This window comes from uncultured Bacteroides sp. (assembly GCF_937912035.1).
GTDB lineage: Bacteria > Bacteroidota > Bacteroidia > Bacteroidales > Bacteroidaceae > Phocaeicola.
In genome coordinates this window covers 1-57,671 of record NZ_CALDPF010000035.1, presented here as the reverse complement: position 1 = coordinate 57,671, position 57,671 = coordinate 1, and the positions used below count along the sequence as shown (strand labels likewise).

Annotated in this window: 64 protein-coding genes and 1 tRNA gene (1 of these 65 running past the window's edge); 55 read left to right on the top strand and 10 right to left on the bottom strand. The window is 39.2% G+C overall.

Annotated elements, in window-relative coordinates:
• The 3 genes in view from Q0486_RS09525 to Q0486_RS09515 are tightly spaced (at most 36 nt apart) and all read right to left on the bottom strand, a layout consistent with a single transcriptional unit that may run on beyond the window.
• A protein-coding gene (locus Q0486_RS09525; protein ID WP_154042941.1) for a bifunctional 3-deoxy-7-phosphoheptulonate synthase/chorismate mutase type II crosses the window boundary here: on the bottom strand, positions 1–131 show its 5' portion. The gene continues 937 nt to the left of window position 1, outside the view; 131 of the gene's 1,068 nt are visible here — the first part of the coding sequence; its start codon is at positions 129–131; its stop codon lies beyond the left edge, outside the window.
• A 36-nt stretch (positions 132–167) separates the two neighbouring features.
• The gene (locus tag Q0486_RS09520; RefSeq protein WP_299232381.1) at positions 168–1,352 is read right to left on the bottom strand and encodes an aminotransferase class I/II-fold pyridoxal phosphate-dependent enzyme; all 1,185 of its coding nucleotides are present in this window, start codon (positions 1,350–1,352) and stop codon (positions 168–170) included.
• Positions 1,327–2,169 carry a prephenate dehydratase gene (locus tag Q0486_RS09515; RefSeq protein ID WP_154042939.1) on the bottom strand — a complete coding sequence of 281 codons (843 nt, stop codon included), beginning with the start codon at positions 2,167–2,169 and terminating at the stop codon, positions 1,327–1,329. Before Q0486_RS09515 ends, Q0486_RS09520 begins: the two co-directional genes overlap by 26 nt.
• Positions 2,170–2,497: 328 nt before the next feature.
• Between Q0486_RS09515 and Q0486_RS09510 the strand changes: the two genes are divergently transcribed.
• Entirely contained in the window at positions 2,498–3,667 is a 1,170-nt protein-coding gene (locus tag Q0486_RS09510) for a PatB family C-S lyase (protein ID WP_299232379.1), read from the top strand.
• 127 nt (positions 3,668–3,794) lie between these two features.
• Here Q0486_RS09510 and Q0486_RS09505 read toward each other — a convergent pair whose 3' ends face one another.
• From Q0486_RS09505 to Q0486_RS09495, 3 genes are all read right to left on the bottom strand, one after another.
• Positions 3,795–4,748 carry a tetratricopeptide repeat protein gene (locus tag Q0486_RS09505; protein WP_299232377.1) on the bottom strand — a complete coding sequence of 318 codons (954 nt, stop codon included), beginning with the start codon at positions 4,746–4,748 and terminating at the stop codon, positions 3,795–3,797.
• A gap of 100 nt (positions 4,749–4,848) precedes the next feature.
• Positions 4,849–4,921: transfer RNA gene (locus tag Q0486_RS09500), tRNA-Lys, on the bottom strand.
• Between the two features lie 247 nt (positions 4,922–5,168).
• A complete protein-coding gene (locus Q0486_RS09495; RefSeq protein ID WP_299232376.1) occupies positions 5,169–5,591 on the bottom strand; it encodes a helix-turn-helix transcriptional regulator in 423 nt (140 codons plus the stop codon).
• A 147-nt stretch (positions 5,592–5,738) separates the two neighbouring features.
• Here Q0486_RS09495 and Q0486_RS09490 point away from each other — a divergent pair, with 147 nt between their 5' ends.
• The 51 genes from Q0486_RS09490 (at position 5,739) to Q0486_RS09240 (ending at position 52,532) form a co-directional block, all read left to right on the top strand.
• Positions 5,739–5,978 carry a hypothetical protein gene (locus Q0486_RS09490; RefSeq protein ID WP_204446320.1) on the top strand — a complete coding sequence of 80 codons (240 nt, stop codon included), beginning with the start codon at positions 5,739–5,741 and terminating at the stop codon, positions 5,976–5,978.
• Between the two features lies 1 nt (position 5,979).
• Complete coding sequence (locus Q0486_RS09485) at positions 5,980–6,537, top strand: helix-turn-helix transcriptional regulator (RefSeq protein WP_299232375.1); 558 nt, start codon at positions 5,980–5,982, stop codon at positions 6,535–6,537.
• A 5-nt stretch (positions 6,538–6,542) separates the two neighbouring features.
• Positions 6,543–7,043 carry a hypothetical protein gene (locus tag Q0486_RS09480; RefSeq protein WP_299232373.1) on the top strand — a complete coding sequence of 167 codons (501 nt, stop codon included), beginning with the start codon at positions 6,543–6,545 and terminating at the stop codon, positions 7,041–7,043.
• A 170-nt stretch (positions 7,044–7,213) separates the two neighbouring features.
• A complete protein-coding gene (locus Q0486_RS09475) occupies positions 7,214–7,423 on the top strand; it encodes a hypothetical protein (RefSeq protein WP_299232371.1) in 210 nt (69 codons plus the stop codon).
• A gap of 1 nt (position 7,424) precedes the next feature.
• Positions 7,425–7,706, top strand: a complete 282-nt coding sequence (locus Q0486_RS09470; protein WP_204446328.1) for a hypothetical protein — start codon at positions 7,425–7,427, stop codon at positions 7,704–7,706.
• On the top strand, positions 7,703–8,089 hold the full coding sequence (locus Q0486_RS09465; protein ID WP_299232370.1) for an XRE family transcriptional regulator: 387 nt from the start codon (positions 7,703–7,705) through the stop codon (positions 8,087–8,089). Before Q0486_RS09470 ends, Q0486_RS09465 begins: the two co-directional genes overlap by 4 nt.
• The gene (dnaG, locus tag Q0486_RS09460; RefSeq protein ID WP_299232369.1) at positions 8,086–12,081 is read left to right on the top strand and encodes a DNA primase; all 3,996 of its coding nucleotides are present in this window, start codon (positions 8,086–8,088) and stop codon (positions 12,079–12,081) included. The genes Q0486_RS09465 and dnaG overlap by 4 nt, the downstream gene beginning before the upstream one ends.
• 10 nt (positions 12,082–12,091) lie before the next feature.
• Complete coding sequence (locus tag Q0486_RS09455; RefSeq protein ID WP_299232367.1) at positions 12,092–12,283, top strand: hypothetical protein; 192 nt, start codon at positions 12,092–12,094, stop codon at positions 12,281–12,283.
• 27 nt (positions 12,284–12,310) lie between these two features.
• A complete protein-coding gene (locus tag Q0486_RS09450; RefSeq protein WP_299232365.1) occupies positions 12,311–12,667 on the top strand; it encodes a hypothetical protein in 357 nt (118 codons plus the stop codon).
• A gap of 4 nt (positions 12,668–12,671) precedes the next feature.
• Positions 12,672–13,352, top strand: coding sequence for a hypothetical protein (locus Q0486_RS09445; RefSeq protein WP_299232364.1), 681 nt, complete (start codon positions 12,672–12,674; stop codon positions 13,350–13,352).
• Between the two features lie 2 nt (positions 13,353–13,354).
• Positions 13,355–13,939, top strand: coding sequence for a hypothetical protein (locus tag Q0486_RS09440; RefSeq protein ID WP_299232363.1), 585 nt, complete (start codon positions 13,355–13,357; stop codon positions 13,937–13,939).
• Between the two features lie 573 nt (positions 13,940–14,512).
• Positions 14,513–15,004, top strand: coding sequence for a hypothetical protein (locus tag Q0486_RS09435; protein WP_299232362.1), 492 nt, complete (start codon positions 14,513–14,515; stop codon positions 15,002–15,004).
• A 105-nt stretch (positions 15,005–15,109) separates the two neighbouring features.
• Positions 15,110–15,457: a hypothetical protein gene (locus Q0486_RS09430; protein WP_299232360.1), complete on the top strand. Its 348-nt coding sequence runs from the start codon at positions 15,110–15,112 to the stop codon at positions 15,455–15,457.
• 49 nt (positions 15,458–15,506) lie between these two features.
• The gene (locus Q0486_RS09425) at positions 15,507–16,445 is read left to right on the top strand and encodes a S49 family peptidase (RefSeq protein WP_299232358.1); all 939 of its coding nucleotides are present in this window, start codon (positions 15,507–15,509) and stop codon (positions 16,443–16,445) included.
• 10 nt (positions 16,446–16,455) lie between these two features.
• The gene (locus tag Q0486_RS09420; RefSeq protein ID WP_299232357.1) at positions 16,456–18,498 is read left to right on the top strand and encodes a hypothetical protein; all 2,043 of its coding nucleotides are present in this window, start codon (positions 16,456–16,458) and stop codon (positions 18,496–18,498) included.
• Positions 18,499–18,552: 54 nt separating this feature from the next.
• Positions 18,553–19,512, top strand: a complete 960-nt coding sequence (locus Q0486_RS09415) for a hypothetical protein (protein ID WP_299232356.1) — start codon at positions 18,553–18,555, stop codon at positions 19,510–19,512.
• 11 nt (positions 19,513–19,523) lie between these two features.
• Entirely contained in the window at positions 19,524–20,105 is a 582-nt protein-coding gene (locus tag Q0486_RS09410) for an alanine-zipper protein (protein ID WP_299232355.1), read from the top strand.
• Positions 20,106–20,182: 77 nt separating this feature from the next.
• Positions 20,183–20,554 carry a hypothetical protein gene (locus Q0486_RS09405; RefSeq protein WP_299232354.1) on the top strand — a complete coding sequence of 124 codons (372 nt, stop codon included), beginning with the start codon at positions 20,183–20,185 and terminating at the stop codon, positions 20,552–20,554.
• Positions 20,551–21,891 (top strand): DNA methyltransferase, encoded by a 1,341-nt coding sequence (locus Q0486_RS09400; protein WP_299232352.1) that lies wholly within the window; start codon positions 20,551–20,553, stop codon positions 21,889–21,891. Before Q0486_RS09405 ends, Q0486_RS09400 begins: the two co-directional genes overlap by 4 nt.
• Positions 21,863–22,213 carry a hypothetical protein gene (locus Q0486_RS09395; protein ID WP_204446351.1) on the top strand — a complete coding sequence of 117 codons (351 nt, stop codon included), beginning with the start codon at positions 21,863–21,865 and terminating at the stop codon, positions 22,211–22,213. Before Q0486_RS09400 ends, Q0486_RS09395 begins: the two co-directional genes overlap by 29 nt.
• Positions 22,210–22,854 carry a hypothetical protein gene (locus Q0486_RS09390; protein ID WP_289074473.1) on the top strand — a complete coding sequence of 215 codons (645 nt, stop codon included), beginning with the start codon at positions 22,210–22,212 and terminating at the stop codon, positions 22,852–22,854. The genes Q0486_RS09395 and Q0486_RS09390 overlap by 4 nt, the downstream gene beginning before the upstream one ends.
• Before the next feature lie 2 nt (positions 22,855–22,856).
• Positions 22,857–24,620, top strand: a complete 1,764-nt coding sequence (locus Q0486_RS09385) for a hypothetical protein (protein ID WP_299232351.1) — start codon at positions 22,857–22,859, stop codon at positions 24,618–24,620.
• Between the two features lie 236 nt (positions 24,621–24,856).
• Positions 24,857–25,183, top strand: a complete 327-nt coding sequence (locus tag Q0486_RS09380) for a hypothetical protein (protein WP_289074471.1) — start codon at positions 24,857–24,859, stop codon at positions 25,181–25,183.
• Positions 25,180–26,658, top strand: a complete 1,479-nt coding sequence (locus Q0486_RS09375) for a hypothetical protein (protein WP_299232350.1) — start codon at positions 25,180–25,182, stop codon at positions 26,656–26,658. The genes Q0486_RS09380 and Q0486_RS09375 overlap by 4 nt, the downstream gene beginning before the upstream one ends.
• Positions 26,655–27,518, top strand: a complete 864-nt coding sequence (locus tag Q0486_RS09370; RefSeq protein WP_299232348.1) for a hypothetical protein — start codon at positions 26,655–26,657, stop codon at positions 27,516–27,518. The genes Q0486_RS09375 and Q0486_RS09370 overlap by 4 nt, the downstream gene beginning before the upstream one ends.
• Positions 27,515–28,501 (top strand): hypothetical protein, encoded by a 987-nt coding sequence (locus Q0486_RS09365; protein WP_299232346.1) that lies wholly within the window; start codon positions 27,515–27,517, stop codon positions 28,499–28,501. Before Q0486_RS09370 ends, Q0486_RS09365 begins: the two co-directional genes overlap by 4 nt.
• On the top strand, positions 28,498–29,064 hold the full coding sequence (locus Q0486_RS09360) for a hypothetical protein (protein ID WP_299232344.1): 567 nt from the start codon (positions 28,498–28,500) through the stop codon (positions 29,062–29,064). Before Q0486_RS09365 ends, Q0486_RS09360 begins: the two co-directional genes overlap by 4 nt.
• Before the next feature lie 58 nt (positions 29,065–29,122).
• Positions 29,123–29,302: a hypothetical protein gene (locus Q0486_RS09355; protein WP_299232342.1), complete on the top strand. Its 180-nt coding sequence runs from the start codon at positions 29,123–29,125 to the stop codon at positions 29,300–29,302.
• Positions 29,302–29,694: a hypothetical protein gene (locus Q0486_RS09350; RefSeq protein ID WP_204446365.1), complete on the top strand. Its 393-nt coding sequence runs from the start codon at positions 29,302–29,304 to the stop codon at positions 29,692–29,694. Before Q0486_RS09355 ends, Q0486_RS09350 begins: the two co-directional genes overlap by 1 nt.
• Positions 29,695–29,714: 20 nt before the next feature.
• Positions 29,715–30,119 carry a structural protein P5 gene (locus tag Q0486_RS09345; protein WP_299232339.1) on the top strand — a complete coding sequence of 135 codons (405 nt, stop codon included), beginning with the start codon at positions 29,715–29,717 and terminating at the stop codon, positions 30,117–30,119.
• 9 nt (positions 30,120–30,128) lie between these two features.
• The gene (locus Q0486_RS09340) at positions 30,129–30,593 is read left to right on the top strand and encodes a DUF6808 domain-containing protein (RefSeq protein WP_299232337.1); all 465 of its coding nucleotides are present in this window, start codon (positions 30,129–30,131) and stop codon (positions 30,591–30,593) included.
• Between the two features lie 112 nt (positions 30,594–30,705).
• Positions 30,706–31,590 (top strand): AbiH family protein, encoded by an 885-nt coding sequence (locus Q0486_RS09335; RefSeq protein ID WP_299232336.1) that lies wholly within the window; start codon positions 30,706–30,708, stop codon positions 31,588–31,590.
• Between the two features lie 138 nt (positions 31,591–31,728).
• Positions 31,729–32,652: an amidoligase family protein gene (locus tag Q0486_RS09330; RefSeq protein ID WP_299232335.1), complete on the top strand. Its 924-nt coding sequence runs from the start codon at positions 31,729–31,731 to the stop codon at positions 32,650–32,652.
• Positions 32,649–32,876: a hypothetical protein gene (locus Q0486_RS09325; RefSeq protein ID WP_299232334.1), complete on the top strand. Its 228-nt coding sequence runs from the start codon at positions 32,649–32,651 to the stop codon at positions 32,874–32,876. The genes Q0486_RS09330 and Q0486_RS09325 overlap by 4 nt, the downstream gene beginning before the upstream one ends.
• 224 nt (positions 32,877–33,100) lie before the next feature.
• Entirely contained in the window at positions 33,101–34,129 is a 1,029-nt protein-coding gene (locus Q0486_RS09320; protein ID WP_299232332.1) for a hypothetical protein, read from the top strand.
• A 281-nt stretch (positions 34,130–34,410) separates the two neighbouring features.
• On the top strand, positions 34,411–35,748 hold the full coding sequence (locus tag Q0486_RS09315) for a HEPN domain-containing protein (protein WP_299232330.1): 1,338 nt from the start codon (positions 34,411–34,413) through the stop codon (positions 35,746–35,748).
• A 216-nt stretch (positions 35,749–35,964) separates the two neighbouring features.
• Positions 35,965–36,948 carry an AbiH family protein gene (locus tag Q0486_RS09310; protein WP_299232328.1) on the top strand — a complete coding sequence of 328 codons (984 nt, stop codon included), beginning with the start codon at positions 35,965–35,967 and terminating at the stop codon, positions 36,946–36,948.
• 9 nt (positions 36,949–36,957) lie between these two features.
• Positions 36,958–38,127 (top strand): exonuclease domain-containing protein, encoded by a 1,170-nt coding sequence (locus Q0486_RS09305; protein WP_299232326.1) that lies wholly within the window; start codon positions 36,958–36,960, stop codon positions 38,125–38,127.
• Between the two features lie 325 nt (positions 38,128–38,452).
• Complete coding sequence (locus tag Q0486_RS09300; RefSeq protein ID WP_299232324.1) at positions 38,453–38,740, top strand: hypothetical protein; 288 nt, start codon at positions 38,453–38,455, stop codon at positions 38,738–38,740.
• Positions 38,737–38,979 (top strand): hypothetical protein, encoded by a 243-nt coding sequence (locus Q0486_RS09295; protein ID WP_204446379.1) that lies wholly within the window; start codon positions 38,737–38,739, stop codon positions 38,977–38,979. Before Q0486_RS09300 ends, Q0486_RS09295 begins: the two co-directional genes overlap by 4 nt.
• On the top strand, positions 38,969–39,229 hold the full coding sequence (locus Q0486_RS09290; RefSeq protein WP_299232323.1) for a 5-formyltetrahydrofolate cyclo-ligase: 261 nt from the start codon (positions 38,969–38,971) through the stop codon (positions 39,227–39,229). Before Q0486_RS09295 ends, Q0486_RS09290 begins: the two co-directional genes overlap by 11 nt.
• A gap of 94 nt (positions 39,230–39,323) precedes the next feature.
• Positions 39,324–39,719 carry a hypothetical protein gene (locus Q0486_RS09285; protein WP_299232322.1) on the top strand — a complete coding sequence of 132 codons (396 nt, stop codon included), beginning with the start codon at positions 39,324–39,326 and terminating at the stop codon, positions 39,717–39,719.
• Positions 39,720–39,737: 18 nt separating this feature from the next.
• Entirely contained in the window at positions 39,738–42,923 is a 3,186-nt protein-coding gene (locus Q0486_RS09280) for a hypothetical protein (RefSeq protein WP_299232320.1), read from the top strand.
• Positions 42,920–44,905: a hypothetical protein gene (locus Q0486_RS09275; protein ID WP_299232318.1), complete on the top strand. Its 1,986-nt coding sequence runs from the start codon at positions 42,920–42,922 to the stop codon at positions 44,903–44,905. The genes Q0486_RS09280 and Q0486_RS09275 overlap by 4 nt, the downstream gene beginning before the upstream one ends.
• 55 nt (positions 44,906–44,960) lie before the next feature.
• Positions 44,961–47,672: a hypothetical protein gene (locus Q0486_RS09270; protein ID WP_299232317.1), complete on the top strand. Its 2,712-nt coding sequence runs from the start codon at positions 44,961–44,963 to the stop codon at positions 47,670–47,672.
• Between the two features lie 203 nt (positions 47,673–47,875).
• Positions 47,876–49,066 (top strand): hypothetical protein, encoded by a 1,191-nt coding sequence (locus Q0486_RS09265; protein ID WP_299232316.1) that lies wholly within the window; start codon positions 47,876–47,878, stop codon positions 49,064–49,066.
• 2 nt (positions 49,067–49,068) lie between these two features.
• Positions 49,069–49,437 carry a hypothetical protein gene (locus Q0486_RS09260; RefSeq protein WP_299232315.1) on the top strand — a complete coding sequence of 123 codons (369 nt, stop codon included), beginning with the start codon at positions 49,069–49,071 and terminating at the stop codon, positions 49,435–49,437.
• Complete coding sequence (locus tag Q0486_RS09255; protein ID WP_299232313.1) at positions 49,427–50,509, top strand: hypothetical protein; 1,083 nt, start codon at positions 49,427–49,429, stop codon at positions 50,507–50,509. The genes Q0486_RS09260 and Q0486_RS09255 overlap by 11 nt, the downstream gene beginning before the upstream one ends.
• 13 nt (positions 50,510–50,522) lie before the next feature.
• Positions 50,523–51,737 (top strand): hypothetical protein, encoded by a 1,215-nt coding sequence (locus Q0486_RS09250; protein WP_299232310.1) that lies wholly within the window; start codon positions 50,523–50,525, stop codon positions 51,735–51,737.
• 21 nt (positions 51,738–51,758) lie between these two features.
• Positions 51,759–52,178: a hypothetical protein gene (locus tag Q0486_RS09245; RefSeq protein ID WP_299232308.1), complete on the top strand. Its 420-nt coding sequence runs from the start codon at positions 51,759–51,761 to the stop codon at positions 52,176–52,178.
• 15 nt (positions 52,179–52,193) lie between these two features.
• Complete coding sequence (locus Q0486_RS09240; RefSeq protein WP_299232307.1) at positions 52,194–52,532, top strand: hypothetical protein; 339 nt, start codon at positions 52,194–52,196, stop codon at positions 52,530–52,532.
• Positions 52,533–52,572: 40 nt separating this feature from the next.
• Here the strand turns inward: Q0486_RS09240 and Q0486_RS09235 are convergent, their stop codons facing one another.
• The gene (locus Q0486_RS09235) at positions 52,573–53,067 is read right to left on the bottom strand and encodes a hypothetical protein (RefSeq protein WP_299232306.1); all 495 of its coding nucleotides are present in this window, start codon (positions 53,065–53,067) and stop codon (positions 52,573–52,575) included.
• A gap of 23 nt (positions 53,068–53,090) precedes the next feature.
• The gene (locus tag Q0486_RS09230) at positions 53,091–53,489 is read right to left on the bottom strand and encodes a hypothetical protein (protein WP_299232305.1); all 399 of its coding nucleotides are present in this window, start codon (positions 53,487–53,489) and stop codon (positions 53,091–53,093) included.
• Positions 53,490–53,515: 26 nt separating this feature from the next.
• On the opposite strand from Q0486_RS09230, the gene Q0486_RS09225 reads away from it, so the two are divergent.
• Positions 53,516–53,980 (top strand): hypothetical protein, encoded by a 465-nt coding sequence (locus Q0486_RS09225; RefSeq protein WP_299232303.1) that lies wholly within the window; start codon positions 53,516–53,518, stop codon positions 53,978–53,980.
• 50 nt (positions 53,981–54,030) lie between these two features.
• The gene (locus tag Q0486_RS09220) at positions 54,031–54,396 is read left to right on the top strand and encodes a hypothetical protein (protein WP_299232301.1); all 366 of its coding nucleotides are present in this window, start codon (positions 54,031–54,033) and stop codon (positions 54,394–54,396) included.
• Between the two features lie 70 nt (positions 54,397–54,466).
• On the opposite strand, the gene Q0486_RS09215 is transcribed toward Q0486_RS09220, so the two are convergent.
• On the bottom strand, positions 54,467–54,925 hold the full coding sequence (locus Q0486_RS09215; protein WP_299232299.1) for a hypothetical protein: 459 nt from the start codon (positions 54,923–54,925) through the stop codon (positions 54,467–54,469).
• A 58-nt stretch (positions 54,926–54,983) separates the two neighbouring features.
• Between Q0486_RS09215 and Q0486_RS09210 the strand changes: the two genes are divergently transcribed.
• Entirely contained in the window at positions 54,984–56,165 is a 1,182-nt protein-coding gene (locus Q0486_RS09210) for a site-specific integrase (RefSeq protein WP_299232297.1), read from the top strand.
• A 90-nt stretch (positions 56,166–56,255) separates the two neighbouring features.
• Here the strand turns inward: Q0486_RS09210 and Q0486_RS09205 are convergent, their stop codons facing one another.
• Positions 56,256–57,425, bottom strand: a complete 1,170-nt coding sequence (locus Q0486_RS09205; protein WP_299232295.1) for a site-specific integrase — start codon at positions 57,423–57,425, stop codon at positions 56,256–56,258.
• Positions 57,426–57,671: the final 246 nt, after the last annotated feature.

The window sequence follows — 57,671 nt, the reverse complement described above, 5'->3', positions numbered from 1 at the left end:
CCGTTGTCGGCCAACTGTTTTGCAGTTGTCATTACTTGTTCTTCTGTTTCTGCGCTGCAAGGTCCTGCTATGATTAATGGACGTTCTTCTGATACGCCTTCCAGTCTGATAGGTTCTAATTCGAGTGCCATAGTTGTAATCTTTTAGTAGTTATTTGTATTTTCTTTTTATTTCATATTCTTTATTCTCTCAAGTGCTTCTGCCAGTTTTTCTTCTTTGGCGCAAAGCGAAATACGGATATACCTCTTTCCGTTGCTTCCGAAGATGAATCCCGGTGTTATGAATACTCTTGCCTGATGCAGAACTTTTTCTGTCAGTTCCTCTACATCTGTATAAGTTTCAGGTATTTTGCCCCAGAGGAACATTCCTACCTGATTCTTATCGAATGTACATCCCAGCACGTTCATTATTTCTTCGGCAAGCTTTCTGCGGCGGCTGTAAACATTGAAGTTGGCTTCTTCGTGCCATTCGGCGCTGTTGTTATATGCCTGTGCGGCTGCCAGCTGTAATGGACGGAAGGTACCGGAATCGATGTTGCTCTTTATTTTCAGTATCCACTGTACGAAAGTGGCGTTTGTTGCCAGCATTCCCACACGCCAGCCCGGCATGTTATGGCTCTTACTCATAGAGTTGAATTCTATACAGCATTCTTTGGCTCCGGGAACATTGAGTATGCTTATCGGCTTTTTGTTCAGGATGAAGCTGTATGGATTGTCGTTCACTACTACGATGTTTTGACGGCGTGCGAAATCAACAATCTTTTCGTACAGTTCCATTGTGGCATTTGCTCCTGTAGGCATGTTTGGGTAGTTGGTCCACATGATTTTTACTCCTGTAAGATCCATCTTCTCCAATTCGTCGAAATCAGGCTGCCAGTTGTTGTCCTCGCGAAGGTTATAGTTGATTATTTCACTTCCAAGAATCTTGTTCAGCGATGTATAGGTAGGGTAGCCAGGGTTTGGAACAAGAACCTTATCACCAGGATTTACCAAAGCCAGTGTCACGTGCAGGATACCTTCCTTTGAACCGATAAGAGGCTGTATCTCTGTGGCAGGGTCGAGGTCTACATTGTACCATCTTTTATACCAGTCGGCCATGGCTTTTCTCAGTTCGGGTATTCCCACTGTAGGCTGGTAGCCGTGAGCGTCAGTTTTTTTGGCATTTTCGCAAAGGACATTGATTGTTTCTTCTGAAGGCGGCATGTCCGGGCTGCCTATTCCGAGGCTTATCACGTTTTTACCTTCGGCATTCATCTTTGCCACTTCCTTCAGCTTTCTGCTGAAATAGTATTCGCTGACATTTGCCAGTCTGTCGGCCGGCTGTATGTTATATTGTTGATTCTCCTTCTGCATATTCTCCTAAAATTTTAAGTGCTTTTGTAAGCGGTGTAACTGCATCTATAGACTGTTTGTATCTTAAATAATCATTGAACATTACGTCAACGTAGAACATGTATTCCCATTCGCGTCCGATAATCGGCAGTGACTGTATCTTTGTCAGGTTTATCTTATAGAATGAGAAGATTGACAAAACCTGTGAGAGGCTTCCTTCGCTGTGAGGGAGAGAGAATACTATGTTTGCCTTGTTTACCTTAGAGCGGTCTTTCAACTCGTCTGCCAGCCATGGATTGCTGATGACCAGAAATCTGGTGAAGTTGTGTTTGTTTGTTTCTATACCTTCTTCCAGAATCTTCATGTCGTAAAGTCCGGCGGCATATTTGGAGCAGATGGCTGCATGTCCTCTCAGGTTGTTTTTTCTGATATTCTCGGCGCTACCTGCTGTGTCTTCCGTTTCTACTACCTTCAGTTCCGGATGGTTGTGCAGGAAATCGCGGCACTGCGCCAGGGCTACAGGGTGGGAGTTTACTTCGGTGAGGTCTTCCCAATTATCTTCCGGCAGACACATGATGCTGTGGCTTATTCTGAGTTTGTGTTCTCCTATGATAGTGGCGCCGCTTTCACGAAGTAATTCGTAATTATGCAGCAGGCTTCCGGCTATTGTATTCTCTATTGCAATCACACCTATCACGTCGCTGTCCTTTTTCATCTGTGCAAAAACTTCTTCGAATGTATTACAACAGATAAGTTCTATCTCTTCATCCTTAAAATATTTATGGGCAGCTATGTCGTGATACGAGCCCTTTACTCCTTGAATTGCTATCTTTCTCATTTTTTTATTATATCGTTAAAAAAAAATCCCACTTCATATAGAAGCGGGATTTCGTTATTTTATTTTGTATTGATTATCTTGCGTATCTTACACATACGACTTCCCGCTTCACTTTATTGCTAAAGTAAAAGTAATAAAAGAAAAAGAAGAAGTATGTTGCAAATGTTCTCATGTTATACTTTTTGTTATTATTTCTGTTGCAAATGTAATACTTTTCTTGAAAAAACAAGAATATGATGAAAAATTTCTTCAAAATTTTTAATTTTCGGGCATTATTAGCTTATTTTGTAATGCAGGTTTAATATTTATAATACATAGAATAATCATTATGAAGTATAATTTTGATGAATTGATTGACAGAAGAAATACAAATGCTGTCAAGATTGACGAAATGAAAGATGTATGGGGTAGAGACGATCTTATTCCTATGTGGGTGGCCGATATGGACTTTGCTACACCTGACTTTGTGGTTGACGCTGTAAAGAAGCGTTGTGAGCATCCTGTATTCGGATATACTGTAAAGTCTGACGGTTATTATAACTCTATCATAAACTGGGTTAAGGGTCGTTATGGAATGGAGATTGAGAAAAAACACATCAACTATGTTCCCGGAATAGTTGCCGGTTTAGGAATGGCATTGAATTGTTTCACGGCTCCAGGTGATAAAGTAGTTATTATGCCACCTGTATATCATCCTTTTGCATGGCTGACAAAAAGAAACAACAGACAGTTGGTAGAATGTCCTATGATATTCGAAAATGGTGAGTACAGAATGAATCTTGAACTTCTTAGAAGTATAAAGAAAGGAGTGAGGGTACTTATTCTCTGTAATCCTCATAATCCGGGTGGGGTAGTGTGGAAAAGAGAAGAGCTTGAGGAATTGGCTGAGATCTGTGCTGAGGATAATATTTTAGTGTTCTCTGACGAGATACATGCCGATTTGACGCTTCCTCCTCATAAACATCTTCCTTTTGCAATGGTGTCTGAGAAAGCAAAAAAGAATTCAATAACATTTATGGCTCCAAGCAAAACATTCAATATGCCAGGTGTGGCAGCATCGCACACTATAATATATAATGACGCTTTACGTGGAAGGTTTGAGACTTATCTTGAGGCCGGTGAGTTGAACGCGGGTCATGTATTTGCCTTTCCTGCAGTAGAGGCTGCCTATTCCAACGGAACAGAGTGGTTGGACCAGTGTCTGGATTATATTCAGGGAAATATAGATTATGTTGATTCTTTCTTAAAGGAAAACACTCCGAAAATCAAGGCTATACGTCCTATGGCTTCGTATCTGATATGGCTTGACTGTCGTGAACTCGGGTTGAACCATGAGGAATTGAATTCATTCTTTGCGGAGAAAGCCGGTCTGGCATTGAATGATGGTGAAATGTTTGGTCGTGAAGGTGCGGGATTTATGAGAATGAATGTCGGAACCCAGCGTTCTGTTGTTGAACGTGCTATGAAACAATTGGCAGAAGCTTATAAATCTTTATAATATCTAAAAGATAAAAGCCCGGAAATATAAGTTATTTACGCTTTTATTTCCGGGCTTTTCTTTTGAAGAATCTTTTAAAACCTTTTTAAACGGCATTTAAATTGTTTTTAAACACTGTCTTAAGAGATTAATAAATTCCTACTTTATTTTCCTGAGAGAAATTGTTGTAATTCCCGTTTATCAGGTTTTCACTTTCAGGGTTCAGCTCGATAGCCTTTTTTAAATCCTCAACCGAACCATCCTTGTCTCCTTTCAGTAATTTGGCACGACCTCTTTCCTGATATAGTTTTGCGTTCTCAGGAGAGAGTTCAATTGCTTCATCATAAATAGCGATAGCTTGGTCGAATTCTTTGTTTTGCAGAAAAGCTGTCCCTTTCACTATATATGCTTTTTCATTGAAAGGGTTTAATGAGATTACTTTATCCAGATATGATATACCTTCTTCAAGGTTTCCTATAGTAGCACAAATTTCACCTTTTAGGACTAATGCATCTTCATCGTCACATTCTTTCGATAATATTGCGTTAAGGTCTTCTATAGCCTCTTTAGCCTGACGCATGTCCCAAAGTATCTCAGCTCTCAACTGATAGGCATCCTTGAAATCTTCGTCTATTGCAATGGCTTTTGTCAGCATTACTATTGCTTGGATATAATTTTTGATTCCTTTCTCTGCCTTGGCTGACAGGTAGAAAGCTGCTTTGTTTTTGTCATCAATTGCGATAGCCTTGTCGCATACATCCTTCATTGTAGAGTAATCCTCCTGAATAAAGCATACGCTTGCGAGCGAAAGAAGAATTTTTGTATCTTCAGGTGCAATTTCCACCAGTCTATTGTATACTTTTCTAGCTTCGTCCGTTTTTCCGGTCTGAAGATAGGATGCTGCGAGATATTCCATAGTCTCTACATCTTCTTTTATAGCTGTAGCCTCTTCGAAGCATTTTATGGCATACGGTAATTGTCGGATATTACGTGCTCTTATGCCATCGTATTTTAAAATCTCAAAGTTTTTCTTTTCCTGTTTTTCCTGTTCGTTGCTTTCGTTTTTCTTATTACTGCTGAACAGTGATGATAATAGACCCATATCGTTAAAATATTTATTTGTTAAGTGCCTGCAAAATTACAAAATTCAATTGATGAATACAAAAAAAGAGAATGCCATGTCCGACATTCTCTTTCCTTCGTACACCCTCAGGGATTCGAACCCTGGACCCACTGATTAAGAGTCAGTTGCTCTACCAACTGAGCTAAGAGTGCATTGCCTGTTGTTTGAGGTTCCTGGCGGAATGAAAATAACATTATAAGTCAGTCCTTTGCGACAAATTTTTACTACATTTTTACTACATCAATTGTTATAATGTGTTTAAATCGCCATAAATCAGTAAGCGTTCTCCGGCTTTATCACTACATATTTAATCAAGATAAAGCCGGTACCACACATTATATATATCATTAATTTTAGGTTTTAACCGCAATTTTTACTACAATTTTTACTACACTGACCTTAATCGCTTATATCTGAATCTTTTAGCACAATATTCTGTTGGTGAAGTAATAATTGTATCATTCTTTCCTTTTCTTTCAATCTAATCTTCAAATGCTCAATCTCTCGCTGCTGATCATTATAGCTCATTGCAATAGTATTACCATTCCCATTTATTCCATTAATTGTATTTCCGGATGATAAATCGATGCCTGTTTCAATCTTATTTACCGGTTCTGGCTGCTGGTATTCCCTTTCGAAGAAATAATCCATAGGTACCTGAAAGAAATCTGCAATTCTTTCAAGTTTGATGCATCCAATTTCGGCACCTTTTTCTGTCGTTCTGTTCAGTGTCGTGGCCGAAATATTAACCTTTTCGCAAAAATCTACCTTCTTGATTCTGCGTTCTTCTAATAATTCGTTGATTCTTTGTGGTTTAAACATAGCGTATTGTTTTTATGACATCTTAAATTGTTTAGAATAAGTTTAAATAATAAAACAATACGCAAAATAAAGAGGCGAATTGTGTGAATTATCAAACTTATTGTTTATGTTTGCAGTATAAAATTAAGACTAAAAATTGAACTGACAATGAAGAAAACGACAGAAATTCAAAAAATGGTATCTAAAAACCATACGAAAACGCAATGTTCGCTTAAGGAATTGTTTGAATCGGCCAGCGATGAATTAAGAGTGAAATTCCGTGATGCGTATCTGCTGACAACCGGAATGAGCTATTCTACTTTCTATTATAAGGTACGCAATAATTCTTTCCGTCCTCTCGAAGAGAAAGCTTTTTATGATGTTTTGTCTAACTATCCATTGTATTGATATGCTGTTACGTAACATTGAATTTTATAACACACCTTCAGGTGAGGTGGTTATATCAGAGCCACACAAGCCTATCCGTGTCCTTGAGGAATCAGATACGGAACTAATCAATGAACTGCTTGATGTCATAAGAGATAGATTTCCTCTCGCTTACAAACGCCTAAGCGAAAATTATACCAGGAGCGAAAAAAACATATCTCACTATAATTACCGGATGGTAAAAAGGTTTATCCGCTGCAACATGGGTGAATACGATCAGAACCACATGGATATAGACCATAACGGAACATTCCATTTCGAAGAAGTCAAATGTCCGTTGCGAGGCGAATGCCGTGACGAATGTATTATATGCAAGCCTGAAATGAATACCAGTCTGACAACTCGTGAAATGGATGTGTTCCGGCTCATAGTTGAAAATTACCAGATGGACGGTATAGCCGACGAACTTAATATCTCAATTGCTACGGTTAACCGGCACCGGGAAAACATAAAAGCCAAGTTAGGTTTGCGTTCAGTCAAGGAGATGATAACATATTGGTTTAATAATCACTTAAAATAAATACTATGTACAGGATAGACGTTTTTGAAAAAGCTGCCGAGAAATGTGGCTATAAGCTTGACTATGTAAAATATGACGGAAATATGCATATCCTGTTTGCTGAAGGTTTCATTCCTAACCTTCCTTATAAAGTTAAATGGGATTCAATGGGGAGTTGCACCAAGCTGAATGGTACGCATTTACCGCAATTCAATCTGCCGATATCATCCGTATATGCTGACCGAATGCTGGAATCTATTAATGATAACATTCTTCAGAACTATATACAATTAACGCAGATAATAGAGAAGGCTGCTGAATTATGTGGCTACGAGGTATATGTATATAATATTCCGTCAGTAAAAATACATGGATTTATTCCAGGAGTGGAAGGACGTTTCTATTGGGATTTCAATGGATTCTGTTATAGGCATAAAGACAACAAACGTATGCTGCAATACGATTTACCACTTCAATCAGCTCACGAACAATTAAAATTGGAGGAATTCAAAAATGTATGCGGATAAAGATTCAAACAGCAATGTTTCACTTATGGAAATGACCTCTAATGAAGTTTATGTCCTCACAGAAGCATTAGTAAGATATTCCACCAATCCTGATATACCGGTAGGCAATCGGATAGTGGCAAAAAATATAGCCTGCGAAATTTCCAATAACAATATAAAATATGCGAGCCATGATAATGAATTTCAGCATAAATAAGAAATTGGTAAAATTCATTTTGGAAGAGATTAATGATAAGAATCTTCCAATCAATTGCGTTACCGGAAAGACAACAAAAGAAGTGTCCGAATATATGATAGATGTCGAGTTTTCCTTTGATGATAAAGACCAAAATATCTTTAACGATATGTTATGCAGCTGCATCAACAATAACCAATTCTGATATGGACGACGATTTCAAACAATACAGACTTCCGGACGATGATAATGGCTCATGGATATTATCTACAATTTCCCGGATAGGGCTGGATGAATTTACGGAGCAGGAAAGTAAGGTTACTGCAGCTCTTGATAAGCTTAAGCCGGGTAAGTTTTATGACCTTCATGATCTGCCTGTCGAGAAACGGGAAATGTTCATCCGTTTATCATGCCTTTATATCCGTTCTCATCCGGAGGTAGCTTTTAGCAATGATTACTCACGAATCGAAAAAATGAAAACAGTATGAATAATGGTAGTTGGAAACAGAATGAGATAGAATATCTTACTGAAAATATCGGTAAGCTTACATTGGCTGAATTGGCTGCAGCACTTGGCAAAACAGAGTTGGCCGTAAAGCTGTACATGCACCGTCACAGGATGAATATCGGACCGGTCGTTAAGAGGAACCTTCTGCAGGAACTGCTGCGTATGAAGTTCGGAAATCCTAAATTCTTTCAGCCCACCCGTGAGTTCTATGCAGAGATAGGAATTACCCAACGACGGTTCTGGGATTTGTTCCATGGCCGTAAGCAGATTACCGATGCCGAATATCTGCAGTTTGCGAAATATTTTAATGTATCACTCGAGGAAGCCTTCGAAGCTCGACAATTAAACCTATTCCAAGAATGAATTTTCAAGATGCTATAAAATACATAAAGGATTCGATAAACATTCAGGATGTTATATCCGAATTCGTTAATCTGAAGAAAAGAGGTATCAATTATATCGGATTGTGTCCATTCCATAATGACCGACATTCTTCCTTCTCTGTCAGCCCAACAAAGCAGATATATAAGTGCTTTGCATGCGGAAAGACTGGCGATGTATATCAGTTCCTCGTCGAGCATGAGAATATGACATTCCCGGAAGCTGTTCAGTGGTGTGCCAGACGTCTCGGTCTTACAATAGATGAAGATAAGGATTCCACTCCGGAACAGATTCAGCAGCGCAAGCATCGTGAAAGCCTACGAATCGTGATGAACGCATCATGCGATTTCTTTCGTGACCAGCTTCAGCATGCTGCAACCTATCTCCAAGATCGAGGATATTATGTCGATGATGATATCCTCAAGACATATAAGGTAGGATATGCTCCTAACGGCAATGTTCTTTCCAAGGAACTCCCACGCCAAGGATATAATCCAGATCTGATGCATGAAGTGAACCTTATTGCTACTGGCCAATATGGTCAGTATGATATTTTCCAGGGACGAATCATGTTCCCATTCCTCGATAATCAGGGAAACGTGGTCGGCTATACCGGTCGAATCCTTCAGGCTCGTGACGGTGTTGCTAAGTATTCCAACACCAAGGATACACCCTTATTTAATAAAGGTTCATACCTTTTCGGTTTGTTCCAGGCACGCCAGTCCATCGGCCAAATGGGATTTGCTTATCTTGTGGAAGGTCAGTTCGATGTAATGTCGCTTGCTGCAGTAGGAGTGACCAATGCTGTAGCATCGTCAGGAACGGCCTTGACAGATACCCAGGTAAAGCTTCTCTCTAAGTACACCCGTGAGGTTGTTTTAAATTACGATGGCGATGCAGCCGGCCAGAAAGCTTGCCGAAAGACAGCAGCCATGATGCTCAAGTTCGGTCTTGAGGTAAAATGCATATTATTGCCTGATGGAAAAGATCCGGACGATATAGCCAAGGAGAAAGGTTCCGAAACAGCCATTTTCCTTAAAAATAATACACGTGATATAGTGTCATACCTCTGCCTTCAGATTTCAAAAGAGGAATTGAGTGATCCTGCAATTAAGGAACAGCATTTGAACGAATTATGTGAGATAGTTTCCAATTGCGCATCGCCAACATTGCGACATTCTTATGCCCAGATAATATCCAATCGCCTTTCCATTCCTGCAGATATGGTATTGTCACGTATCAAAACATACCTTTCCAAGAAACCGGAACAGGCTGAACAGGACGATTTGAAACCTGGATTGTATGGTCTTGACGTACTTCCTCAAGGCGAAGGCAGCATACATATTACTTGTGATTGGAATGAATTCCTCGAAGGTTATGGCGAAGAAATGCAGCTTTATATCCATGAGAAACTGTCGATGCAGGATATTCAGGAGATGAGAAGAAAATGCACCCTTCTGGACGTTGACTATGCAGACCTCAGCATCCAGAAGGATGGACGTGAATCTATCTTGCTATCGGCCATGGCAGATTGTTACCGTAATGGTATCACAGAAATATCTGTCAATTATAGTGCCGACAGTCAGTCCTTAGACAGCCTTCCGGATGATACAGACAGTTCAGACAATTATATAAATAGAGAATACCATGATGAAGTATGGACATTCATCAATACCTATGTATATAAATACCATATATTCCTTCGTGATGTCAATCCATACGACCACACACCATATATACAGAGATGTGCCGAACTGATAGCATGTGCCGATGATTCTGTTCGTATTATAAACTATGCCAAATACCAGGTATGGCTCAGCCTGACCAAACAGCAGCTTAACGAAATTCTCAAACCGTTCCTGGCAAAACGAAAATCACGCATGGCCATCAATGCTCAGCGTGATGACGACGATATCTATTACGATCCGGACCAGTTGCCGGACTACGTAGAGAATGAACCGAAGTATCAGCAGATGTATCAGCAATGCAAGTTCTATCCGAAACTCAACCATGAAGGAATTCCTGTATGCTACATCTTCAAGAATGGTAACGACAAAGGCCATACCATGGTAGGTGACTTCTTTATGGAACCACTCCTTCACATTCAGTCAGACATCGATGAAGACAATAAAAGAGTAGTCAAGATAAACAGAAGATATTATAAACAGCCGATTTATTTGGAAGTGCAGTCAAAGGCATTTCTCAAGAAATCAACAATTGAAGAAAGGTTAATTATGTTGGAAGCAGTAAACTTTACAGACGGTGAGGAAAAACACTGGACAAAGATTCGTGAATGGATGTCCCGTAATTTCGTTACCTGCAAGGAAATCAAAATCTATGGTAATCAGCAGACAGACGGATTCTCCAAAAAAGAGGACAATATGTTCTTTGCTTTTGCAAACGGAATATACCATCAGGTGGATGGAGAGTGGCGGTTCGATGCCGTGAACGAATTAGGAGTAGTTACTCATAACAAAAAGAACTATTACCTTCCGGCTTTCTCCACTATCTATGCCGGGAGTGACAACCAGGATAAATACGAGCTCGTATCCACCTTATATTATAAAGAACTCCCCCCTGAACAGCGGTGCAGCTTCGAGAAGTGGGCCGACCTGATGAACAGGGTATATAAGATGAACAACAACGGCAAATGGGCAATCCTGTATGCAGTTATGTGTGCCTTCCGTATCAATATCCATTGCCAGGATCGCCTTTTCACGGCACCATTCTTCATGGGACCGATGTCCTCAGGTAAAACACAGATTGCGATATCTATCCGTAGCCTGTTCATATCTCCAAAAGTACCAATCTTCAACCTGAATATCGGTACTGATGCAGCCATGAGCACTTTGATGTCCACCTTCCGTGATGTTCCGGTTGTCCTCGATGAATATAACAACAAGGATATATCCGATGTGAAGTTTCAGGCATTGAAAGGCATCGTGTATGACGGTGACGGAAAGCAGAAACGAAGAGGAACTTCCGGCAAGGAAATAGAGAACGAAAAGGTCTATACACCGGTAGTAATATGCGGTCAGGAAACACCACAGCGAGACGACAACGCATTGATGTCACGTATCATAGTGTGCGAAGTCCCCAAGCCGGCCAAAGCTAGAACGCAGGAGGAACTCGACCTCTTTGCGGAACTAAAGGATATCGAGGAACGTGGACTTTCCAATGTCCTGCTTGAGATACTGAAGCTTCGTACCACTGTAATGGATAAATTCCGAGTTTTGAAACAGGAATGTTACAAAGAACTCAAGTCCAGAATGAGCAGCACTGGAGAAGTTGACCGTCTCATGAAGACAGCTTCATTATTCTTGGCCACATGCAAACTCCTGACTGAACATTCGGATCTGAAACTTCCTTTCACATACGAAGAATTCTTCGAGATAGCATTTGCTAAAATCAACTTCCAGATAGAGCTTATAAGCAAAACAGACAAGTTGGCCACATTCTTCAAAGCTATGGATGTGATGATTGATACCAAGGCAATAATCGAAGGACGTGACTACGATATTGTCGAACAATCCAAGGTTACAGTCAAGTCTCCAGGTGGTGAGAGAAGCGAGGTACAGCTTCCTGCAGGAACCAAGGTATTGTATCTCCGAATGGGAGCAATATACACCCAGTACGCACGCAGTTCCTACAATAAGGAAGAATCTACCCAATCAACTATCGAGCAGAACCTTCGTTCCAATCCGGCTTACATCGGTCTTGTAAATTCACGACGATTTAAGTGGTACACTACTATCGAAGTCCCTCGTGGCGGTGTAGAAGAGAACACGTCCGGAACAGGCACACAGATAGATAATACCATGGTCAAGAAAGTGGAACGTCAGGAAGCCATATCAAGCTGTATCGCTATCAACTACGATATGTTCCGTCAGATATACGACATCGACCTGCAGCGCAAGCCTGAAGGCGAGGATGAACCAAAACAAGAATCAGACAAAGAAGATTTACCATTTTAAATTATAAACTATGAGCGATAAAATTGATCCACGAGCTAAAGCTGATGTTATTACCGAATTAAGAGAACAACAGCATGAAAGAGAAAAGAAATTAAAGATGTTGCGAGTGACAGGCTCAACTATTCTTCTTGTTCCTCGCAAAAAGCAGAACGAGAAGTATGCAGAGGAATACAGACGAAAGAAAATGAAACTTAATTATTGATATGAAAACGATTAAATAAAAAGAATTATGACTAAAAAAGATTTTATAAAGAAATTTCCGGACGTTAAAGTACAAAAGTTTGAGACAAAAACTGTGTTATGTAGAGCTGAAGCTCAAAAGCTTATAAAAGAAACTATGGATAGTTTGGGTATGGGCCTTATTATGATGGAACGCTCAGGCAGGTGGATAACTTGCTTTACTTCAGTGAAGATGAAGAATGCACTAGATAAAATGGTGAAGGGGGTTAAACTGACTGATCCGAACACAGGTAATTGTGGTGTTATCGTTTCAGATAAGCCATTCATTATGTGTGGCGAGTATTGTATAGAGGTAGAATTCCCGGAGAATTCAGGTGTTTATAGTTGTGAATATTTTATTGATTAGTAATATGGCTAAAATAAAAACTATAAAAATAAAATTGGGAGCTAATTGTTATGATATTGAGGTAAAATGTAATTCATCAGGTTTGTTTACTTTCGATGCTCCTGCAGAGTTAAGATCTTTGATTGAAAAATTAGATTTGGCTCAATCTTATAGATATAGCTCTTTGAAAGAACTTGAAGACATGGTTTATAAAATCATCGGCGAATATAAAGAGGCTGAAATAAAAACAAGATTAGTTGTACACATAAGATTTGCTGCCAGAGGTGAAATTACAAGAGGTGAAGATGGATATATATTACCACAATTCAGTGATATTGGAGGGAAGTATTATCTATCTTTATTCGGTGGTGAAAAAGACAGTGCGTTAAAATTCGGTTATTCAATTCTTATAGAGGAATCGATAAACGGCAACATCTCTTATTATAATGCTATCAAGACGGGAAGCACTTACAATAGCCCTGTATATAGAAGAATTGGAGATTATATTGCGAGCAATTACAGGTATCACACAAATAAGGATGATTTGATATTACCTTATACAGACGATATAATTAATAGTTTAAAGTCGATTGAGCGACAATTGAAAAATGCTGCTGTATTTTTATCTGAATTACTTGATAATGACAAAGTGGAAATGATTTTATCATCAGGGAATTTTAAATTATTAGAGAATAAAGAGATTTGATTATGACAAACAAAATAAATTTTAATGAATTCAGAGATGAAGCCTACCAGTGTGCAGTTGCTCACGGTTGGCATAATGAAAATAAAAGTAGCCGGCACTGGCTTTGCTTGGTGATATCAGAACTGATGGAAGCTGTAGAAGCAGACAGAAAAGATAATCATGCTGAAAGGAAGTATTATGAAAAGAGGATTTCGGATAGTTTAGTTTGCAGAGGACTTCATCCGTCAATGCCAAAAGAAAAAGGATTAGCCATTGCTTTCCGTGATTTTCTTAAGGATACTGTCGAGGATGAACTTGCCGATGCTTGTATCCGATTATTTGACTTTGCAGGAGTGGTTAATGCAGACTTGAATGATATTGATTATGAGAATAGCAGCACTGCAGATTATTCAGAACTGACATTTACAGAATCTATGTTCGAGATTGTACAAGTCATAAATAATTATTGGGAACCATTAGATATAGGTTTTATCCTTAATGAAATTTTTGCCTTCTGCAAAGGCAGAAAAATCGATATAATCTGGCATATCAAACAGAAGATGCAGTACAATGAATTACGTCCATACAAGCATGGTAAGCTATATTGAACACATCAGTAGAACATTTCATTGAATACATACACTAAATTATAATAAGAACATTTTTAAAGAAGGTGGATGGCGATATTAACATCGTTTCATCCACCTTTCTTATATCGACACCAATCCCCCGGACCCCCTGAATTATAAACAAACAAATAAACACAGATTTTGAAACAAAAATATTTCAAAAACACCAACCTACTGACCTACAGTCCTACAACGAAAAAATATTTCAAAACAAATAATGTGCATAACTCTTTGTATGATAGATATATATATAATTTTCTAATAAGATAATATATATAACATACATAGTGTAGGTCTGTAGGTTGATGTAGGTCGTGTAGGTCGAAGGCATATTTTTGTAGGTCGTAGGTTTTTGTTCTACCAAACCTACAAAATAGCTCCAAAACTGCCATTGTAGGTCGTGTAGGACGGTGACCTACAAGTAAAAACATAACGTATTGTTTTAGTAATTGCTTGAAATTCATTACCTTTACGTTATGTTATAAACAATTGTAGGACTGTAGGTCGGTATGACGCAGAAAAATAAGAAAACCATATAAAATTGAAGAAACCATGATTACAACCAAGATTACCATTACTCCTTATTTAGCCGAATATATAATAGGAAAATACAATCATTGCAATAAGGGAGAAGTACGTATTCCGGACAGTTCGGACTTGTACCATATCATCTGGGAGTACATGTCTCGCAGGCCGGATAATGTTCCGGTTCTTGAATCCGGTAATCTTGAAATAGCCTTACCGGACAGGCGTGCCGGCAAGGATCCTGCTGTGTACAATTACCTTTCCGTGCGTGCTGTCAAAGGCATCGAACTTCATATCAAGAATATGTTTAATCAGGAACTGCATTCTGAACTTATGGATAATGATAGGAGAGGGCATTTCCTCGATAATATTGATGTGGTTCATAAGTTCCTCTGTACCTATGGCATCGAATCCATATCCGAGGATGCACTGCTAAAGAACTACTACCGGTACCGTGAGGCATTGCGTCAGCGGAAGAAACGAAAACAACGACGGGAAAACCTATTTAATATAAGTTAAAAACGGCATAAAAATCACCTACCAACTGTATTGTTTTGTCCTGTTACGTGGGATAAAACGTACAATGTATATAGAACTGTTTGAATATCAATATATTATAATGCAATGAAAGAACTATCAGTAAGAATTCAGGTGCAACCTGTCAAGAGCATGCGGAAAGAATCATACAATTTCATGACGAGTGACTATTTCACTTTCCTGCCTTCACTCACCACATCATCTGCCGGAACTGTATATGTTTGCGACTTAGAGGTCAATATCGATAAGCCGGACACTGATGATTTGATTGATTTCTCAATGTTGCGTTCCTGCATAGTAAATTTTACCGATTCAGCCGGAAATCTCATTAAAATAGGAACTGATGATATCCCGGCAAAGGTCATAATTTCGCCAAACCTTAATACTGCAGTATTGAAAATCCAATGCAGTATGCTGACTTCACCTCTTATATAGTCCTTTCTCTATGCATTTCCTGTCTATATCTTCGCTGAAAAGATAAGACATGAATGAAGCAATTACATACCTGAGGCAACTCTTGATTACCCGACAAGGACTTCTTATTACAGCAGAGGCATACGCTTCTGCTGTAATGGATGTTTTTCCTTTGACACCGGTATCACAGTTTGCCATGCCCAAGAAATATTCAGAGATCTGCCAGCAGGCACTCTCTGTTATTCAGGCAGAGTATCCTGATTTCAATATTACAACTGACTTTTCTTCAAACGAGCTTGCTGATTCAAGCATTGCTTACCATAGGGTTTTTGGTTTTATAACATCTTCCAGCCGATATTACTTCAGCAGCAAACAGCTTGAAAAAGACCTGATAGCTGCTGAAGCTAATCCGGCTATCTCATGCCATTTCTTTCACATCAACTCCGGTGGAGGAGAAGCATGGTACCTTGACCGTCTTTCTGAAACTATATCTTCACTCAAAAAGCCTACAGTTACTCTTTTTGAAATGGCAGGCGGTTCGGCTGCCTATTATATAGGTTGTCAGGCTAAACATGTATTCTGCCTTACAGATAATGACCTCATAGGTTGTATCGGTACCATGACTGATTTCTATGACTGGGATTCTTATTTCGCTAAACTTGGTCTCAAGAGGATTACTGTTCGTGCCAGCAAGTCCGACCTAAAGAATAAAGAACATGATGATATGTGTGCAGGCAAAACTGAGGAGTTTATTAATAAATTCCTCGATCCTATGAATGAATTGTTCCTTCAGACTGTTAGAAACTCACGGAAAAAGCTCAAGGATGCACCTGAAGACGAACCTGCATTGCGTGGTGCAACATTCATGACACAGGTTGCTATAGAAAAAGGTCTTGTGGACGGGAAAAAATCCTTACTAGAAACACTGCAATATGCAAAAGAACTGGCTGCAAAATGGGATACTCAAGTCTCTACCAGGAAGAAAGCTCTCAATATTTTTAATTCTTAATTAACTGCGTATGAATTTAAAAGAAAAACTTACACATGTATTTAGCCTTCTGGGACTTACTCAGAAAGCTAAGGACCAGTCTCTCACTGACGAAGAGTGGAAGACTGTAGTAAATCGTTTCCAGCAGGAATATAAGGTTACTCTTCAGGAAGCAATGGCCGAAGAGAATAATCATTCTCAGGCTCCTGCAATTTCTCAGGAAGAAATCACTGCTGCATATACTTTGTTGCAAGATATTGTTGCAGAACAGAACGCTGGTACAGATACTACATCTGAAGAAGAAAACACTGAAGAGGAAGAAACTAATCAGCAGACAGAGGATAATACTCCTTCCATGTCTCAAGTACTTACCATGATTGGACAGGTTGCCAACAATGTCAGAACCATGTCACATCGTGCAGCTCCGGACAGACCTCTCCAGACTACTTCTCCCGTAGCTGTTCATGGATATAATGGTCCTGCTGATTCAACAAGATTCTTGTTCGGTATTGAGAACTCGATGTTCTCAATGGATCATCGTTGGAACAAGATTACTGCTCAGCCTTCTTATGCAGCTGCCAATCCGGTAGACGAAGAAACTGACGGACCGGCATTCCGTAAGGCTGTTCTTGAGTACTCACGTTCTTTGAAACAGCGTTTCAATTATCTCCACCAGAATAATTACCTTAACCAGGTGCAGGCTCTCTCTGAAGGTAAGTTCGCAACTGACTATTCAGGTGTAAAATCAGTTCCGGGTGGTGACAACTTCATTGTTTTGCGTCAGGATGCACTTATCGCTCGTGTGCTGATGAAACGTGATGTCACTCAGTATTTTCCTGTTCGATATGGTATCCAGGATTCCGACCTCGTTTTCAACGCTTACTTCTCAGAAGTATCTCAGGCATATCAGCCGGGCGAAGTTTGGAAAGGTGGAGCAGAAATCCAGCCTGAACGTGGATATGTGGACGATGCAATGATTAAGCTTTCATTCGGCCAGATGAAGGAACTTGAACGTATCTACATCGCATATCTTAATAAGGAAGGTTCTGATCCTATCAAGTGGAGTATGATTGAATTCTTCATCTTGAATACTCTTGAAACTGCACAGGTGGAACAGAACAAACGTCGAATTCGTGGTATGTATGTTAAGCCGGAAGCTGGAAAACCTGGTTCATACCTCAACACTGGTACAGGTATCCTTTACACCCTGATTCGTTACTCTCATGAGAATAAACTTCTCTTGAACGACGATGCTGCTTATCGTAGCTATACTCAGGACGATATGCTAGATGCAGTTCTTGAGTTCTACAGCGATGTACAGTCACAGTGCAGTGAGGATATGGAACTCGACAACATGTGTATCTACCTTAACAAGACACATCAGCCATGGTACCTCAAGAATGTTCGTGCCAAATATGGTAAGGATATCGACTTCTCAGGTCCTGATTCATACAAATACAAATTGCCGGACACAGAAATGCGTATCATCTGGCTTCCATATCTGGGACAGTTGCCATTGATGTTTATCCATGAGCCGGGTAACCTTCAGTTCCTTGAATATGTTCCTGGCGAGATGCTGAACTTCAAGCTTAAGGAAGATATGGAGCTTGTTAAAGGTTGGTCAGTATGGAAAGAAGGATGTTCTGCTGCATTCGTAGGTAAGAACTTTGATTCTGCCGCAGCATTGAAGGAAAACAAATTCTTATGGCAGCAGATATTCATGAATAAGCCTTGTGTGTCTTTGGAAGACGATGCTACAACTTGCGATGCTACAAAAGGCTTCTGGTTCGAAACAATTCAGAATACTACTGCATCCAAGAAGATTACTGACATTACTAATGCAAGAGCAGGTGTTGTATATATCATCGAGTGTGGTCATACTACGCAGCCACAAAGCATTGATAAGAGTGGTAAGTTTGCCGATATCACATCCGAATGGACACCGACAGCTGTTGGCGACTACATCATGGTTGTAATGAATTCTGAAAAGAACTTCCTTGAACTTGAACGATGCGTAGGAGGTAAGCGCACCATCAACTCTGCTCTTCAACCTAATGTTCCTGGAGTGAGATAGTTTTTATAGTTTTTCAAAACTGGGTGGGGAAACCCACCCATAATAATATGTATTATGAAAAATCATTTTTCACATAAAGATATAATCAAGTCATACTTGTTTTGTTTGTTACTCATCGCAATCGTGTGTCTGGTCAACATATTCATTGAGCCGGGCTCTGCTTTAGATTTAGGTGTGGGTCTGGCTTCAATGATGGTTATAGGTGATATCAATGATGTTTCCGACCGTCAGACGCATGGTTCTAACATTGCCTATAAGGTACATCTCATACCAGTTGAACAGATTGATACTACTAAGCCTTTCCCAAAGCCTAATGCATCGAGAGAGGTTGGTCAGATACCAATGAAGGACGGTGAGTTTATGAGATATTTCGAAGCTCATGATATTCCTACTTTCACAGGAACAGGCGAGAAAGGAGACATCACAACTTCCGGTACCAACACCTTTGCAATAATAATGGGTGGGATTCGTGAACAGCTCCTGAATTTCCAGGAAGAATATGCAGGTAGCAAGTTCATTATCCTTTTCCGTGAAATCGGAGAGACAGACTGGTATATTTTAGGTAGTGTTGACCGTCCTATGATATTCTCCAGCTTCGAGAATAAGAATGATAAGGATGGACGATATGTTACATACACATTCACACGAACTTCAATAGACCAGTATTATATATACACTGGAGCCATTGTACGCAGCGAACCGGTAAGTCACACTGCAGATCAGACAGACCTTGCCGTTAAGTCTGGAGTAGATACATATAAAATCCCTGCAGGTACTTCTGCTACTTATGCCATATCTTCTGTAAGTGGTATCACCGCTTCCGATAAAGGCCGATACATCACTCTTGAAGGTACGGGTACCGATGAGAAGGCTGCTACCATTGCCGATAACACATCGTTCGTTCTTGAGGATGGTGCTACATGGACAGCCAAGGCTGGAAGTAGAATTACCTTCAGAGTTTTCGATTCGCAGACATTGGTTGAAGTCTCAGGCTCACGTGTTCAAACCGCTTAAAAGTTTTCAATATGGTAAAATATTCATACAAAGAAAAAAAGTATCATTTCAATGCATTGCGGAATTCTGGTTCCGCAACCATTGATTTGGAACTCTTACTCATGCTATGCCCGGAACACCCGGATAAGCGACGGTTCACGTTATATGCTAATAAGTTGGGGGATGAAATTCTTCTCTCTCTGCTTGATTTCGCAACCAAAGAAGAAATCCGTGAATTCAGACGCAAGAAATCAGAACCGGTACCGCAGCCTGCACCAGAACCGCAACCTGCTCCAGTGCCGGAACCACAGCCGGAAGTCCCATCCCCCGAACCTGCTCCTCAGCCTGAATCTCCTGCCGAGGGTGGTACCGTAACAGACGATTCCGAACAGCGTATAGCTGAAGCTGAACAGAGAGCTGCCGAAGCCGAGGAAAGGGCTGATGATGCCGAGCTACGTGCCGAGGAAGCTGAAGAAAAGGTCGAGGAAGCCGAACAGCGTGCTGAAGAAGCTGAGGAACGTGCCGAACAGGCTGAACAGGCTCTTGAGGAAGAGAAAAAAAAAGAACAGCCGGCTCCGGCAAAATCCAAAAGGAAGAAGAGTTCCCAAAAATAGACTGGAATAATCTTACAGATGAGAATGTTCAGACCGCCACAATAATCTATAATGCCAGAATTATATCCTGGCGGAAAATGAAAGAACTCGATAAGGTTCTGGATACGGCTCCAACTTCAGGTGCAGTCATGCAGATGGTGGAATTGCGTATTCAGAACCTTCTTGCTTTTTCCGAGCTTCAGTCTTACAACGACAATGGTAAGTTCCTTTACCGGCATCCTCTGATATGTCATAAGTCCGAACGCTCAGAACTCGAATCCCTGCTCAAGAATGATCCTCAGGAATTCCTTCGTCGTCATAAATGTGTACTCGACAATATACGCAGGTACGAAGCTAAATTGAAGAATCCGGCATTCGCTGATAAGCATGAAAACTTTCGTGCTTTACTTCAACGGCACCGTGATAAAGAACTGTTATTCAAAACTATATTACAATCCATTAAATCATGAACAAACAAATAGAAGTATATAATCTGGGTGGACTGCCAACAGCACCCATAGACAGTTTTCTTGAACTCCAGGAAGACTTCAAAATTTCAGATCCTGACAAGCTGGCCAAACTTCAGATGCTGATTATTACCAGAGGTTTCAAGTATGCGTTTAAGGCTTGGAAAGATCCGGACGGAAAGTTGTGGATTATCGATGCCCACCAGCGAAGGAAAGCTTTGTTGGCTTTACGTAAAGCCGGATTCGAAATTCCGGAGATACCTTACGAACCAATCTTCGCAGAAAATAAGAAGGAAGCTGTAGAGGAAATTGCAGCCTACAACAGTGAGTTTGCCAAGAAAAATCCTGACACATTATTGTTCAAGAAGTATGATATCAGTACCGATACTCTCGAACGATTCAATCTTGGTTATGAAGTCAAGACTGTAGATTATTCTCCTTCACAGTCTTTGTTCTCCCAGGAACATGAGGCGACGGATATTCAGGAAGATGCAGTTGATTTTACTCTTCCGGATGAAGAAGAGGATACTCTGTTTGTTAAGCCGGGTGATGTATGGTTGCTTGGAAATAATAGGCTGATGTGTGGCGATTGCCGACTGAAATCAGATATAACTACTCTGATGAACGGCATGCAGGCAGACTTGATTGTTACAGATCCGCCATATAACGTAGCTTATACCGGTGGTACCGAGGACGAGCTTACCATTCAGAACGATTCCATGGAGAATGATATGTTTGCCACATTCCTTCGTCAGGTATTCGGTATAATGTTTGCCTGCCTGAAGCCTGGTGGCTCGTATTATGTTTTCCATGCCGATTCGGAAGGCGAGAATTTCCGTGCATCACTCCGTAAGGCTGGCTTCAAAATTGCCCAGTGTTGCGTATGGGTGAAAAATTCCATGGTAATGGGACGTCAGGACTATCAATGGCAGCATGAACCTTGCTTGTATGGATGGAAACCTGGTGCAAGTCATAAGTGGTATTCCGACCGCAAGCAGACTACAACATGGTTTTTCGATAAACCACAGCGTAATTCCATCCATCCGACTATGAAACCTATTGCCTTAATGGCTTATCCTATATGCAATTCTTCAGCTCATGGCGATATCGTCCTCGATATCTTCTCCGGAAGTGGCTCAACTCTCATGGCGTGCCAGCAGGTTGACCGTATTTGCCATGCAATGGAGATTGATCCTAAGTATGTAGTAGGAACAGTAAACCGTTACAAGGCTATGTTCCCGGAACAGCCTGTCAGATTATATCGTGACGGAACTCTGTTCTCAGTAGAAGAAACTCTAAACATAATATACCATGGACAACGAATTACAACCAGCGAGTGATATAGATAAGACATTGGCCATAGGTGATGAATACGTATCCCAAGTCCGTACTTTCGGTGCCTTGGGATACTCCATAAACCGTATATGTCAGTTGCTCAATCTCAGAGGCAAGAAGAAGCTAGCTCTCCAGCTCAGAATGAAAATACCTGGTGATATCTATTATGATGCCTATAACTCAGGTCAGGCTCTTGGCGAATATAACATTGATGCCGAGCTTGCCAAACGTGCCGAGACTGGAGATATAGATTCCATCACACTGCTGGAGCAGCGTAAAAACGAACGTAAGGAACTCGATATGCGTAAAGAATTATTTGGCGTATGACAATTATAGATAGACTTGATAAGATTCATCCGGACTTGATTTCTGCATTCTTGAGTACCGGACAATGTGACGGTATCCCGGAAGATGTAAAGCTTTTTCTTAAGCAAATCCAATGGGCTGCAGAGATATACGAATACGAACGTAATATCAGCCGTGCAGCCCGTCAGCTTCGTATAAGGATACTCGCACAGCAGAAAATCAGTCTTGACGAACGTACATGTAGGGCAAGAATATATGCTGCAATCAACTACTTCAACATCGATAACAATGTTTCCATTAAAGTATGGGAGGACAACTTTGCAGACAAATATGAAGACCTGGCAAAGCTTTCTGCCATGCGTGGCGATTACAAGACACAGAAAGAATGCTACAAGGAAGCACTTGAATGTAGAAGGCGTGCATCCCAGATAGCAGAAGCCACCACTAATATGGGCATTGTGTTCCTGTTCTCAAAGGAACTCACAGCCGAGGAACTTGGCTATACATCCGAGAACCTCAAGAAGATTGCAGCCAAGTATAATGAAGGCTTTTATCATAACCTTATATCTAACCTTCCAATCGAGAAGGAGGAAAAGAAACGTCTGCTCAGAGATGCAGATATTCAGGAAGCCGAAATCGTAGAAGAATATACGGAGGAATAATCATGGAAAATGAAGAACTTGATAAAGTAGCAGCCGAGATAGAACGCTCTTACATGAACAGAATGCAGCTTCTTGCCAACATCGTAGATCCTAACACTCTTATCGTGGAAGGTGCCAGAGCCGTAGGTAAGACCACTGAAGTCACAACCAACCGTATGATAAGGGTAGGCGATTCTATGCCTGGCGAGTGTAGTTTCGTCGTCCATAAAACTTACGTTGCATTGCTCACAAACGTCTGGCCAAACATACAGGCATCATTTGCCAAGCAGGTTACGGTCAATGGCCACGTCCGTCCGATGCTTCAGGAAGGCATAGATTACGTAGCCGGAGAAAACAAACTGCCTACTCATTTCCGATTACCCAGACGACCGATATCTTATCCCAAGCATGCAATCGTATTCCGCAACGGCCATCACTTCCAGCTGGTAAGTTCAGACCAGCCTGAATCTGTAGCCGGTCAGAGTGGTGTGCATGCCTTCGTCGAGGAAATGAAACACAATGACGGTGAGAAGCTCAAGACACGACTTTTCCCTTCATTGCGTGGTTCATCGGCAGAAATACGACGGTCACCATATTATCAGGGATGGACAGGTGTATCAGATACTGCCAGAGTTGACTTAAATGAGGATGACTGGTTCGAATCTTACGAGGATAATGTGAACCGCCAGCTTATCAACGAAATCATTACTGTTGCACTCCATGTAAACGAAGCACTTTTTACCAAGCATGACAGCATATTCAAGCAAAAGCACACCACTAATCCCGTCACTCTTGAGAAATTGCGCCTCGATATAGAGAAAGCCGAAAGGCGATTGGCTATTTGGCAGCCACGATTGGCAGATATGCGACGCAATGCAACATTGTATATCAGAGCCAGTTCCTTTGCTAATAAGGATATTCTGGGACCGAAATTTTTCAAAACACAGATGGAAACACTCGATGTTGACGAATTCCTGACAGCGATTTGTGCCGTTCGCAGAAAGGCTGTAGTCAATAAGTTTTTCGTAAACTTTGATAAAGCAAAACATTGCTTTTCAGATAGTTATATCTATAATAGTATTTTGAAGTTAGATTTGAAAGAACACTTCATCTTGACAGCCAGGTATCTCAAGCATTTCAATAAGCGGGACACTCTGTATCTTGGATACGACCCCGGACACTTCTCAAGCATAGTTGTCGGTCAGGAAAAAAACTATGGCCGTCAGTTCCGTATTATAAAAGAGTTTTATTGCTGTTATCCGGACGAGCAGCCGGAACTTGCCCGGCAGATATGGGAGTTCTTTGGCTCCGATTCTCTGAGTAAGCACATCGTGTTGTATCCTGACCGAGCCGGCAATAAGACACGTGAGGAACTCGAGCAGGTAGGAACGGATGCCCGTGCCATGCGTAAGGAACTCGAAAGCTATGGTTTTACCGTTGACCTGATGAATGAAGGGCAGGGAACTATCTATCACTGGCAGCAGTTCAAACTTATGGCAATGATAATGTCAGGCAGGAGCAACGTATTACCGGAGCTTCTAATCGATGAAAACGAATGTCCGAACCTTGTGAGTGCTATTCCTCTCTCTCCATTGAAGAAAACCAACGGCAAGATAGAACTCGACAAAACAAGCGAGAAAAAAGTTCCGTTGAAACGTCAGGCAGGTTTAACTACTCAGATACCTTCAGCTCTCATATATCTTTTGTATGGCAAGTATGGTGACTCAATTAAGTCCGAACTATCAAATTATCCCGATAATTTATTGGATAATGTCGTAACAAGCTGATTTTTTGAAATATAATTCTCTAAATTAAAGTAATAGTTTATATCGTTTGTCATCGTATGAATGTGTATTTATTTGACATTCAGCTTCTAGCCGTACCGGCTAGAAACAAACGAAATTTTCACATCACTCTGACCAACACGCCCCGCTAAGATTTCCGTATGCCCGGTAAAAATCCGAAAATCTTGGAAATATGATTTGGTCCTTTCTGTACCCCATTTTGCGACATAAATTTGGGTATGAAAACGATAGAAGATTCCACTACAATCTCCGGTCCTATTGCGATGCAATGGGCTAAGGAAATATCTAAGCTCCCGGATGGTCACTTTACAGTAGCCTTCTTTCCTTGTTCCAGGAATAGAGGTATGGCTAGTGATAAGTTGACAGTTAAGGAAGGTTGCAAATGGCGTACTCAATTACCTCAAGAAAAATTCAGTGTTGATGGTGAGAACTTGTTTTTGTTTAATGATGGGAATGGCGAACCACGAATGTGTTATAGGATACTCATCCGGTACATGGCCTTTCCGAACGATGGATATAAACTACATAAAATAAACTGGTTATGAACGAACAGATGGATATGTACGGGAATTTTGGTGTGTATATCAACGAAGGCACATCATGTTCCTTTCAATTAGGGACACAGGCTTCTATGCCGGCACTCGATTCCGATTTCCAATTACCATCCTCTTTGCTTAACCTGACTGAGCAGCCACATTGGATGAGTATTAACGGATATCATATACTCAGCAGAGGATGGAATGACCTTAAATGTCTTGAGGTTGCAAGTGATATCAAGAAGAACAGATTACTGCCAAGGCTTATCACTAAGCAGTGCGATATGCTGTATGGTAATGGTCCTGCTGTATATAAGATGGGCCTTGTTGATGGAAAGATTAAACGGATCTGGCAGGAAGTTCCTGAGATTAAGGCATGGCTTGATAGCTGGGAGGATAACGGTATTGTTCAGGGACCTAAAGATTTTGCTAAGGCTTGTATTAAGAACTTCTATTATTTTCGTGATTTCTTCTGTAAATTCAGATTCTCAGTTGGTAAAGACATTATTCCTGGTGTATTGCCCATTGCCGGAATAGAGGCTATGGAAAACAATCATTGCCGGCTTGCCACACTTAAACAGGATGTTGCATATTCACTTGTTACAGACAGGGATTTTACTGCCGTAGCAGTAGGCCGATTCGCATACGGTATATCAAGTAGCTTTCGTATATATCCGAAGTTTAGGCTAACCGATGTAAGCAGGTATAATTTCGCAGCTATCAGTCATCATCGTGAGAAGTCTGTAAATGAATTTTATGGACAAAACGAAACCCACGAAGGTACAAGGGAATATATCAAGGGCAGTAATGCTATAGCAAGGTATATTAATTCATTCCTCAATAATGCTCTGGCAGCTAAAGTTCACATCATCATCCCGGATGCATGGGTACAAAGTAAACGAACACAAATCCAGAGATTATGCGAGGACAATAAGAGACGTAAACAAAAGAATCTCGCTTTACATAGCTTCGCAGGCATTGAAATAGGTACAGATTTCGAGGAAGCTTTTTTAATTCAATACATAAGCCTGAAACTTCGTGAGGTAACCAATTTTCTTTCCGGAGCAGATAATCAGGGAAAAACCTATGCTACATATAGTTTTAAGTCTGCCAATGGAATCGAGGAATGGCAGTTTCAAACTTTAGATCTGAAATATAAGGAGTACATCGAATCCCTTATTGCATACGATAAGCGAGCAGACGAAGTTCTCTTGTCTTCAGTAGGTCTTGATTCTTCCATATCTTCAGTCAGCAAGGATGGTGTTATAAGTAAATCCGGATCTGATTCATATTATAATTACTTAATATACCTTATGCAGCTAAATCCGGAAGATGAGATATGTTGTGAACCATTCAACTGGGCAATTAAGGTCAATTTTCCACATCTGTACGAGCAAGGATACAGAATCGGATTCTACCGTGAAGTTCCAGCTCGCCAGGAAGAATTGTCACCGTCAAACCGCTTAAACAATCAGCAACCATGATATTAGAAGAATTATTTACCGATGTGGCCACATTAAGAGAGTATGTGCCATTCATGGATAGTAACATATCATTTTCCGACCTTGGTAGCAGCGCAAAATCTGCCAAGAAACAAGTATGTGTTATAATTACTCCAGACGTGTATAAGGCAATTATCCAAGCCGGTAATGGTGCAGTATTTGAAGAACTTCGAACCGCTGTAGCCAATCTTACTCTTGCCAAGCAAGTGGTATTCGATGCCATTAATCGTCGCAAACAAGAGATAGATATATACAAGCATGAGCAGGAATCAATGCAAAGAGCTTTTATCGAGAACTACTATAATGCCATGGACAGTCTTGTCCAGGAACTTGAAAGCTCACAGATTGAAGCCTGGAAAGAAACACGATATAAAAAAATCCTGTCATCATTGCGTATTAAGACAGCTCCTGATTTCGATGAACTATATCCTATAGACGGTTCGTATCTCTTCTTTTTCCGCATTATCCCATTCCAGCGTGAAGCATTAGAGGATTACATGAATGGTTATTATTCCCGTGTTCCGGACGATGACGACAGCAAGGAAAGCATATACAGAAAGCTTGACCGATGCCTTGCCATGTACACCGTTGCAAAATCATTACGTCAGTTCGATATCATCGAGTTTCCTTCGACGATCCGTAGCCTATTTTATGATTCAACAGCGTCTCGTTCCGGTGGTGACGAGCAAAATAGAATCCTTACATTATCGGAACAACTGAAAAGCGAAGCCGACCAATTGCTCAAGGATATAGATATCATATTGTCTAACACGGAAGGCGGAAATGTCAGTACCGAAGAATCTTATCTCCAGCCTTCAGATAAATTCTATTTAATGCCATGAGCCTGTTGGACGACTATATCCGAATTCAGGTTGCCGACCTGACATATCAGATCCCAAACCGATGGGAACTGATAAGAGATGATTATGATTACCTGCAATTAGTCAGAGACCTTATGCTGATGTCCGAAGGTAAGCTTTCTCCTGCCATGGTACGCATTAACTATATATGCCGGTATTTCGGTTGGAATTATAAGAAGATAAAAGATGAAGATGCATTCGCTAACCTGGTAATGCTTGCAGAACAGGTGACCTTCATGTTTCGTATCTCTTATCCAAATAATGACGAAGCATTGCAAGGGCTTGATGAGTACACTTACCAGTTGTGCAAAAGAATCCCACCTGAAAGACTGCATGGAGTCACGTTGGCAAAAGTTCTTTCCAGGCTTGATTATAAGTTTACCCTTGATTTATGCTTTTGCCGTCAGTTTATGCCGTACCTGAGTGTCAATGGCAAGCATTATACAGGGTACACCATATCCACGAGTTTCGACACCTTGAGTACGTCACTCACAGCCTTGCAGTTCATCGAAGCACGACAGCTTATCGGCCAGGGAGAAAAGATGCTGCCTTTGCTTGCAGCCATCCTCTATCATCCATATCCGTATAGTTCTGAATCAGCTCATTCTCTTGCAGCCACCTTTAAGTCCGTTCCCCGTGATGAACTATATGCGATATCGCTGAATTTTCAGGCATTCGTAAACTTCCTTTTTACTAAAACCAGATACAGCATCCTTACTGCAGGCCGTGAAACCAAGAATTCAGCCATATCCACCGGAGCATTGGAATCCCTCTACAATCTATCATCCGATGGCTATGGCGATGTTACTCAAGTAGAACGTATGGGCTTACTGCAGTACCTGGTTATACTTCGTAAGAAAGTAATTGAAAGTGTCCGTTCCCTGAAGGCCGCCAAGATGGAACTTGTAGATATCGAAGCTGAAACCGGACTACCATTATCAATCATCAAACAGATACTATTATGATAATAATCGATTTATTGAAATTCTTTGCAGCTATTCCGGATCGTGATGGAGTTGAAGATATCTTCTCCAATGGCCGTAGTAAATTACCCGGCTATACTGAACTTCAGGAATACATCCGTCAATTACCGGAACCGGTACTTCCGGATATTAAATCCCTTGTTTTTGGTCAGAGCTTAGAGGCCGTAAAACGCAGGGTGGACAAAGTTCCGGGAACATACCTTTTCGTAGATTTTGGAGAGTTCTCTTCTGACCGTAACTCTAATAATTCCATTGAGGACACCCAGCGGCTTGCAGTCACCGTAGCAATGAAGGTATCCAATTCGGCAGACATAATTGAGGAAGTCCTTATAAGCGATAATACCCTTGACCTTCTCAATCATGTCAGGGCCTACATGCTTGCATACAAGGATCAATGCTCATGGCTTGATATGCTCTCAAGGAAACACAGCATAGTACCCTTCGAATCCAAGGAACTGAACTCTATCGGATGGACACTCATGTTCGATGCTGCAGCATCCGATTGGTTCAAACTCAAGGAACTAAGTATGTCCTATGCACGATAGCTACAATAGGCTAACTTCGTGCTGCAACATAAATCTAAATTTTAAATATACATTGATTATGAAGAAGAGATTAATTGTTTTCGTTATTGTAGTGGCTGTAATTATCGGATTATTGGCCTACTACCAGTATGTCCCATTTTGGGCAAGCATTGTATCAACAGGAGCATTCACTGCTGGAATCATCCTTGGATGGATGGCAAAGAAATGGAGTGATGAACATATAACAGGTGCTGACTGATGGAGTTGAACGATTGGGTTATACTAATAACAGCTCTTGGCGGCATCGAGGGAATTAAAAGTCTGCTTAAATGGTGGCTGAACAGACGTCATGAGACCAAAAGGGAAGCTGCCATTGCAGTGAAGGCTGAAGCTGATGCCAGCAAAGCCGAGGCTGATACCATCTCCTCGTATGCTGCAGAATGGAAGGAACTGTATGAAAAGAAAGAGAAGAAAGTCATAGAGCAGGATGCCAAAATAGACCAACTCTATGCAGAGAAGAATGAGGATAGGCTTCGCATACGTGAACTCATGGAAAAGAATACAGCTCTTGAGATAGAGAAACTGAAGCTAGAGGTTAGGCGGTGTGATGTCAAAAACTGCGAAAAGAGACAACCACCAAGTGATTATTAATTTTTTAAAAGAAGGTTTATATGACAAATTTACCAAGAGGATTACGTAATAATAATCCGGGAAACATCCGTGTTACCAAGGATAAATGGCAAGGATTACGTGCAGAACAGACTGACAAAAGTTTCTTTCAGTTTACCGAAATGCGCTGGGGATACCGTGCATTACTTCGTACCCTTCAGAACTACCGGAAGATACATAACTGCAGAACCATAGCAGATTTCATTAACCGATGGGCACCACCTGTTGAAAATAACACACGTGGATATATTACTAGAGTTTGCTCTGAAATGCAGGTCCCTTCTACGTTTATTCCGGACATCGAGGATAAGGACACTATGTGTGCTTTTGCAGCAGCTATTTCTCAGGTAGAGAACGGAGTTCCGGCTGTGATGGAAGATGTAATTGCAGGATGGGAACTCTTATAAGATAGAATTATGAAGAATCTGCTTTACATAATACTGGCTGCTCTGGCTTTTGGTTTAGGCTGGTGCAGCCATTCTTCTTTACCGGACAAACCGATAAACTATGATACAATAGTGAGTGACCCTATTGTTGTCACAAAAGTCAAGATTGATACACAGTATATACTGTCTCCATTCCCATATCTTGCATGGATAGATCATACCGACACAATAAAAACGGACACTTGTATGCATCTGCGTGAATATAAAGAATATCAGGATAGCAATTACTATGCTAAGATAAGTGGTGTTGCACCAAGGCTTGATGAACTCAGAGTATATCCTAAGACGATATACGAAACACGATACATTTATCGTGATATTGTAAGTAAGCCCAAACGCTGGGGGATAGGTCTGTCTGCCGGATATGGTATTGGAAAGAGTGGCTTTACTCCTGTTCTGGCTGTAACAATTAATTATAATTTATGGTCGTGGTGATTAATATAATTTCTGTTAGTCACCAATATTTGCAATATTATTGACATTATAATCCACTACCGAAGCGGTTTCGACATATATTATTATTTTTGTGAAATAAATTGATATAACTATGAAGCAAAGCATTATGGATTATAAAGATGTATTAATAGTAGGTAATGGATTTGATTTGAATCTTGGTCTAAAAACTTCGTATGCAAATTATTTGGACAGTGGGGAATTCAAGAAACTGTTGGGTAATAATTGTTTGGCAAACTATCTGGATAGATGTTCGAAAACTTCAAATTGGGTAGATATAGAAAAGGAATTATACAATTATTCAGTACAATTGTTCTTTAGAATAGGAAATACATTTAGTCCTGCAGTAGGAAAGGAAGAATTAGTGAAATGTTTAAAAAAGGATTATTATGATATTTGCTTTTCATTGAAAAATTATTTGAAATTCGCTATAAATCGCCATATAAACCTTGAAAATAAGGCTGCATTTCATATTATAACGCAATTTTTTAATAGTAGAGAAGATACATTTATATTAACTTTCAACTATACTGATATAATTGAACGAATACATGATTATTGTTTTTCATCATTAAAAAAGAACTATATTATAAGTCATATACATGGCTGTTTGTCTGATGATAATATTGTTTTTGGTATAGAGGATAGCGTTGAAGTGGCCAAGGAACATGTATTCCTTTATAAATCTCATAATACAAATCAGCGTATAGATGGATTGATCTCAATCTTTGAAAATGCGGAGAATTTTACTTTTTTCGGTTATTCATTGGGAGAAACAGATCATTCGTATTTTGATGATTTCTTTAAGGCGCAAACAATGCCTGATTGCAAAAAGAAGAATTTTACTTTTTATCATTATGGAGCAGAAGCGTATGATGATTTAATTTGGCAACTAAAAAAACTAACCAATAATAGATTGTCATATTTGAAACAATATAACAATCTTGAATTCATTGATGTAATGAATTGGGGAGAATAATAAGTTTCTGTATCAAGATTTTGCTGTAATTACCTATTGTACTAAACAAAGCTAACTCCCTGATAATAAAGCAAGTACTATTACTTTATGTGAGTTTATAGTGTTACCTTAGCAGTACAATAATAAAGGTAAAGCATTATGAATGAACAGATTACAGCAATATTATCGCAGACTACAACAAAGACAAGAAAAATAGAACAACTTCTTCAGTTAGGACTTACACGACGTCAGGTGGCCGACCTGGTAACAAACGGAAATTACGGTTTTGTACAGAACGTATATAAGAAGATGCTTTCACGCACCGTTCAGACCATTCCGGCAAGCATTCAGCTTGATTACACCTTCACACGTAAGTTCGGCATCGAGATTGAGGCATACAATTGCACCAGAGAAAAGCTTGCAAGCGAACTTAGATCAGCCGGCATCGATGTAGCAGTTGAAGGATACAACCACACCACTCGCAACCATTGGAAACTGGTCACAGATTCAAGCCTTACCGGAAACAATACTTTCGAACTTGTAAGCCCGGTTCTTGAGGGTGAAGCCGGATTGAAAGAACTCGAAAAGGTTTGTTGGGTACTCGAGTATTGCGATGTAAAGGTAAACGACAGTTGCGGATTGCACATCCACATGGATGCAGCCGATTTCGACCTTCAGACATGGAAAAACCTCGCCTTGAGTTACAAACACCTTGAAAGGGTAATTGATTCCTTCATGCCACAATCAAGAAGGCAGAACTATTATTGCAAAGGCTTGAGTTCCATTTCGGCTGCAGATATTCAGGCTGCACAAAACATAAATGACCTACGAGCAGCTTTCGGTAACAACCGATATCGCAAGGTTAACCTCGAAGCCTACGCAAGACACAGAACAGTTGAATTCCGACAGCATTCCGGTACCACAAACTTCACAAAGATGGAAAATTGGGTACGCTTTTTGAACGGATTGATTACCTTTGCGAAAAGCGGAATAGCAGCTAATACCAGCCTTGAGAACATTCCATTCCTTGATGAGAAACAGAAACTTTTTTACAAACTTAGAACCAAAAAATTAGCCAGATGATAAAAACTTATAACCTGCTGGATGGTGGTATAATTACCGCCACCAGCCCAGAAGATTTCGTAACCAAGCTACGTGAAGGCAGCCGTTTCGACAGTGAGTGTACCAATCAGGAATTCATGCAGAACTTTGCTCGCAGATACCGGGAACTGCATGGAGTTGATATTTCTACTGATACAGTAGAGAATTTTGTCAATTGTTTAATTCAGCATGCTTACATTCGATAAGTAAATCTAATTTTTTATCCTAAAGACAGTCCGTGTGGCTGTCTTTAATTTTCTACCATGCCAAGGTTTTAATAAAAATAAGCCACTTTTCAAATATATCAACCTTTGTTCATCTGTTCAAATCACGAAAAACTATCAATTATAGTACAAAATTTAGTCTAAAAATTACACTCTGTTAAAATTATAGTGTAATTTTGTAAATAAATCCATTAAAACAAATTACAATGAATTTTGTAAACTTATTTTCAGATTTAAAGGCCTTGAACCAGGATACAAAGTATTGGATGGTTCGTACTATGAGTGGTAGTTATTATGGGGATTTTTTGAGAAATGGATACATAGCTGTTGGCTATAATGACATTTCTTTGGATGTGATAAACTCGTTACCGGCAAATGAAAATTTAGCTAAAGAACAATTAAAGGAAAAAATAAAGAAAATACGTGTAGAACTTAGAAATATAGCATACCCTACTTCTCAGCTGTTAAGATTCACAAGGGATATCAAGCGTGGTGATATTGTTATTATACCTTCCAGTGGAGCCACACATGTTGCTATTGGTACCGTTGAAAGTGATGTATACGAGGATACGAATCCGAATATAGACAGCGAACATAAGTGCGGATTCTTTAAGAGGAGAAAAATCAATTGGAAGCTTTCATGCCGAAGAGGAAAACTTCCGCCTTCATTGCAGCTGATGTTTAATTCCAGACATATATTGTCCGATGTTACAAGCTATGCACCATACGTAGATAGTGTAATCAATGACTTTTATGTGAAGGACGATACTATGCATATGGTTCTGAATATCCGAACAAAAGATGAAGTTACATTCGATGATTTCTTTGATTTAAAGGCTATAGATTATTTGGTGGATGGCTTCTGTAGACTATATCCTCAATACGGCGAGGGTATTAGTCCTGATGACCGTATCGTCATGAAAGTACAGATGGAATCTCCTGGTGCTTTACGTCTTTCATCGAAAACAAATCAAAGATTGTTCTTTTTTGGATTATTTATTCTTTTTATTAATGGTGGTGGACTAGAATATTCAACTAAGGAAGGAACGAAATTTAAACTTTCCACCGATGGATTAATAAATGCAGTATCTGATTATTTAGATAGAAAAGCAGATAGGGAACTTTTAAATTCAGCAGCCAGAGCAGTAGATTCTTTAAAGATAGAAGCACCAAGTGATATGCAGCCGGTTCTAGAACTTATGAAAACCAAGAATGAAGGAAGAGATAAATACTAAATTAATTAGGAAAATAGTATAGCGGAATTAAAACCAATGCTATAACTATTCCAATGATTATTATTCTATAATCCACATAGCCTTTGCTTTTATAGTTATTGGAGATAACTTCGGTCAATTTGTTTATAGCAAGTATCGAACCGGAGCTGATAACTATAAAAGTACCTATGAATGCTAATATGTTTTGTAGGACAGCCATATCATTTAAATTCGATACAAAGGTAGTTATTATTGATTTTACATCAAAATATTTTTAGTTAAAGAAAAATATTGTTAATTTTATGAAAGTCAGAGTTGTACCTCCTAATTATTTAAATTCTTCAATAGAAGTTGAGCTTGATAATTTTTTTAAGTTTGATGTTAATGTGAAAGGATTAGATAATTCAAATTATTTTCTTTTATCGTTAGTGCGTGAATTAAATGAACAGATTGGAGTTCCTGAAATTCATAGGGTACCATGGGCGTATTTCCCGAATAGATTCACAGGAAAAAAGAGTTCAGTCATTTCATTTGGTAATTTTAATTCTTCTATTTCTACAATAAATTTTTTAGTGTCATACAGAAAGAAAGGTGATATAGATTCTGTATATTTTGGTGTTATGTTACCCCATCAAGATATCAATTATAAGTATGTTTTTAAAAATATTGTATTTGAAGCTTTAAGACGAATGCATGATACTAATACTTATATATTAAATTGTAAACTTGATTTAGGAATTAAAAAATTATTGATTTCAGAATATGAAGGTTCTCGTTTCCAGATATATAATGATGGGGTAGATAGTTATCTACAGTTTATGTTATGTGCAGTCAGTGATGTAGAGGCTGAGATGCTATGTTTAGAAAGATTAAATTATTTTATATCATTTCTTTCAGTTGAAACAAATCTGAATGTACAAATGATTGAATTTTCAATAAATCGTGGATTGTTGAATATAAAACATGATTATAATATAAATTTAATAGGAGATTACATTGACTTATATCCCAAGAAAGACAATATGATTTGTCTTTCTGGAGCTGCTTTGTCTTTTTTAGAGAATGTACTTTTTCAAAAGAGAAATCTGAAACTTTCTAAAAAAGAAAAATATTTTTTATTAGGTTGTGTTCATTTTAAAGAAGGTGTCTATAATGAAAGTAAATTAGAGCAGTTTCCTTTATTAATAACAGATACACAAATCATGTCTTTTTCTCCTAAATATATAATCAATAAGGATTATATTATAACTAAGTCTGTAACATCGTATCTTTCATCTATAGAAACAGTTTCTTTTCCTGATTCAGTACCAGAAATATGTCCTGAATGTAAGAATATAAAATATAAAATATCTAATAGGGTATATAATTTTGTTTCTCAATATATAAATAAAGATATAGCTTATGTTTTTAAAGAAGCTTATGGATTGAGATCAAAATATCTGCATACAGGGAAGGTTTGTGTAAGTCCAACATATAAATCTAACATACCACTTCTTGATATTTCAACAGCTACAGGAGCTGCTGACTATGGTCTGTTTACAATAAGAAAAAATAGCCAAATTTATTCTTTTAGTGTCAGTAATTTGAAAGAGTGGACAAGTTATTGTTTTAGACGTTATTATACAAAAGAACTAATTTGAGATATTTAAAATAATAATAAGATAAGTGTATAATACTTTATTTTACAATAGTGAGTAAACATCTGAATAATTTTTCTATAATAGATTTTTAGTATATTATATCAATAAGGATACGCTATTAGACGTATCCTATTTTATTATAATAAATTTAGTCTAAAAATTAAACTCATTATCAATAATAATTATCTTTGCATAATAACATACATTTTTAAAACTATGAAAAAGAAAAGATTTTTATTGATAATAGGAAATGGTTTTGATTTAGAATTGGGGCTAAAAACGAGTTATAAAGATTTTATTAATAGTAAGACTTATGAAAAATATTCTGAATCAATATCTAACCATCCTTCATATAAGAAAAACTATAATATAGATTTTGATACTGATATTCCTATATTTGACTATTTAAAATCAGTCTTGCACATACAGAAATGGATTGATTTGGAGATGGAAATTGGTAAATTAGCAAGTAGGAAAATAAAACGGGTAGATAATTTAACTGGTAAATATAAATATGTACCTGCTGAATCTACTCCTTATATGATGCATTCATTCGATATGCTTAGAAAATGCTTGAATGAATATATATTAGGATTAGATATACCTCATGTTCTTCATAATTATGCAGCTGAATTAATAAGAATCTTGGCAGTAAATGAATATAAGAATGTAGATATTGTTACGTTTAACTATACTCCTTTAGAACGTGTTACAGGTATGGAAATCAAAGTTCCTGTACATTATATTCATGGTGAAATATCTGAAGGCCTAAATCCTAGCCTGATACTTGGTGTTCAAGATGATATAGAAATTGATAAAAGTTATTCTTATGTCATAAAATCTCATAGTCCATATTATCATTCCTCACGAATTATAGATTTGTTGGAAGAAGCTGACGAAATAATATTCTTTGGTCATTCATTAGGTGAAACAGATTATCCATATTTTTCTGAATTCTTTCAATCTCAATGTAAAAGGATTGAACCAGATAAAAGGAAAAAAATTAGAATATTCACATTTGATGAAAAATCAAGACTTGATATTTTGTATCAGCTAAGAATAATGAATAACAAGCAGACAAGACTATTTTTTGAAAATGCTGATTTTGCGTTATATCGCACAGATGATTATATTGATGATAGAAAAATTCAAGTATATTTTAATGAATTAATAAATGACTTGTCTTTACAAATCGTATAATATTTTCTTATGAATTTCATATTCTTTGCCTTATTCATATTAGTAGTAATAGCCTTTTTCGCTTTACTTAGAAAATCTTCAGAAGAACCAACATCCAGTAATTACGAAAATAAGTCTGATGATACGTTTAACTTAACGCTAGATGGAGTAGATGTCAATGCCAGATTGAGTGAACTGTGTAAGCTCCCTGGTGATTCCCAATACGAGAAGGGTGTCTATCTTTTTCTGGATACAGAAACTACAGGATTACCCAAAAAACGTAATGCAGATCCTATGGATTTCGACAACTGGCCATACGTTGTTGAGATTGCATGGCTTCTGACAGACGAGTTTGGTCTGCAGGTAAGTGGCGATAAATATATAGTGAAACAGAACGTAAAAATCCCTCAGGAAGCAATAAGAGTACATCATATCACAAATGAAGATATGAACAGCAAAGGTGTTTCTCCAAAGGTCGTATATAGAGAGTTTATCGAGGCCGTAGCCAACTGTGATTATATAATAGCACATAATATTGATTTCGATTTGCCTATCCTGCAGTGTGAGTTATACCGAAATGGTTTTAATGTTTCTCTATACGAAAAGAAACATTTTTGCACCATGAAAGCAGGAAAGGACTTTTGTTATTCATTTGATGCAAATGGCAGACCAAAGAATCCAAAGTTGGTAGAACTGTTCAGTTCATTATATTTTAATGTATCATCACTCCCTATAAAAGGAACTCATTCTGCATTGTCAGATACATTGATGACGTACCGATGCTTTATGAAGATGATGGAGCAAAAGCCTGGTTTGTTGAATTACAATTATCAGGACATACCTGAACAGAGTTATCATTCAAAATCTAGTAAAAAGAATTATGTAACTATACCACACGATTCTGAAGATAAACTCTCAGGAGATATACTTAAAAAAGACTTATCCAATGCTGATCCTTCAAGTATTTTTTATGACAAGAAGATTGTTATTACAGGTATTTTCCCTATCAGCAGATATCAGTTGGCAGAAATATTGAAGTATAAGATGGGTGCTGATATAGACCTTGCGGTTGGAAAGAATACCAGATATTTATTGGTTGGTTCAGCTCCTGGAGATAAAAAAATAGAGAAGGCAGAAGAATTAGGAGTTGATATTATAGAGGAAGATGAGGTCATGTCAATAATTAGCGAGTATCTATAAACGCCCTGTCATTCCAATCAAAACGCTTTGTCATTCGATTTTAAATGACAAAGCGTTTTTTCGTGCAATAATTTTTGCCAATTCAAAATAAATCTCCATATTTGCAATGCGTTACATTTTGAGAAAGGCGAGATGGCTCGCCAATATAATTTGCTGCGGGCATTTTTTATGTCCTTAGCTCATGCTATATAAACTTATAGGTTCCGACCCCCGTGGTGTGTCTGTAATGGGCACCCTGCCTTTCTCAAGGTGTAACGCAACGGGAAAGCGGAACCTTTTCTGTTTCCTTTCCCGTATTTTTAAACTTTTTAAATGCGTTACAATTATGAGAAAAGAAACAATCGCACCTGCACAGCAGGCAGAAGTCAGAACTCTTACAGACTGGCTGAATCGTGAAAACAAGTTATTCACAGAATTTTTTGCCGGCTCAGGCGAAACCATCACTAACAGAAAGATGCTGCTCGATATGCAGCTCATTCTCTCCCTAGTAGTTCTCCTTACATTCAATTTCGTCAATCCATTGATGACAGTTATTTGTGCGCTATGGTTCGGATCTGCAGTCTTACTAGTTCGTAAATACGAAGAATCTGATCAGGAAGGAGGCTCCAAATGAACATCAAAGGCGTAAATCTAAATAAAAAGGCTTTAAAGGCACTTCGTTTGATGCAATCGAACGACAGTGAATTAATTACATTATATTTGTCAGCCATAGACAGTTGCGAGGATGTCCTGCTCACACCTTCAGGAATTATTCCGGAGATATCCGATGCCAAGAAACTTGAAGTTCTGGCACTCCTCCGCTACATGAAAAAAGATTTGACAACCTTAATTAATATCGACGATGAAGAATGATAACGATAACTCAGCAGCATGCAGCTACATAGATGCACTGCAACAAACATTCCTTCCGGCATTGACAGAAGCCGAAACCACCCATTGGTTCAGTACCGATGAAGTCTATGACGCAATTAAAAAGATTTCTCCCGGAGCCAGTATCACCAAAGAAGAAGTCTATGATGCCATGAAAGCAGCCGGATTCAGTTTTCAGTGCCGTCCCGGTGCATTAGCATTGGATTTTAAATGGATGCTCAAAGTAAAATAATTATTATACCCGTTTCATTGAGGCGAAGGCAGTGTAAAAGTTGTCCTTCGCCTTTTTTGTTTCCTGATGTATCTTCGCTGAAAACTAATGAAGTATGATTACAGAAGATATCATCAAGCAGACGTTCATTAAAAGCATTGTCAATCGTGACCGGGCTGTTATATACAAAACCCAGGCAGAAGTTGTCCGGGCATATTTCTATGACACCGGAAAGCTATACAACTTCCTCACCACAGCACGTCCAATGGATCTCGACGGCAGGATATTCTGGTTCAAGATACTTCCTTACCTGAGGTTCCTTGATATTCGTTACCGTGAAGATATGAGGGTAAGGCGCAATCTTGCACTTTACAACCGTGTAATTTGGGGAGTACTCTATAACGAGACATTACCTGATATCCGCTATGGATACACGCAAGACATTCGCAATGCTATACGTAAAGACCTCGTGCGTGCGCTTGAGATAGAAAACTATGATAAGAGTTGGTAACATTAATGTTTAGCGATTATGGCAAAGAAACTTACTGAAGACCAGATAAACTGGATATTATCGGTCGATGCATCCGAAGCACAGCAGGAAATACGTAAACTCGTCAAAACGAACCGTGAACTTGTTAATGTTAACAAGGAGAGACGTCAGGAACTTATAAAGCTGGAGGCACAAGGGAAAAAGGAAACAGAGGAGTACCGAAACCTCGAAGCCGAAATAAAGAAAACAAGCCAGGCGATATCCACCAATAATAAACTTGTTGGTGAGCTGGAAAAGAAACTCGATATTACCGGGCTTACCATGTCACAGCTCAAGGCTAAAGCTCGTGACCTTCAGCGTCAGCTCGACCAGACCGTACAGTCCACGCATCCGGAAGAGTACAATGCACTGCAGAATGAACTCGATCGTGTGCGTGGTCGTATGGACGAACTTCGTGCATCCGGACGTCATGTCCAGAAAGAAATGTCATATACAGAGAAAGCAATTTCAAAAGTAACTATTGCCATGAAGCTTTTCGTGGCCGTCAAGTTATGGGAATACCTCAAGAACATAGGAACACAGGCATACAACACCCGTAAAGAATTTGCTACATACGAGGCAGTTCTGAAAAATGCCACCGGTTCCACCAAAGCTGCAGCAGCTGCCATGAAGATGATACAGACACTTGCAGCAGACACTCCGGCAAGTGTGGCCGAATGGACACAGGCATACATCAAACTCATCAATCGTGGTATCACTCCAGCTAAACAAGAACTTATCCAGATGGGTGATATCGCATCGTCACAAGGCAAGGATATTGACCAGTTCATCGAAGCATTACTCGATGCAATGACCGGAGAGAACGAACGTCTGAAGGAATTTGGTATCACAGCCAAGAAAAACGGAGAAACTACAGCCTTCACCTTCCGTGGTGTCACTACCGAAGTTCAGAACACGGATCAGGCTATCAAGAACTATATCCTCAGTCTTGGAAATGTGCAAGGTGTGCAGGGTGCAATGGCCACACAGATGCAGGAACTTGCCGGCTTGGAATCCAATCTTGGTGACCAGATAGATGCCATCTACAATAAGATAGGCAAGAAACTAGAACCGGTCATCAAGTCATTCATGGGATGGTTAGGAGGTGCTTTAGGGAAACTTTCAAATAGTCTTGATGATGTCAATACAGAATATGATAAGCAGTATGAAAAGGTTGTGGATATTGAAAGAGGACTTACACCTTTAATTGGTAGATATGATGAACTTAAACGAAAAACGAATCTTTCTGTGGATGAACAAAGGGAAATGAATTCTTTGATTGAAAGAATAGCACAGATTATTCCTGCTGCCGTAACAGGTTTTGATGAATATGGAAGAGCTATTAATATCAGCTCTGGATATGTCAAGGATTGGATAAGAACTGAGAAACTTCGATTAGCTTATGTTAATAAAGAGCAGATTGAAGCTGCAAAAAAAGATAAGCAAATGATTGAAGAAAAAATAAAACGAATGGATGAACTTGATAAAATAAGTAGGCAATTATATGGAACGGATGAACAAGGAAATACAAAGTATGCAATTAGGGAAACAGGGACTCTTGGTTTTGGTTCAAATTATCTTGAACAGAGATATAAAAAACTTTCAACAGAAGATCAAAATGCATATAAAAAGAGATATCAGGAACTAACCAAACAATTACAAGGATTAAACGCAGAACTTGCAAGGTTGGAGGGAACCTCATTGGAACAAAGGGTGGAAAATGATGTGAAAATGATAAAGCAGAAAGAAGCCTTCAATGCAATGAACAAAGAAACTCTTGCAGCCTGGATTGCAGACGAACGCAATGCTGCTAGCGAGTACATGAAAATCGCTAAGCAGATATACGAATCCAAGTTCCCAGATAAAAAGAAAGAAGGAGGAAATGACGATGATAAGAACGATCCTGTCAAGGTAGCCCTTGAACAGCAGAAACTCCTCTACCAGCAACAGCAGAACGAACTCAAGCAACGCTACCTTTCCGGTAATGATGAGCAGCTCCAGACACAGACGCAATTCAATAAAGCCATGGAAGAATTGTTACTCCAGGATCTGAACGCACGTCTGAAGATATTCGGTCTGGAGAAAGAACAGCGTCAGCAGCTCGAACAGCAGATTCTTGATATCCGTATCAAGGCCATGGAAGATTTCTATGCCAAGAAGGCTGAACTCGAAGCCCAGCAGACGTCACTTAAGCGTCAGTCAGATGAAGAAGCCTTGGCCGAAAACGATAAGTGGATGTCTCAGCAGATGAATAAGCTCCAGCAGGAACATCAGCAGCGCACCGAAATTATCCAGCAGTCATTACAGTCACAGGTAGAATCCTATAAAAACTATGGTAGCCAGATAGGTAATGCTCTTGGCCAGGTTCTTTCCGGTCAGGAAAACATGCTGACAGCTTTTGGAAACACAATGATTGATATCCTCTTCGATGTGTTGTCGCAGATCATTAATCAGAAGATAGCGGAAGCTACTGCAGTAGCGGTTGCCGAACAGGCTAAGGCTGCAGCGATATCGGCTGCACAACCGGATTCTGTCGCTACCTTTGGCGCAACGGCAGCAGCTCGTACTGCAATCATTGGCGGATTGATTATGGCATCTCTTACTGCTGCTAAAACTGCTCTTAAAGGATTGCTCACCAAAAGCAGTAATGCCGATTCCATTACTACTGATTCGTCTGGTAACACCTATTACACCCGTGTTCCCGGAAAACAGTCAGGTGGCTACATCGATGTCACTCGTGCTCAGGATGGACGTCGTTATAAAGCATCCCTTAATCCGTCCATGCGTGGCTTCGTTTCCCGGCCTACGGTCATAGTAGGAGAGGGACCTGTAGGAATGTCACGTGAATGGGTGGCAAGCAATGATGCAGTTAATAATCCTACAGTCGCACCTATCTTGAGTATCCTCGATGCAGCCCAGCAGGCAGGAACCATACGTTCTCTCGACCTCAATAAATACATCCAGGCACGCAGCCTTGTCGGTAAAGCCGAAGGTGGAAGCATATCTTCTTCATCCCGTCCGGAAGTTGTTCCTGCTTCATCACCTTTCTCATCCGAAATAGAACTCAAACTGCTCAAGCTGCTCGAATCTCTCGACAAGAACGGAATACATGCTTATACACTTCTTGATGAATTCGAGAGCAAACAGAATCTCCGCAATCGCTCACGTAAAATTGGCTCAAAATGAAAATAATTAATACAGAATCAGGAAAGCCTTATCAGCTCAATCCCGGAACAGAACTCAGCATAGAACGCACCAATCCGTTCTTTAACGATTATGGCGAACAGACACTCCCGGTATCGCTTCCGGACAGTGATTATAACAGAACTCTCCTTGGCAATCCAGGCATGACGCAGCGCAAGGATAAGGTTAAAATGGTAGATGCATCTATCCAGGACGGAAACTTTTATTCCGTCTGCCGTCAGGCCATTCTCTCCGTTACTCAAGGCGAAAGTATCGAGACTTCATTCTACATGAACGAAGGATCGTTCTACAGTCGTCTGGAAGATGTATATATTACCGATGTCTTTGGCGATGAAACTGTACCTGGTGTTACTACTGTCGATCAGGCTATTGAGTGGCTCAGACAATTATATCTTAATGGTGGAGATGAACATTTCGCCTGTTTTCCGGTTTCGGCACAGGAAGATGAACATAAGTTTATTCTTAATCTCTGGGATACTCGTTCGGATAATTTTTATTTTGCATCGGACCGTGACCGTATCCCAGCATATAAGGATAGACTGGCCGGTAAGAAAATGGCTGTATCCAAAGGCTTCTATCTCACTCCCTTCCTGAAGGCTAATTATGTACTCGAAAGAATGTTCTCTTATCTGGGATATACTTTGCAACCTAATTTTTTCACACAGACCGAACAGTTCCAGAACATGGTCTTTTTGAACAATATTGCCGATGCTGCAGTTCTTGGCACTATCAAGCTCTCTCAGCTTATACCTAAGGTCACGTGCAAGTCTCTGCTTGACCTCTTCCGTAAGAAGTTCTGTTGCGAATATGTCATCGATGAATATAATAAGACAGCATCTATTGTTCTGATGAATGAGGTTATTGATAATACTCAAGGCATAGATTTATCGCCATATTTGGTTGGAAAGATTAAAATATCATATCCCGAATCCTATCAGCAGATTATCATCCGTCCTTCAGGTTCTGCCAATTCTGACAACGAATCCTCGCTCGATTCATTGCCTCTAATCCGTTCTCAGTTCCCTACAGCACAATTCTCTAAGGAACGTGGATGTTTCTATCGTGACGGATATAATTATGTTCCTGCAGTGCGTTATAGATACTCTGTAAGAGAGGTAGTGGCCGACAGCTCTCAGCCATATTATGAAGGTGGTATATTGCCAACATTACAGATTGATGTGCCTGAGAGTATTCCTTCTACTTCTTTGGATGCTCCTATATTTATCGGACAAGTTCAATACCTTAATTCATCCCTGAAACTGTTCTCTTCCGACGGATCAGAAAGCGTTCCGGCCACAGATATGGATAAGTCGTCCGACGATACTATGTATCTTATGCTTGCTTTCGCATACAGAGTAAACTCTACTACCGGTGGTACTGTCACTAATTATGGAGTAGATGATAGCTATACATACCATCGCCTTGGCGATTATTCTCTAATATATAACGGCGATGATGGTATCTTCGAACGATTCTATCGGAAATATGACACTCTCTTGCGCAATAGCATGCACGAAGTCGAAGCTCAGCTTAATCTGCCTATGTCAGTGGCTCAGAACTTATCTGCCATCGGTAAGGTTAACATTCATGGTGTAGATTTTCTTATCAATACGATGAAGTTCTCTGTAGGAACGAAATCAAACTTGAGCGAAGCTAGTCTCTATACGGTTAATATGTATGAACCGGTTACTCTTGCCAAGAACTTTGACGATATAATCCCACCACTCGTATCAACCGGATACAAATGGGAAATCAAAAGCTCTTATCAGGATATATCGGAAGACGATTACAATAATTCCATATATAAGGATGCTGAAATACCTGCAATATTCCCATTGCAACCAACGGCTAATGATGTCGGTAAGCAGAGCTATGTCCGTAAGCTGGCAGAGCAGTACACCAATCTCTCCGGCAAGTCTGCTTGGCGAATAACCACCTTCTGGCTCGAAGCCGTAGCCGAATAATTGTCCTTTCTATTCCATGGTCATAGCATTAATTTCGCTGAAAAGAATTAATGTTATGACTATACTTCAAAAACCGGAAACGATAAATCTCTCAGGCAATCTTGTGGATTTCATCATCTCATCCTCAAGTGCTGTTTCTTTTGTCCTCAAGCAGGATACGAGGGTGCTGTTCGAAGGCAATTATACTCCGAACGACAACCAGCGCATCGAGATAGATGTCAAGGATATTATCGAGGCTGACCTGAAAGCAGTCTTCAGTGATTCATCCGAACCTTATGAGCAGTCGGAACTGGTCAAGACATATACGGCAGAAATAGCGGAACAGACACATACCTTCACCGTCATCAAGGCAGGTGTCGATCGTCTGGCCACATCGGCCGCTAATTTTCTCAAGGCAAATTGGCTCACATGGCAGCCACAGGTTAAGAAGGTTACTTACTACCTGCCTGAAAGCCTTACATTCTATAGCGTTGAAGCGTCCGTCGTAAAAGTCAAGGCATATTTCCAGCAGCAGGATAGCGGTTACGCTGAAGAAACAAAACAACTCCTTTCCATTGTGGCCGGCAAAGCCTATACCGTCCCTGTTCAGTATGCAGTCATAGCCGGTAAGTTCGAATCCCGCTTACCGGCATTCTACGATGTATGGTTTGAAACCGTTGATGGTGTACGTCTCAGCTACATTCAGAGATACGTATCTTCTGGCATGATGAGCGAGGATGAATCCTGGATTGTTTTTGAGAATTCCCTTGGCGGATTCGACACCTTCCGTGCATACGGTCAGCATTCACTCACTGCTGATCACGATCATCAGCTGGCAAAAATCGGTGACATCACAGACGAATACAATGTAGATACCACACGTGAATTTCAAAAAAATACCGGCTACCTGGTAGAGCATGAACGCAAGTGGCTGCTCGATTTTTTCCCGTCACGTCAGAAATATCTGTACTCAAGCAATTACTTGAGACGCATTGTCGTGACCGAAGATGATACATCATACACAGGTAATGAACTGCCATCTTCATATACATTCAACTATCGTTTTGCCGACGCAAAACCATATCTTAATCTACAGAGAGTAGAAGAACTCCCTTCGGATCTGACCATATCTATTCCCGATCTGAGTTCTTTTACTATACCCCCTCGGTTAGTTGAGTTCCCTTCCCAGAACCTTACTGAGGGGGTTATGTTCCCGGTTCAGAATCCTTATTCTGAAAGCTGGGCTACTACTACCATTGGTGCCATTCTGTCGTATATTATGAATAAGATAATTGAGTTAGGTGGTGATGGTACTGGTGGCGTTGGCCACACGCATGCTAACTTTGATGTTCTTAAAGCTCTTGAGTACGTCGATGAATACCTCACATATAATGGGAAGAAAATAAAGGCCGGATATGCAGATGAAGCTGGTAGAATAAGCGAGGAGAATGATGTGTATATACACAAAGACAGAGTAGACCAGACGAATTTCCTACTCAAATTCGGGGAATTCATCGATTCAATGATAGCCGGTAAGGGAACAGGAATTTTCCCAGACGGACGTATTCAGACACGCAAACTTGAAGTCAGTGGGTCTATGACTGTCATGGAGCTTATTATCAATGAAATTTCTGCAATGATGGGCGATTTTTCGTTCTCAGATTGCGGATATATCGAAAAAGTAGAATTTGTTTCTGCGAATACCTATAAACTATATATAAGAAAAAATACTGAATTTGATTTCACTACATTAGACGAAAACGATATTCTATATTCTATTGTAAACAACTTAAAGACAGGCGGTACAGATTACTATACATCATGGATGCGTGTCTTGACAAAAAATGTCAATGATAATACCCTGACCATTGTATTATATCCTGACGAGGAGGTACCTGGAGGTAAGAACTACCCTCCTGTTGCAGGATATAATCTTACACGTAGGGGAAATTCGGTATTGCCCGATGAAGGTCAGATTAATGAACGTGCGCAATCATGGCTGTTATCTTCACGTGAAGGCAGGATAATGTTTTTGGCGAATGTGTATAAACCTATACTTGAGGATTACAATTACAGCCTTGTTGTAGGTAAGCTACCTAAGATTGCAGCACTTGATAATCTTCCTGTAAAAGAAGGTGATGTTGGTGTGATGGCTCAGACAGTTATATGCGAGAGATTATATCAATATGATTACAATGGTGACGTAAAATCCAATAAAGTAGACCGTGGAGAATGGTCTTTAGCTGTAGCACAATCTGAGCAGCCATACCGATTTATACAGCACGAAAAACAGCATGAGGATGGCAGATATACCTATACAGAACTGGAGCAACACACCGTGTATCACTATGGCTGTAAGTGGGGTTGCTTGGTAGACAAGACGCAAGATGAACCTGTATGGAACTCCCCCTCGTGGTCGTTACTTGAAGGCGATAAGAATTACCATCTTGATTTTGAAAGTTCTAACGGCTGGCAGTTCTTCATCCAACAAGTCAATACAGACATTAAAGCAGTTGTAAGTTATGGAAACAGAGATATAACCAATGTTCTAATGGCTACAGAGGGGGTAGAGGTAGAATGGCTTCGTGATACCGGTAGTATACCTTCAGATAACAGTTGGAAACCTACATACGTTGACGGTCAGAAGCATGTCATACATCTATCCGTAGCTGATATGGGTAGCGGATGGGGTAGTGAGTATCGGAAGATAAGTTTCATCTGTAGGGTTTACATACCTGTAGGAGAAGAATATGAGACCGTAGAAAACAGTATTAATATAAAAATCTAAGTTATGAAATCTGTGTTTGTTAGATACGAAATTAAAGACAATGTAAGAAGATGTAATAATGTAGAGATATGCAACATTAAACATGCTTCAGATATACTGGATATACCAGATGATAAAGTAGACGATAAAGATTTTATCGAAAGAGAATTGATTAAGATGTATGGGTTTATAAAAGAATACATAATAATAAAATATATCAGATTATGGCAATAGTAACGAAACAAAAAGATATTTCAGTTCATGTAGACCCTATATCCTTCACGTCAGCTATAGAGATACTTAGTGGGAACACGGCACAGACTTATAACAATGATACGCAGGAGTTTGAACCTGACCGCAGTGCAGTTCCATGTCTGCTAATGCCTTATGTAGTGGTGTCAGACCCCGAAGGACAAATGAACGGTAAACGTACCATTACAGGTGTAGAATGGTATGAGGGCGCACCTAAGGCGGATGGTAGTAATAAAATTACAAGTGGTACAGATTATATTATATCAGACACAAACACACCTAAATACTCGCTTAAAGTAAAGAAGAATGTAGAGCCAAATACACCTCTACAAATTACAGCAATTTTCACGATTACTGATACACGCAAAAATACTGAGGTCAAGTTTGAACGTAGTGTGAATTTTTACACAACAATATATGATATACGTAATTATGGCTTGTCTATTGATGCACCAAAATCGTGGACTATAGACCCCTTACGTGAAACAGCAGACAGTAACGGAAAGTGGTTGCATACTATCACAGCACAATTAACATCAGCACTCAAGAAAATTCCGGATGCAAATGCCGCATACTGGTGGCAGATAAATGAAGGAAATGGTTGGAGAGATATTACGCAGGACGAACTTGATATTTATATATCAGGAAAGGACTCAGAAGGTAATTGGACTAAAACACTAACGTTCGATGCAAGATTTATACGCAGCACATCTTTCCGATGCATGTCACGATTCTATGAAGGTACCAGACCGGCTTCTCTTGATTCTACTTTATCTGCTGTAACCTCAATAAATGTACAGATGCCTAAATCATTGAACGTACAGATACGACAGCTAAGTGGTAGCAAAATTAATGCAGCAATGAATACACCTGTGAAGTTTGAATGTGTACTTACGGACAACAGACAGGTTATAGGTACAGACAAAGATAAGTTTTTCAAAATAACATGGAAAGCCCATTCGGGGAAAGCTGGTGTATCCGATAAGTCTATTGGAATAGGTAGAACTATAACTTTTACTCCTTCTTCGTTAGGGTTTGATAAAAATTATGGTATGAGCATATATGCAGAAGTTAAACTGTATGCGGTTACTGCATTGATGTTGAGGGACGGTAAATTAATGTTGAAGAATAACAAGGCTGTTACAGCCGCTAAATACGAATAGGTATGGGATATTTATTGGTTGCTCCCGATGTGTTAGACGCAAAGGGTATAAAATATTACGAGCGAATACCTGACGGCCGTGGTATTGTAGACTTTACAATGCTCCGAGTAATCGGAAGTGTGGAAAGTGTTCAGATTGTCGGCTCCAAAAAAGAGCTTGACAAACTGATATTGGAACAAAAAGAATCAGGCATGTTCGACACACCGACAATACTTCCTGAATTAGGAGGAGAGTTGGTTACAGATGAGACACCAGTAGATGAAGGATTTTCTGTTAATCCTGATGTCGGTAGTACAGATGAAAGTGTCGAGGATGCTGTAATTGTTGAAGATAATAACACTATAGAAGAGGAGGTGGAAAATGTCGAATAAAGTAGAAGCAGGGTTCACGCTAATTGGGTTAATGGACGGAACTACTTTGAATGGATTTCTTCGTGTAGAAGGTAATCCTTTGGTACAGAGATATAACAAAGGAACAAACGTATTCGTTCCAGATTTTGAAGCAGACGGTTTTCCTGAAGCTAATCTTCCTACAGCGGTAGTAATAATACGTGATACCGCAGACGGTGATGTGATGATACCTACTGCAGGAAGTGTAGTATGGAAATATAATGGGGTGGAGCTTACCTTCGGAGAGGATGATCTGTGTACAACAGACGGATTGGAAGGTGTGTTCAAAAAAATAGATAGCCGGTCTACCGTTATAGATAGTGTAACCTACAATCTTCCGGCAATTCAGGTAAGGAAAAACCTTGTACCTATTTCCGGCTATGACAATGACAGATTATCTGTAAGTGGCTCTATTGAAGTAAGCGGAAACTCTGTAACTTTTTCTGATATATCGAAGGAAGTGATAATTCAGGAAGCTACTGGTAATGCTTTTGCGATGTCTATTACGGACAACAAAGGTTTTTATCTTGTTACCGAAAACGATTCCCTAACCGCTAAATGTAATATTTATAAAGACGGTAATGAGTTAACGGATTATACTGGTATAACATTCAAGTGGGAAAAGCTGCTAGGAACAGGAAATGTGGCAATGGGTACAGCTCAAACACAAGTTATCACAAATGCAGATGTAGACAACGTATTGTTATTACGTTGTACTGCTACAATAAGTGGCGAGAGTATTTCTGAAACTGTAGCAATAACTGACGTGAGCGACCCATACGAAGTGTTTTTCAACATTACAGGGATAACAGGTAACGCAATTCGAGTGAATGAAACAGCAGTTATTACACCTAAAGCACGCAAGCGTTCAGATACAAGCCAGACAGCAGATGTCGCTTCATGGGCATGGAGTATAAGGGATAATGCAGGTAATCCTTTCACCCTTACCGGCAAGGATGCAGCCACCTTCAATGCAGCGTCTGCAAGCATAACATACGCTGATATCAAGCGTGCCAATATGGGTATAAGCGGTTCGGTTAGTGCAACTATATAAGTAAGAGGTTGGTATGATTGTATCAGGAGCATTTGGATTAATAGGTATAGAGGATGGAATAGGGTATGAAGATATATATACTCTTACCACAGGTGGTACCGCACCTTCTAAACCCGCTTCGGAAAACGTAAATGATTACGTACCGTCAGGCTGGTATGCCTCCCCTCAATCTGTAACCTCAACTAAGAGGTATCAATGGGTGTGTAAGAGGTCGAAAAAAAACGGTACATGGTCTGCTTGGTCAACTCCTGTTGAGTATAATAGATACGTAGAGGACGGTCAGGACGGCACTGACGGTGTGGGTTATGAATATTGCTACAAGGCTACTCAATACAATGTGCGACCGGATATTCCTACATCAGAAGCGAGTGGAGCTGGTATTCCGACAGGTTGGTCATCATCCGCCCCCGATATTTCTGCAATTAACGCTTATATCTGGGAAAGTTATAGGACAGTGAAGGGGAGTTCCAGAAGTTACTGGCAAACACCTAGGCTGAAAAACCGTTGGTCATACGATGGCGCTCAAGGTAGTAAAGGCGCAAAAATGCGTATGACAGTATGGAAAAGTGGTGAAAGATATCTTCAGGGTGCAGAAGGTGAAGAATTCTATGACATTGTAATAAAAGGTACGCAATTATCTCTGTGCATTAAGACACATACAGCTGATTCGAGCAACGCACCTGATATATCGACCACGCATTGGGAATCAGCGCAACAATGGGCCTTTATTGCTACGCAATTGTTGATTGCAGGTAAAATAGTTACCGATAAGATTACTGCGGATTTGATAGATGCTACTGGAATTACAGCTAAAAATGGTGTGTTTGTAGACTGTATTGCTACTAATTTTATTGCTCAAGGTGTCATTCGAAATCCTTGGAAAGATTCTTATTATGAAAGTATTGAGGTCGAAGAAGGTGTTATACAATCAATATATGATGCTTCATCGTTTTATTATGATAAGGTTATAATACATCCAACATTTAGTGGCGAAATAAAAATACCTTGGGATGATGAAGCAGATGGTAGAGAACTTATGATTCTAGTTAAAGACCCTCTTCTTGAAGCCATTGAATTATATGTTAATATTCCGAGTGGAAAATGGATATGTATGGGTGGTATAACCTATTCTTCCAAGTTTGTTTTAGAAAGAAAAACATTATATTCTTTCATTGGATATACTGGTGGGTGGATTGTTAGTATTGTAGAACAAAATATTAGTATATAGACATTATCAAAATAATTTTGAATGAAAAAGATACGTTATAATAGTTGGCTAGCCAAGAACTTATTATGGGAAGGATATACCACAATAGCTATAGCAGCTTGGGTTTTCACAACTCATAAGAATAAGGAAGAAATGTCTCAGCGTGTCCGAAACCATGAATGTGTACATGCTAGGCAATGGGTAGAATGTGCAGCTGTTTCTGCAATCATGATATGGTTATTAATAGCTATATTCAATATCAGCTGCTGGTGGATGCTTCTGTCATTAATCTCCTTCTACGTACTATATGTATTAGAATATCTTATAAAACGATGGAACAACACGGCCGATGAAGCTTATGAGAAAATCAGCTTTGAACGTGAAGCCAGATTGGCTGAAAATGATAATAATTACCTAGAGAACGGTGATTATTTTAATTGGATAAATTTTATTAACTTATAAAAGAAAGGAAAAATTATGGAAACAATAGATTTCAACGAAGTAATCAGAGATCCAGAGACAATATCAGTTGTGGGAGGACTACTAAATCCATTGGTAATGTACGAAAATAAATTGGATATTAAAGACTTAAACTTAATAATTGAACCTGGAATTTATTCAACGGGAGAATTATCAACATATATAAATCTACCTGACTTCAAGAGAGCACATGTTAGAGGTATAATAATAGTATCTGGCTACGATACATCTAATGGCAGAAGACTTATCCAATGTATAATAACACAACAAGCAGAAGTTGCATGTAGATTTGCATTGGATAAAAATAACTGGGATAACTGGACAATTAATGGGTAATTTATTCTCCCACTTAAATGTTCTGGTGGGAGATATTTTATTACAATGATAGCAAGTCAAATTCTTGTACAAGCGTTTCACCGGTAGGCAAATCTGAAGGTACCACTGGGATTTTATCTTGTGAAAAGATAAAACCAAAATTGTTTGCAAAAACTCCTCTCATGATTCCGATGTCATCACCCCAATCCATTAGTATATCAACAGCATATTTATTTGAAACTAATGATACAATTCTTATCTTTTGGAAATAAGTAGTATCATCTTTATGAATTTTTTGTAGCTTCCAATCTTGTGAACTACCACCTGACAACCAAAAGCATATACATCTTGGTCTTACCACTGTGTACGATGTTTGAAGGCTAATTATTGCAGAATTATTAGCAGCGCTATCTGATATAATTCTAAACCATGTAGGACTGGCTATACCATCGTCACCTATATTTACAGTTGCACCTATCGAACCTTGTGATTTAAAGGCAGATGTATTATGTAGGTTTGATATATAGCTATTATCCTTAACAAGTAGTCCTCCCACCAGTACCCGTGGGAATTAATCTATCATAGTTGTTTTACATCCATATCTGGAGACACTAATGAATCATATAATACTCCCCCATCGTTTATAAAAGTTGCAGGTGTACCCCTGCTTAAAACAACCTTTAATTTTATAGTTGTATCTGTACCAGAAGATTTGAAAGAGAGTCTATGTGAGTCTAATGGCTTGAATTTTAAAACTCTAGCGTCACCTCGTTCATAAATTTTGAGCACATTAGGTCCAGCAACTATTTCGTAAAAAGCAACAAGAGAGTTAGAATATACATATATATCTATTATACAAGTAGTGGAGAATATGTGATATTGTCCCCTAGTAAAATCTATATACCCACCAATTGATGAGCCAAAATTAGCCTCTGCATAATTTTTATTTAACAAACCGTTTTTATCTCTAGTAGCCACAGGAAGTAGTTCTCCCACTTGTACCAGTGGGAGGACTATTACCGGTAGCAGATGTAGCGAGAAAAGGTTTTCTTTCAGCTAGAACAATACTATCTGTAAGTCCTTCTGATAATATTAAAGGACACCCCTATTTGCTTATAAAAATAGCCAATTTAGCTTTTTTTTCGTCAGGTACCTTATTCTTAAATATAAGAAGAGCAGGTTCACTTGATACCTTAATTATTACATTGAACACCGATGGTTCTGGTTCTGAATTATTATCTTGTGATGTTGCGGTATTAGGTGGAAACACTGTGCCCAATATTTCTAGTGTTAAATATATGCTCTTAGATAATAGTGAAGTGTGGTTAGAAGTTAAGATAAAAACATATTCTTACATAAATAATGCTTATGCTTTTTCTCTTGCTCAACAAATTTATGATATGAAATATTCTGATACACCAATAGAGGGTGCAACTACTACTATTGAGGGTAATATAAGAAAGCTTTAAAAAACAATCTCCCACTCAAAGTTCGGGTGGGAGGACTACTAAAATATTCGGTGAAAACATACGATTTTGGAGAATTGATTACTATTGGTAGCAGCAACGAACTTATAATAAAAAAAACAAATTGGGCGGTTGATGAAGAAATATCAGTTCCAAGAAATTTAGACGGTATAAATTTAAATAAAGGAGGTCTGCTAATGATTCAGAATTTAACTTCAAGCTTCGAGGCGGGAATTTATGATTTAAATACTGGAACGCAACTGAGAGCACATAATAAGGTATCTTTTGACAACACACTATCCACTCCTAATAAAATTAATATCAAAACAGATGATTACGACAACGTTTTAACTTTAAAAAATAATTTATCATTATCTATACATTTATCAGTCCGTATAATTTTATTGTCTAAAATATAGTAAAAAATCCACTAGATATAACTCCCACTGGAAAAGTGGGAGAATAATTATTTTTTTACATCACTTGTATTTATTCTATTGTTGCTTCTGTATAATCAGTATCTGATGCACTATTATATTCAGATTCCGAAATTGCAGACATGCTTACTACAGTTACCCCAGGTTGAAGGCTGAATACAGATGTGTTTCCATAAGTAAAATATTCTGGAAATTCAAGTTCTACTATAATATGATTTTCTGAAGGTCTAAAATAAGCTATAGCTTTGTTGTCATAAGAGGTGGATATTGATAATCTTTTTATTCTAACATATCCTAAACTGCTACCTTGGCTCGATAGAGTTAGAATAAACATTGAACCCCAGGCATTCTTTTCCACAACATTTACAAGAGCACCAATATCTTTAGGCTGAAATACTATTTTCATTCTTTTCTTTCCTGCATGATTACACGTAGCTAATACACCATCACTTATTAATCCACCATTTGCACTACCGCTAGTCTTTAATGTCTTTGGTAGTAGTTCTCCCACAACAGCAAAGATTTTAACATTTGCCTAAATCTGCTAATTTTTCGACCTTTGCCGAAAAATGCAGAAAATTCGTTACCGCCTGGTCTATAATCGAAAACACACTCTGAATAAGCAAGGAACGGCTTTAATACAGGTAGAAGCTAAGCTTAATCAGCGTAACATCTATCTAACTACGAACATTTATATCCGTCCGGAGCACTGGAGTAGAGAATCTTCAGAAATTGTTAATCACCCTCAAGCGGTGGAACTTAATGCTATGCTTTTTGAGTATATTATCTATCTGCAGGGAATAGAGTTATCATTTTGGAAACGAGGTATACAGCCAACGTTGGCACTGTTACGTGATGCTGTTCAGAAGAAGTCTCCGGTAAACATTACTTTCACAGAGTTTGCCCGAAAATCGATTATTTCAGCCGAAAAAAGCGAAAGTACAAAGGAAAATTTAATGTCAACAGTCAGGTTGTTAGACCGGTTTCGTCCTGGACTGACTTTTGAGGATTTATCGTACACATTTTTGAAAGATTTCGAATCATGGCTTCGTGAGCTAGGTAAGAACCAGAATACTACGGGAAAACATTTAAGACAACTTCGTACACTCACGAACGAAGCCATAAACGACGGTTATATGCCTGCAGATGCTTATCCCTTCCGCAAGTTCAAAATTAAGATTCAGAAGGCTCAGAAACCATTCTTGACACCAGATGAACTTGGTAAGTTGGAAAAATTGCATCTTGACGATCATCGTCAGCAACACATCTTAGATGCCTTTCTCTTCTGCTGTTATACAGGCTTGCGTTTCTCAGATTTCCGCACATTAACAGTATCTAATATTGTACCTATCAACAAAAAGAAATGGTTGTGTCTCAAAATGCAGAAAACAAACCTGGATATTAAACTCCCTTTGGAATTACTATTTGAAGGCAAAGCTCTTGACATCATAGATAAATACGATAGCATCGAGCAGATGGCAGCTATTCCGATCAATGCAGACACTAACAAAATCTTGTCTGAAATAGCCGAAAAATCTAAAATTAAGAAACACTTTACATTCCACACTGCACGTCATACATGTGCTACATTACTCATCCATAAAGGTGTTGCAATTACGACCGTACAGAAGTTATTAGGTCACACTTCAGTGAAGACTACAGAGATATATTCTGAGGTTTTAAGCAGTACAATAGTAAGGGATTTAAAGTCAATCAAAAAGAAGAAAAATGTAAATAAATTTGACCAATAAACAGAATTTGGTACAAAATTGGTATATTCTATATAAATATACCCATTTTGTACCAAAATAAGTAGGACAGTAGGACGGTAGGAAGGAAAATTAGAGACTGAAGCTGTTAAAAATCTTCATTCCTTCCTGCTTGCTTTCCTCCAGAACGTGAGCATATATAAGCGTTTCCCGGTAATCGCTATGTCCCATTATTTCTTTAAGAGTAGTCAGATCCTTGGTTCTCTGAAGGAATATTGTGGCAAAAGTATGTCTTCCGGCTTTGCAAGATAAAGGTTTATTGATGCCGGCACATTTTGCAATCTCTTTCAGGTATTCATTTATCTTCTGATCTGCAATCATGCTTTCAAATAATTTCCCTTCTTTCCTTTCTCCCTTTAATTTATTGATAAGAGCTTTAAGAGGTTCAGATAACGGCACCGTAATTGGTTCTGGCTTGGAATTCCTGTTCTTTATTCTGAAGTAAGTGAATGTTCTTTTTCCTATCTGCTGTATCTGGAGGTTCTTAGCATCAGTGACGTGTAGCGACGAAAAACATAGGAATAAGAAAAATTCAAGAACTTTGTGTTTATTCGGTGATAGGTTATTGGCCTTATATACTTTGACTAACTTATTAAGTTCATCTTCTGTCAGAAATGTAAATCCGGATGATGTCCTGCTTTTTACTTTAAGGTTCTCAAAAGGATTATGCAGCATATATCCTTCCTTAATCGCAGCTCTGCAGTATTTCTTTATGCAGGCAAGGTTCTTGTTAATTGTGCTATCCTTATTATTTAGCTTTTTCTTAAGATATATCTTATACTGATTAAGCCAGTCTTCAGTCAGTTCATCAATTGTAAGGCTGGGGGAGTGTCTTTTCATTTTGCTTATAACGTCTCTATGTACATCGAGAGTTGTATCTTCTATTTCTCCATTGTGTCGCTTTACATAGTCCTCAAAATAGTCATAGAAGGTAAGGAAATCAGCCGGACGTGAATATTCCTTCATGAATGTTTCTTTCGATAATGCCTTTTTGGCTAAACGATACCTAACCATGATATCATTTACTCTAGCTCTTACTTTTTCAATGCAAAGGTTCAGATCCTTGTGATTTTTTTCCGTCTGCAGGACTTTTCCCTTTTCTTTGTCCCACGCTTTAACTGGGACTGATAAATTACATGAAAGAGCAATTTTCTTTCTTTCCAAGTAGAAGGACACGTAAATAGGTGCACATCCTTCCTTGTTTACATACGATGTGTTTTGATAAGATGTGATTACAGCCATAATTTCGTCTATTTTTTACTACATTTTTACTACACTCCGCTGAAATTGTAGGATTTACAGGCTGTAATCCACATTTCGTGCGTGAGCGATTATTTCGCAAAGGACTGTCTTAAACGCCGAAAAGCAACATAATAAGTTTGCACTTATAATGTTGCTTTTCAATATTTTAGGTTGCTTTTTGAAGCTTCCTTCGTACACCCTCAGGGATTCGAACCCTGGACCCACTGATTAAGAGTCAGTTGCTCT

What these genes read in the sequence shown, in the direction of transcription:
- Q0486_RS09520 (WP_299232381.1), bottom strand. Translation starts at nt 1,352, where the DNA reads ATGCAGAAGGAGAATCAACAATATAACATACAGCCGGCCGACAGACTG.
- Q0486_RS09515 (WP_154042939.1), bottom strand. Translation starts at nt 2,169, where the DNA reads ATGAGAAAGATAGCAATTCAAGGAGTAAAGGGCTCGTATCACGACATA.
- Q0486_RS09510 (WP_299232379.1), top strand. Translation starts at nt 2,498, where the DNA reads ATGAAGTATAATTTTGATGAATTGATTGACAGAAGAAATACAAATGCT.
- Q0486_RS09505 (WP_299232377.1), bottom strand. Translation starts at nt 4,748, where the DNA reads ATGGGTCTATTATCATCACTGTTCAGCAGTAATAAGAAAAACGAAAGC.
- Q0486_RS09495 (WP_299232376.1), bottom strand. Translation starts at nt 5,591, where the DNA reads ATGTTTAAACCACAAAGAATCAACGAATTATTAGAAGAACGCAGAATC.
- Q0486_RS09490 (WP_204446320.1), top strand. Translation starts at nt 5,739, where the DNA reads ATGAAGAAAACGACAGAAATTCAAAAAATGGTATCTAAAAACCATACG.
- Q0486_RS09485 (WP_299232375.1), top strand. Translation starts at nt 5,980, where the DNA reads ATGCTGTTACGTAACATTGAATTTTATAACACACCTTCAGGTGAGGTG.
- Q0486_RS09480 (WP_299232373.1), top strand. Translation starts at nt 6,543, where the DNA reads ATGTACAGGATAGACGTTTTTGAAAAAGCTGCCGAGAAATGTGGCTAT.
- Q0486_RS09475 (WP_299232371.1), top strand. Translation starts at nt 7,214, where the DNA reads ATGATAATGAATTTCAGCATAAATAAGAAATTGGTAAAATTCATTTTG.
- Q0486_RS09470 (WP_204446328.1), top strand. Translation starts at nt 7,425, where the DNA reads ATGGACGACGATTTCAAACAATACAGACTTCCGGACGATGATAATGGC.
- Q0486_RS09465 (WP_299232370.1), top strand. Translation starts at nt 7,703, where the DNA reads ATGAATAATGGTAGTTGGAAACAGAATGAGATAGAATATCTTACTGAA.
- dnaG (WP_299232369.1), top strand. Translation starts at nt 8,086, where the DNA reads ATGAATTTTCAAGATGCTATAAAATACATAAAGGATTCGATAAACATT.
- Q0486_RS09455 (WP_299232367.1), top strand. Translation starts at nt 12,092, where the DNA reads ATGAGCGATAAAATTGATCCACGAGCTAAAGCTGATGTTATTACCGAA.
- Q0486_RS09450 (WP_299232365.1), top strand. Translation starts at nt 12,311, where the DNA reads ATGACTAAAAAAGATTTTATAAAGAAATTTCCGGACGTTAAAGTACAA.
- Q0486_RS09445 (WP_299232364.1), top strand. Translation starts at nt 12,672, where the DNA reads ATGGCTAAAATAAAAACTATAAAAATAAAATTGGGAGCTAATTGTTAT.
- Q0486_RS09440 (WP_299232363.1), top strand. Translation starts at nt 13,355, where the DNA reads ATGACAAACAAAATAAATTTTAATGAATTCAGAGATGAAGCCTACCAG.
- Q0486_RS09435 (WP_299232362.1), top strand. Translation starts at nt 14,513, where the DNA reads ATGATTACAACCAAGATTACCATTACTCCTTATTTAGCCGAATATATA.
- Q0486_RS09430 (WP_299232360.1), top strand. Translation starts at nt 15,110, where the DNA reads ATGAAAGAACTATCAGTAAGAATTCAGGTGCAACCTGTCAAGAGCATG.
- Q0486_RS09425 (WP_299232358.1), top strand. Translation starts at nt 15,507, where the DNA reads ATGAATGAAGCAATTACATACCTGAGGCAACTCTTGATTACCCGACAA.
- Q0486_RS09420 (WP_299232357.1), top strand. Translation starts at nt 16,456, where the DNA reads ATGAATTTAAAAGAAAAACTTACACATGTATTTAGCCTTCTGGGACTT.
- Q0486_RS09415 (WP_299232356.1), top strand. Translation starts at nt 18,553, where the DNA reads ATGAAAAATCATTTTTCACATAAAGATATAATCAAGTCATACTTGTTT.
- Q0486_RS09410 (WP_299232355.1), top strand. Translation starts at nt 19,524, where the DNA reads ATGGTAAAATATTCATACAAAGAAAAAAAGTATCATTTCAATGCATTG.
- Q0486_RS09405 (WP_299232354.1), top strand. Translation starts at nt 20,183, where the DNA reads ATGAAAGAACTCGATAAGGTTCTGGATACGGCTCCAACTTCAGGTGCA.
- Q0486_RS09400 (WP_299232352.1), top strand. Translation starts at nt 20,551, where the DNA reads ATGAACAAACAAATAGAAGTATATAATCTGGGTGGACTGCCAACAGCA.
- Q0486_RS09395 (WP_204446351.1), top strand. Translation starts at nt 21,863, where the DNA reads ATGGACAACGAATTACAACCAGCGAGTGATATAGATAAGACATTGGCC.
- Q0486_RS09390 (WP_289074473.1), top strand. Translation starts at nt 22,210, where the DNA reads ATGACAATTATAGATAGACTTGATAAGATTCATCCGGACTTGATTTCT.
- Q0486_RS09385 (WP_299232351.1), top strand. Translation starts at nt 22,857, where the DNA reads ATGGAAAATGAAGAACTTGATAAAGTAGCAGCCGAGATAGAACGCTCT.
- Q0486_RS09380 (WP_289074471.1), top strand. Translation starts at nt 24,857, where the DNA reads ATGAAAACGATAGAAGATTCCACTACAATCTCCGGTCCTATTGCGATG.
- Q0486_RS09375 (WP_299232350.1), top strand. Translation starts at nt 25,180, where the DNA reads ATGAACGAACAGATGGATATGTACGGGAATTTTGGTGTGTATATCAAC.
- Q0486_RS09370 (WP_299232348.1), top strand. Translation starts at nt 26,655, where the DNA reads ATGATATTAGAAGAATTATTTACCGATGTGGCCACATTAAGAGAGTAT.
- Q0486_RS09365 (WP_299232346.1), top strand. Translation starts at nt 27,515, where the DNA reads ATGAGCCTGTTGGACGACTATATCCGAATTCAGGTTGCCGACCTGACA.
- Q0486_RS09360 (WP_299232344.1), top strand. Translation starts at nt 28,498, where the DNA reads ATGATAATAATCGATTTATTGAAATTCTTTGCAGCTATTCCGGATCGT.
- Q0486_RS09355 (WP_299232342.1), top strand. Translation starts at nt 29,123, where the DNA reads ATGAAGAAGAGATTAATTGTTTTCGTTATTGTAGTGGCTGTAATTATC.
- Q0486_RS09350 (WP_204446365.1), top strand. Translation starts at nt 29,302, where the DNA reads ATGGAGTTGAACGATTGGGTTATACTAATAACAGCTCTTGGCGGCATC.
- Q0486_RS09345 (WP_299232339.1), top strand. Translation starts at nt 29,715, where the DNA reads ATGACAAATTTACCAAGAGGATTACGTAATAATAATCCGGGAAACATC.
- Q0486_RS09340 (WP_299232337.1), top strand. Translation starts at nt 30,129, where the DNA reads ATGAAGAATCTGCTTTACATAATACTGGCTGCTCTGGCTTTTGGTTTA.
- Q0486_RS09335 (WP_299232336.1), top strand. Translation starts at nt 30,706, where the DNA reads ATGAAGCAAAGCATTATGGATTATAAAGATGTATTAATAGTAGGTAAT.
- Q0486_RS09330 (WP_299232335.1), top strand. Translation starts at nt 31,729, where the DNA reads ATGAATGAACAGATTACAGCAATATTATCGCAGACTACAACAAAGACA.
- Q0486_RS09325 (WP_299232334.1), top strand. Translation starts at nt 32,649, where the DNA reads ATGATAAAAACTTATAACCTGCTGGATGGTGGTATAATTACCGCCACC.
- Q0486_RS09320 (WP_299232332.1), top strand. Translation starts at nt 33,101, where the DNA reads ATGAATTTTGTAAACTTATTTTCAGATTTAAAGGCCTTGAACCAGGAT.
- Q0486_RS09315 (WP_299232330.1), top strand. Translation starts at nt 34,411, where the DNA reads ATGAAAGTCAGAGTTGTACCTCCTAATTATTTAAATTCTTCAATAGAA.
- Q0486_RS09310 (WP_299232328.1), top strand. Translation starts at nt 35,965, where the DNA reads ATGAAAAAGAAAAGATTTTTATTGATAATAGGAAATGGTTTTGATTTA.
- Q0486_RS09305 (WP_299232326.1), top strand. Translation starts at nt 36,958, where the DNA reads ATGAATTTCATATTCTTTGCCTTATTCATATTAGTAGTAATAGCCTTT.
- Q0486_RS09300 (WP_299232324.1), top strand. Translation starts at nt 38,453, where the DNA reads ATGAGAAAAGAAACAATCGCACCTGCACAGCAGGCAGAAGTCAGAACT.
- Q0486_RS09295 (WP_204446379.1), top strand. Translation starts at nt 38,737, where the DNA reads ATGAACATCAAAGGCGTAAATCTAAATAAAAAGGCTTTAAAGGCACTT.
- Q0486_RS09290 (WP_299232323.1), top strand. Translation starts at nt 38,969, where the DNA reads ATGAAGAATGATAACGATAACTCAGCAGCATGCAGCTACATAGATGCA.
- Q0486_RS09285 (WP_299232322.1), top strand. Translation starts at nt 39,324, where the DNA reads ATGATTACAGAAGATATCATCAAGCAGACGTTCATTAAAAGCATTGTC.
- Q0486_RS09280 (WP_299232320.1), top strand. Translation starts at nt 39,738, where the DNA reads ATGGCAAAGAAACTTACTGAAGACCAGATAAACTGGATATTATCGGTC.
- Q0486_RS09275 (WP_299232318.1), top strand. Translation starts at nt 42,920, where the DNA reads ATGAAAATAATTAATACAGAATCAGGAAAGCCTTATCAGCTCAATCCC.
- Q0486_RS09270 (WP_299232317.1), top strand. Translation starts at nt 44,961, where the DNA reads ATGACTATACTTCAAAAACCGGAAACGATAAATCTCTCAGGCAATCTT.
- Q0486_RS09265 (WP_299232316.1), top strand. Translation starts at nt 47,876, where the DNA reads ATGGCAATAGTAACGAAACAAAAAGATATTTCAGTTCATGTAGACCCT.
- Q0486_RS09260 (WP_299232315.1), top strand. Translation starts at nt 49,069, where the DNA reads ATGGGATATTTATTGGTTGCTCCCGATGTGTTAGACGCAAAGGGTATA.
- Q0486_RS09255 (WP_299232313.1), top strand. Translation starts at nt 49,427, where the DNA reads ATGTCGAATAAAGTAGAAGCAGGGTTCACGCTAATTGGGTTAATGGAC.
- Q0486_RS09250 (WP_299232310.1), top strand. Translation starts at nt 50,523, where the DNA reads ATGATTGTATCAGGAGCATTTGGATTAATAGGTATAGAGGATGGAATA.
- Q0486_RS09245 (WP_299232308.1), top strand. Translation starts at nt 51,759, where the DNA reads ATGAAAAAGATACGTTATAATAGTTGGCTAGCCAAGAACTTATTATGG.
- Q0486_RS09240 (WP_299232307.1), top strand. Translation starts at nt 52,194, where the DNA reads ATGGAAACAATAGATTTCAACGAAGTAATCAGAGATCCAGAGACAATA.
- Q0486_RS09210 (WP_299232297.1), top strand. Translation starts at nt 54,984, where the DNA reads ATGCAGAAAATTCGTTACCGCCTGGTCTATAATCGAAAACACACTCTG.
- Q0486_RS09205 (WP_299232295.1), bottom strand. Translation starts at nt 57,425, where the DNA reads ATGGCTGTAATCACATCTTATCAAAACACATCGTATGTAAACAAGGAA.